The following is a 55,925-nucleotide window of genomic DNA, read 5'->3' on the forward strand; positions in this document are numbered from 1 at the left end:
CCTGCATCAGGTCGAGGTGGCGCAGCGCCAGCCGCGCGGTTTCGGCAAAGGCGGCTTGATCGTCGATCAACATCGCGAGCGCGGTCAGGTCGGCGCCGGCGTCCTGGCTGATCCACTCGCGCACCAGCGACAGCCCGGTTTCGGTGCCCTGCGGCGCCTGTTCGCCGGTCAGCGCCTCGCGCAGCATCAGTTCGAGCGCGCTCGATATCGGGACTTCGCCGCGATCCTGCGCGCGGCTGATCGGGTCGCTGCGCATCCGCATGGCCAGGCTGGCGCGCAGATTGGCGCGCATACCCGCCATGCTGCGGGCGCCCAGCGCCTCGACCCGCGCGCGCTCCATCGCATCGAAGGCCGCGGCGGCGAGCGGTTCGACCGGTCGCGCTGCGGCATGCACCGTGTCGCTATGATGCTTCATGCGCAGCGCATAGCTGTCGGCAAAGCCGCGCGCCTCGGCCACCTGATCGGGCGGAAGGGTGCGCGACGGGGTCGGCACCTTGATCTGCTTGCCGATCTGTACCGGCGCGTCAGCGGTGAAACCCACCTCGACCTCGGCATCGCGCGTCACGGCGCGCGCTACACTCGACAGCGCGGTCTTGAAATCGTCGAGGGGAGACTGGCCGGACATCGAATCGGCTCTAACGGGCTTTCACCGACGAAGGAAGAGCATCGGCTCTAATCCGTGTCGCCATCGGGGAGACGGTTGCAAATCGTCTCGTCGAGCCGGCTCGGCACCTGTGGATCGGGGGCGAGGCGAAAGACATGGGCGAGATGCGTGGGCGTGCGTTCGGGCCGGCTGCGCTTGTCGCGGATCATGTCGACAAAATCCATACAGGCGAGCGCGCTGCGCAGGAAATCGCTGTGCCCCGTCGATCCGCGCGAAATGTCGGTGGTGTCGACGATCGTCAGGCCCGGAATGGCGGCGGCGTAGCAGCGTTCGGGCAGGCCCTTTGCGCGCAGATCGGCCGCCTCGAACGGATCGAAGCAATAGGGAGAGCCGAGCCGCGGATAGCCGTGCAGCGCGCGCGATGCGGCCAGCGCCTTGTCGCTGCGCGACACATAGGCGGTGATGCGTCGGTCGCGCGCGACCCGCGCGGTGGCGAGTACGTCGTTCGCAATGTCGCGCTCGAACGTCTCGCGGTCGAAATCGGGCGAGGCGAGGATGATGTTGGAAATGTTGCTGCTGTCCGCGCTCGGCGCCGTCCGGTCGACATAGGCGATTGCGGGTATCACCAACCGCGCGCCGAGCGAGTGCGAAACGACGACGATTTCCTTTACCCACGGACGCTCGGCCAGCGCCTTCAGGAACAGGCGGAAATTGCGCACGTCATGATACATGTTGGTTTCGTCGACGGCATAGCTCAGCAGCTTGCCCTGCGACGGCCAGCTATATTCGACGATCGGCCCGTCGAATCCCGTCATCCGCGCGATCTGCGCCGCATCCTTCGACGTCGTTTCGAACGTCTCGCGATAACCATGGACATAAAGGAGGACGCGGCCTTGGCGGCGATCGGTTTCGGCCTGCAGACCCGCCCACCAGTCGCCCGCCTCCTGAAACGCAAGCGGGGTCAGAAAGCGCGTCTTGCCGTCGACCTTTCTGTCGTGCGGCGCGGCGAAGCGGCCATAGCGGATGCGGTCGCCGCGATGGTTGGTCAGCCGGATGTCGGGCGTCCGGCAATCGGGAAGGCGGCTCGTGACGAAGAAGAGCGGCAACGCCGCGGTATCGACCTCCGCCCCGGCCTGCGCGGTGCAGCGTGCGTCGGCGACATAGGCCGAATGCGGAACCTTGCCATAATCGACCGCGGTCGCGCATCCTGCAAGCGGGAAGGCGAGAGCGAAAGCGAACAGGCGCTTGGGGAGGCGGGGCATGCGCGGGAATCGCCGGATCATGGCGGCGACGCTGGCAGAGCGCAGCGGGCTTTGGAAGCGCGAACTGCGGCTTCAGGCTGTATTGATGAATTAATACACGTTGTTATAGTGGCTCCGCTGCGCGCGGTTGGCCGTGCAGCGACAGGGAAGGAAAATCATGTTCGCACTTGCCGCGCTGATGCTCGCTGCAACCGCCGCGCCCGCGGCTCCCGCCTATGAGCCGAGCTTCGACCCGAGCCGGCTCAAGCAGACTGTCGCGGGCGAGCCGGGGCAGGCGCTCGTGCTCGGATCTCCGCACCTGTCTGGCTTTCCCAAGGATTTCGATGCCAAAGCCCTCGACCCGCTGCTGGCCAGGCTCGCCGCGTGGCAGCCGCAGATCGTCACCATCGAAGGGCTCTCGGGCCCCGATTGCGAGATGCTGCTGCGCTACAAGCCGATCTATCCCGGCGTGTATGACGATTATTGCTGGAGCCCCGAACCTGCGCGCGCGGCGACGGGGCTCGACGTTCCGGCAGCGACGGTCGAGGCGGAGCGGCTCCTCGCCGACTGGCCCGCCGAGCCCACCGCGGCGCAGCGCCGGCATCTCGCCGCGGTTTTGCTGGCCGGCGGCGAGCAGGCATCGGCGCTGGTCCAATGGCTGCGCTTGCCCGCGACCGAACGGCGCGCGGGCGACGGGCTCGATGCGGTGCTGGCCGAACGGCTGACGATGCTGACGACGCGTCGCAACGAAAATTTCCTGATCGGCGCGGCGCTCGCCGCGCGGCTGGGGCTCGAGCGTGTCTATTCGGTCGACGATCACAGCGCCGATGCGGCGACCAATCGCGTCTCGGGTGAAGCGGGTTATGGCGAAGCGATCCAGCGCGCTTGGGACAATCCGGTGACCGCGAAGCGCAGCGCTATCGACGCCGACCTCAGAAAGCGGCTCGACGGTGACGGCGTGCTCGCCCTCTATCGCGCCTACAACAGCCCGGAGGCGACGCGGATGGCGTTCGACAGCGATTTCGGTGCCGCGCTCGCCGAGCCGTCGCCGCAGCATTACGGCCGCTACTACACCGGCTGGTGGGAAACGCGGAACCTGCGCATGGTCGCCAATATCCGCGCCGCGATGGCGGCGCAGCCCGGTGCGCGTGCGCTCGTCATCGTCGGCGCGTCGCACAAGGGCTATTTCGAAGCCTATCTGCACATGATGCACGACATCCGGCTCGTCGATGCCGAGGCGGTGCTGCGCTGAACGGGAGGGGAAAGGCGCGCGCTCTCTCGCCTTATTTGCCGACGACGCCTTCGGGCAGGTCTTCGCCGAACACGCGCTGATAATATTCGGCGACGATCATCCGTTCGGCCTCGTCGCACTTGTTGAGGAACGACAGACGGAAGGCGAAGCCCAGGCTGTGGAAGATCGCCGCATTCTGGGCCCAGCTGATGACGGTGCGCGGCGACATGACAGTCGAGATATCGCCGTTGACGAAGCCCTGACGCGTCAGATCCGCAACCTTCACCATATTGGCGACGGTGGCATCGTCGGTACCCGGCACCTTCTTCAGGATGATCTCGCTCTCGGTCGCCGCGGGCAGATAGTTCAGCGTCACAACGATGTTCCAGCGGTCCATCTGGCCCTGGTTGATCTGCTGCGTGCCGTGATAGAGCCCGCTCGTGTCGCCCAGCCCGACGGTGTTCGCGGTGGCGAACAGGCGGAAGTGCGGGTTCGGGCGGATGACGCGGTTCTGATCGAGCAGCGTCAGCTTGCCTTCGGCTTCCAGCACGCGCTGGATCACGAACATTACGTCGGGCCGCCCCGCGTCATATTCGTCGAAGACGAGCGCGGTCGGCGTCTGCAACGCCCAAGGGAGCAGGCCTTCGCGGAATTCGGTCACCTGCTTGCCGTCGCGCAGCACGATCGCATCGCGCCCGACAAGGTCGAGGCGGCTGATATGCGCGTCGAGGTTGATACGGATGCACGGCCATTTCAGCCGCGCCGCCACCTGTTCGATATGCGTCGATTTGCCGGTGCCGTGATAGCCCTGCACCATGACGCGGCGGTTATATTTGAAGCCCGCGAGGATCGCGAGCGTGGTGTCGCCGTCGAAGACATAGGAGGGGTCGAGGTCGGGAACCCGCTCGTCGGATTCGCTGAACGCCGGCACCTTCATGTCGATGTCGACCCCGAACAGCTCGCGCGCATCGACCTCGGTATCGGGCGCTGCCAGCAGCGTCGAACCATGATGGTCGGGAAGGCTGTTCGGAATATCGGTCATGATCGCGTCCATCAGTTTCATGCTCGTCATGCTGAACTTGTTTCAGCATCCATTCGGCGCACCGTCTGAAATGGAGCGCTGAATGGACCCTGAACCAAGTTCAGGGTGACGGGGAAGAGGAGTCGGCGGGGTACCGCCGACCTTGGGAGCGCGGTATCGCGATGGGTTGCCCCATGCAACGCCTTATTCAGAACAGATCAAGCGCCTTCATCACCGCCGACTGGTCGTAATAGGGGCGCTCGCAGACGATCCGGTCGCTGCCGGGGGCGAATTCGAAACTCGCCGCCATGCGAATGCGAAACGCCTTGCCCGTCGGCTCGACGGTTCGTAGCCCCAGCTTCAGCGGGCCGAGGTGCGTGCCGGTCAGCCAGAATTCGACGAGCACCGTGTCGGTCGCTGCGTCGGCGGCGATCGCGATGATCTCGTTCGCCTGATCGGGAAAGGGTTCGCGCGACGCGGCGAAATAGGATCGCACTGCGGCCTCGCCGTCAAAGACGGTGCCGGGGCCGAGCAGTTCGTAACGTGGATGATCGAATGTCGCGATCACTCCGTCCCAGTCGTGGGTGATCTCCAGCGCCATATGGCGTTTCACCGTTTCGATCCGCGCCGCGTCGAGTTCGCTCATCCGTGCCTCTCCTATGCAAATGGCCTGGCCTTGCGCAGCAATTGATAGGCCGCGACGACTTCGCCCAGCCGCACCTCATGGCTGCGGTCGCCGCCGTTGCGGTCGGGGTGATATTTGCGCACCAGCTCGCTGTAGCGGCGGCGCAGCGCCGCGCGGTCGGCATCGGTGGCGAGCCCCATCAGCTGCAGCGCGCGATGCTCCTCGCGGGTGAAGCGCGGGTCGGCGGCTTCGCGCCGCGCCTCGTCCATGCGCTGGCGAAAGCGCGCGCCGAGAGCATCCATCGGATCCTTGAAATCGGCCCAGCGCGGCGGCAGGTCGGCGCTGCCGGCAGCGCGAAAGGTGCGGCTTTCGGTCTCCCAACCCGCGGTCGGCGACTGCGCGGCCATGATCTGGTCGGCGTTCATGCCCTCGAAATAATTATAGCCCGCGTTGAATTCGCGAACATGGTCGAGGCACAGCCAGCGATAGGGTGGCGGTCCGTCGGGCGAGCGGTGCGGCGAAGCGGGGGCGCGAAATTCGCCGGGCTCTTGGCAGCCGGGAACCGCGCAAGGGGCCTCACGCGGAACGCGGCCGTGGAATCGGGGGGAGCGGGGGCTTGTCATGCTGGGTATCTGCTCCCAACATGGAGGCATGACGCAAAAAGGTCCAGCCCAACGCGAAATGGAAACGCTGCTCGCCGCGGCTTTCCCCGACGCCGATTTCACCCTGAATAACGACAGCGCGGCGCATCACGGCCACGCCGGCGATGACGGCAGCGGCGAATCGCATTTCAGCCTGACGATCCGATGGGCGGGCTTCGCGGGCCAGACCCGCGTCGCGCGCCAGCGGGCAGTAAACAAGGCGCTCGGCGACATGCCGGGCAACCGCGTTCACGCGCTGGCGATCCGGGCGCTCGCGCCGGGCGAATGAGGCGCGGATGACCGAGCATCGCATCTATCGGATGAGCTTCGCGAAGGTTTACCCGCTGCTGGTCACCAAGGCCGAACGCAAGGGACGAACGAAGGCCGAGGTGGATCAGGTTATCGGTTGGCTCACCGGCTACTGCCAGCAGGAGCTCGAGGCTTTGCTCGCGGCCGGCACCGATTACGCCGGCTTTATCGCGGGCGCGCCGGCGATGAATGCGGCACGCACGCAGATTCGCGGCGTCATCTGCGGCGTGCGTATCGAAGAAATCGACGATCCGCTGATGCGCGAGATACGCTATCTCGACAAGCTGATCGACGAACTGGCGAAGGGCAAGGCGATGGACAAGATATTGCGGGCGCCCGCGCCATGACGATCGGCAAGGTCAACCTCGCCGCAGCCTTTGCGACCTTCCACGATCACTGGAACCCGCGTGTCGCCGGCGACATCAATGATTTTCAGGTCAGGCTGGTCAAATTCGAAGGCAAGTTCGACTGGCATCACCATGAAACGGAAGATGAATTGTTTCTGGTGGTGCAGGGCCGGATGAAGATGGGCCTGCGTAGCGGCGACGTGATCGTCGGGCCGGGCGAATTCATCATCGTGCCGCACGGAACCGAACATTGTCCCGAGGCGCTGGACGGCGAGTGCCATGTGCTGCTGCTCGAACCGGGATCGACGCGCAACACCGGCACGGTCGAAACCGACAAGACGCGCCACAGGCTGGAAAGGATCGGCTGATGTTCACCGTCATTACCCCCTCGACCCATGACATCGGGGCTTTCGATGTGCGGCGCACGCTGCCGAACAAGGAGCGGACGATGGTCGGCCCCTTCATCTTCGTCGATCAGTTCGGACCGGCGCATTTCGACATCGGGCAGGGGATGGACGTGCGCCCGCATCCGCACATCAACCTCGCCACCGTCACCTATTTGTTCGAAGGCGCGATCGACCATCGCGACAGTCTTGGTACGTGGGCGACGATCCGGCCGGGCGCGTGCAACCTGATGACCGCCGGGCGCGGCATCGTCCATTCGGAGCGCACGCCCGCGGCCGAACGCGCGACCGGATCGCCGATCTCGGGCATGCAGACGTGGCTGGCGCTGCCCGACGGCAAAGAAGAGATCGACCCGGCGTTCGAACATGTCGCCAAGGAAGATCTGCCGCTGATTGAGGACGGCAAGGTGTCGGCACGCGTGATCATGGGGACGCTATGGGGCGCGACATCGCCGATCACCCAGCACGCCGCGACCATCTATGCTGACATATTGATGGCGGCGGGAGCCAGCCTGCCGATTGAGGCGGAGGCCGATGAGCGGGCGGTGCTGGTCGCGATGGGCGACGCGACCCTCGATGGCGAAGCGCTCGACCGTTACAGCCTCTATATATTGAAGCCGGGGCAGGCGATGACGCTGCGCGCCGCCACCGACGCGCGCGTGATGCTGCTCGGCGGCGAAGCCTTCCGCACCCCGCGGCACCTGTGGTGGAATTTCGTCAGCTCTTCGCGCGACCGGATCAATCAGGCGAAGCACGACTGGAAGGACGGCAATTTCCCGCTGGTCGCGGGCGACAGCGAAGAATTCATCCCGCTGCCCGACGCGCCCAAGACGCCGGGCTATCCGTGATCGATTGCGAGCTTGCAGGGCCTACCTTTCGCGGGTCGCGCCGAACGACTTTCTTCACCGTCATCTCGGACTTGATCTGGGATCCATTCACGCAGCGTCGGAACAATGGATCCCGGATCAAGTCCGGGATGACGAAAGGCGAATAGGCTCGCCTACCACACTCCGTTCACCCTTCTACAAGCTCAGGGTGAGCGGGTGGGGAAGTGGCAATGTCCGCATTCGATCCCAAAGCCGCCGTCAGCGCAGCCGTTCCAATATCCTTGCAAACAGCCAGTCCGCGTCGCCGCCCGCGAAGCTGTGCGACGCGCTGTCGAGACGCTTGACCGGGATGTTTGCGGGCCGGCAATGCGCGATGAATGCCTGCGCGGTGCGGTCGCCGGTCGCGAGCAGGATCGTCGCGGGGCAAGCCAGCGCGGTCATCGCCGCGTCGAGGCGCGCGGCGAGGCTGTCGGGTGCGGCGGCTTGCGGCGTCCGTTTCATCGCCGACAGGCCGCGGACCAGTTTGCCGATATCGATCTCGCCCTTCAGCAGGCGCAGCAGGCTTTTCGGATCCTTGATCCGCGCCAGATAGCGTGCGCGGATCGCCGAGGCTGGCGGCAGCGCCGGCTGTTCGCCTGCATCCGATTCCGCATCATCATAAGTCCACGGATTGGCGAGGATCAGACCGTCGAGTGGGAGCGGCTGGTGCAGCAGCAGCGCGCTCGCGGCATCGCAATTGCCGAAGGCAATGATGCGGGTGACGTGCGGCGCGGCCGTGCGAAACGCGGCGATCGCGGCGGCGATGTCGGGGCCGCTGTGCATATAGCCGCCATTCTCGCCTTCGCTGTCGCCGATCCCGCGGCGATCGAAGCGAAAGGCCGGGTGACCCGCCGCCGCGATCCGCTGTGCCAGCATCGCCATGCCGCGATGCGCGCCGCTGCGAATCTCGTTGCCGCCCGACACGATCAGCAGCCCGGTCGTGCCCGGCGCATCGTCGAAGCTTGCGGCCAGCGCCGCGCCTTCGCAGAGGAAGGTCAGCTGATGCCGCATGTCCGGCTCCATGCGGCGATGTCGGCCGCCATCGCGTCAGCCATGGCGGCGTCTTCGCCCGGTTCGGCGCGCAGCCACAGCGGCGTGCCGGCAATCGCTTCGTCGCCGCTGCCCAGCGCCACAGTGCGCAGCGGCGTGACCGCCTGCGGCTCGCTTGTCGCGAGGGACGCGACCATCGCCGGCGACAAGCAATTGCCGGCGAGCAGCAAGGGCTCGCTTTTCGCCTGTTCCTGAAGGCTGTCGAGCGAAGATGTCACGCCCGCCTCGCGATCGGCGCTGACGCGCGCACGCAGCAGGGTGCGGAGCAGCGAGCTGCCGCCGACGGGCGCCAGCCGCCACCATGCGGCGGCCGCGGCCTGATGGTCGATCAGCGCGCCGCCGCGCAGCGCGACGATAATGATCGGCCCCTCTATTTCACCGGCCGTCTCGGCAAAGGCGCTCTGCCACCGGTTCAAATCGACATCGGCGAGCGCGACGGGGCTTTCATTCTGGCCCGGCAGGTCGGGAAGCACGGCGGCGAAACCTTGCGCCGCCAAGGCGCGCATCGCGCGTACGATAGTGCGGCGGCTGCGGTTCGCTTCCTCGAACAAGGGGGCCGCGACCAGGATCGTCGCGCGGGGCGTGCCGACGGGCGCGATGCGAAGCCTATGCTCGTCCATTCGCCCCTCGCATGTCGGTCAGCCCTGAACCTTGCGTTCGGCGAAGCGCAGCAGATTGCCATAGGTTTCGAAGATTTCGCCGTCGACGTCGTCATCGTCGATCAGGATGCCGAGACGGTCCTCCATCTCGGTCAGCACGGTTGCGACGGCCATGGAATCGAATTCGGGCAGTTCGCCGAACAGGCCGCTGTCTTCGGTCAGCGCTGCCGCGCGTTCGGCGCCAAGGCCGAGGACGTCGGCGAGCAGGGCGCGAAGGGTGGCGTCGACTTTATGGACTTCGGTCATGGGTCTTTCCTGAGCAGCGAACGGGCAAAGGCCTTCAATGCCGGTCCCCATGCCGCGATGCGCCCGCGATTGAAAGCCTCCAATCGCCACAAGGGCTCGTGCCGGTTCATCCAGTCGCGCTTGTAGGCGTCGTTGCCCGTCCCGAAATCGATACGGCGCACGCCATCGACCGCGATGACATGGCGAAACAGAGCCGCCGAAAGCAGGGTGCCGGGCGATGCCTTCAGACTGTCCTCGACATGCGCGAGCTTGTGGATGAAGGCGGTGCCGTCCTCCACCGTCCAATATTGCGCCGCCACCGCTTCGCCGTCGATCCGCGCCAGCCCCATGCGAAAGGTGCCGCGCGCGCTTTCTTCTTCGGCAAAGGCGCGGAGCAGAGCGGGGTTGCCCTCTTCGGGCTTCCAGCTCGCGGCGTAGATATGCTCATAGGCCGCCCAGGCATCGGCGTCGAATGCGGTCAGAATCTCGATCGCGACAATATTCTTTTTCGCCTTGCGCTGGACCGTGCTGCGCAGCGCGCCGGGGCGGGTGGCCCACCAGCCGTCATGATCGAGCCCCGTCAGGTCGAGCCAGTGGCGATCGCCCGCCGGCACCGCGCGCACCCACCATCCGGCGGCGCGCATCGCGGTTGCGATGCTGTCCTTTTCGGCATCGGGCACGGGATAGATCGTCAGGCGTGCGGCCTCGGCGCGGGCGCGTGCGAACAGGTCGCGCAGCGCCGCCATATGGTCGCCCTGGCCGGTATAAAGCGGGCGGATCGCAAAGCTGTACCAGTTGGCAAGCCCGGAAACCGCGCCCGATTTTTCACGCCGAAGCGGTAGCCACGCCGCGGTTTCGCCTGCGGAGCCCACCGCATCGATTCGGCCTTCTCCGGCAAATCCGTGCGCGGCGAGCAGGTCGAACCATTGGGGACGGTCGAACGGCGAAGCATGGCCCATGCCGCGTGCTGCGGCGGGCAGCTTGGCATCATTAGCGTGATGTTCACCGTTCCCATCCATGGTGCGGCGCTCTATCACCACTGTCCTAACAGCCGATGACCAAAGCCGAAAACCCGCCCTCATACCCCCTCGACCATCTCGCGCTGCGCGGCGCGGCCGATGCGCCTGCGCTGCTCATCGGCGACGCGCCGATGTCGTTTGCCGATCTCGATGCGGGTGTCGGCCGGCTGGCGGCATGGCTGCGCGCCGCGGGCGCCCGGCCCGGCGACCGGGTGGCGAGCTGGAGCGCGAAGACGCGCGCCGCCTGCCTGATGCCGCTCGCCGCGGCGCGCGCCGGGCTGATCCATGTGCCGGTCAATCCGCTGCTGAAGGCGCCGCAGGTCGCGCATATTCTGGTCGACAGCGGCGCAGCGCTGTTGCTTACCAATCGCGCGCGGGCCGACATGCTGGGCGACGGCCTTCCCGGCGGCTGTGCGCTGCGCGATCTGACTGCGGTCGAGGCGGCGATCGACGGCCATCCGGAGCGCTTGCCCCCTTCGGCGGGCGATCCCGGCGATCTGGTCGCCATTCTCTATACCAGCGGATCGACCGGGCGGCCCAAGGGCGTGATGCTCAGCCACGCCAATCTGTGGCTTGGTGCCGAGAGTGTCGCGACCTATCTGGCGCTTGGCGCCGATGATCGCGTGCTGGCGGTGCTGCCTTTCAGCTTCGATTATGGCCAGAACCAGCTTCTTTCGGCCTGGTATGCAGGTGCGGCGGTGGCGCCGCTCGATTATCTGGCGCCGCGCGATGTGGTGAAGGCGGTGGCGCGGCACGGCGCGACGACGCTTGCCGGGGTGCCTCCCTTATGGGTGCAACTGGTCGAGGTCGATTGGCCGGTGGATGTCGCCGCATCGCTGCGCCGCCTGACCAACAGCGGCGGCGCACTGACGCCGTCGCTGATCGACGCGATGCGCGCGACTTTTGTCGAGGCCGACATTTATCCGATGTACGGCCTGACCGAAGCGTTCCGGTCGACCTGGCTCGACCCGGCGCTCGTCGCCGCGCATCCAACCTCGATGGGCCGTGCGATTCCGCACGCCGAAATCCTCGTCTGCCGACCCGATGGCAGCATCACCGCCGATGGCGAAGCGGGCGAGCTCGTCCATTGCGGGCCGCTCGTCGCGCAGGGCTATTGGCGCGACGCCGAACGCACCGCCGAGCGTTTCCGCGCGGCGCCTGCCGCATCGGCGTGGGGCGGCATCGCCGTGTGGTCGGGCGACACGGTGCGCCGCGATGGTGACGGCCTGCTCTATTTCGTCGGCCGCGACGATGCGATGATCAAGACCGCGGGCAACCGCGTCAGCCCGACCGAGGTCGAGGATGCCGCCGTTGCCACCGGCATGGTCTATGAAGCCGTCGCCTTCGGCGTGCCCGACGCGCGGCTGGGCGCTGCGATCCAGTTGATCGTGCGCGGCAAGGCCGATGCGGACCGCGAGGCGTTCGCCGCCGAACTGCGCCGGACGCTCCCCAACTTCATGCAGCCCAAGGCAGTCGAGTGGCGCGAGGCGTTGCCGCGCAATCCCAATGGCAAGCTCGACCGCGTCGCGATCGCGGCCGAATGGGGTGCAGGGGTGGCGGCATGAAGCCGCACGGCCCGATCCCGCCCGGCTTTGCTGCCGACGCCGACGGCATGCTGCGCATAGGGGGCCGGCGTGCCGATGCCCTCGCCGAGGCGGCGGGCGACACGCCGCTCTTTGTCTATGACCGCGCGATGCTGACCGCGCGCGCCGCCGAATGGCGCGCCGCAATGCCCCGTGAGGTGCAGCTCCATTATGCGATGAAGGCCAATCCCTTCGCGCCGCTACTCGCGCATATGGCGACCATCGTCGACGGGTTCGACGTGGCATCCGGCGGGGAATTGGCGTTGGCGCTGGCGAGCGGCATGGTGGCCGAACACATCAGCTTCGCTGGCCCCGGCAAGCGCGACCGCGAACTGGAAGCGGCGATTGTAGCGGGCGCGACGCTCAATCTCGAATCGGCGGGGGAGGGGGCACGGGCGCTGGCCATTGCCGACCGTATCGGGACGCGGCCCCGGCTCGCAGTGCGCGTCAATCCCGATTTCGACCTCAAGGGATCGGGCATGAAAATGGGCGGCGGCGCCAAGCCGTTCGGGGTCGATGCCGACGCGGTGCCGGCGCTGGTCCGCACGCTGATCGATGCCGGCGCCGATTGGCGCGGCTTTCATATTTTCGCAGGATCGCAGGCACTTGATGCCGATGCGATCGCCGATACGCAGGCGCAGACGGTCGCGCTCGCGGCGCGGCTTGCAGAGGCGGTCGGCGCCACGCCGCCGCTCGTCAACCTGGGCGGCGGCATGGGGGTTCCCTATTTCCCCGGCGACCGCGCGGTCGACGCTGCGACGGTCGGGGCGCGGCTCGCCGAAACGCTCGGCGCGCGAGGCGCCGCGCTGGCAGAGAGCGGCTTTGCGATGGAACTCGGCCGCTGGCTCGTCGCCGAGGCCGGGGTCTATCTCATGCGCGTCGTCGACCGGAAAGTCAGCCACGGCGAAACTTTCCTCGTCACCGACGGAGGACTGCATCACCAGCTCGCCGCGAGCGGCAATTTCGGGACGGTGATCCGGCGCAACTATCCGATCGCGGTTGCCGGCCGGTTCGGCCGCGAGGCCGTCGAAACCGTGTCAGTCGTCGGCTGTCTGTGCACCCCGCTCGACCGGCTGGGCGATCAGGTTGGCTTGCCGCGCGCCGATGTCGGCGATCTGATCGCGCTGTTCCAGGCGGGCGCCTATGGCGCCTCGGCGAGCCCCGCTGCATTCCTCGGACAGGGGCCGGCGCTCGAGATGCTCGTCTGAACCTTACCGAACGCGGTTAAATTTTGTGCCGAAGCGGCACAATGTGCGACAAGCGCGGACACAACTTATCCCAATACTAACGGTATGTTCACCCTTTTCCAGCATGGCTGACCCTGACGCATTGGCTGTTGCTGCGGGGATTGGCGCCGCGGCGGCACCCGTCCGCTCGAAAGGTGAATTGAACATGACGTCCTTCCCCTCGCTTCGCGCCGCCCGCGCCGCGCTGATTTCCGGCATCGCCGCGACCGCGCTGACCGGGTGCATGGGGGCCGGCACCACCGCGCCGCAGCTTCCCAGCGCCAATTTCGTCGCGAACCAGGAAGGGCCCGGCGAGGAATATATCATCGGGCCGCTCGACGAGCTGCAGATCTTCGTGTGGCGCAACCCCGAACTCGGCGGCAAGGTGCAGGTGCGTCCCGATGGCCGGATCACCACGCCGCTGATCACCGACATGCCCGCGGTCGGCAAGACGCCGACGATGCTCCAGCAGGACATCAAGCTCGCGCTCAGCCAATATATCACCGACCCCATCGTCAGCGTGATCGTCACCAGCTTCAACAGCACCTTCTCGCAGCAGGTGCGCGTCGTCGGCGCCACCGAAAAGCCGGCGTCGATTCCGTATCGCGCGAACATGACCGTGCTCGACGCGATGATCGCGGTCGGCGGTCTCGGCGACTATGCCGCTGGCAACAAGGCGCGACTCGTCCGCTTCGACAAGGGCAGCGGCAAGCAGCATGAATATGGGCTTCGCCTCAACGACCTGATCAAGCGCGGCGACATCAAGGCGAACGTCAAGCTTCAGCCGGGCGACGTCATCATCATCCCCGAAAGCATGTTCTGACGGCGTTTGCGCGCCCCCGACCGCCACTGCCCAGCAAGGACTGACGACAAGCGATGAACGGCCTTTACGACGAATTCCGGGTTGCGGTGCACAGCGTCTGGACGCGGCGCTGGCTCGTGCTCGCGGTCGCCTGGGGCATTTGCATCCTGGGCTGGCTGGCGATCGCGTCGATCCCGAACCGCTATGACAGCCGCGCGCGCCTGCTCGTCGATGTGAACCAGATCCTGCCCGACGATGCGCAGGGCGGATCGTTCGGCGGGCGCCAGCAGATCGACCAGATTCGCGAAACGCTGACCAGCGCGCGCAATCTGGAGAAGGTCGCGACGACCACCGGCCTGATCCCGGCGGGTGCGGGCGAGCGCGAGAAAGCGGGCGCGGTCGCGATGCTGCAAAAGAATATCAAGATCGTGCCGCAGCAGGACAATATCTTCGAAATCACGTCGAGCGTCGGCATCGGCAGCCTGTCGGACGCCGACAATGCCAAGCTGGCGAGCGGTGTGCTTGACAGCCTGATCACCGTCTTTCGCGACGATCAGTTGCGCGGGGGCCGCGTCGATGCACGCGAGGGGCTGAAATTCCTCGATTCGCAGATCGCTGACCGCGAAAAATCGCTGCGCGAGATCGAGGGGCGGCGCGCCGCGTTCGAGGCGCAGAATATCGGCCTGATTCCGGGCGGCGCCGGATCGCCCGCCCAGCGCGTCGATGCGGCGCGCGCCGAACTCAGCCAGATCGAAACACAACTGGTTGCGGCGCAGGCGGCGCTGGCGGCCGCGAACGGCCAGCTCGCCTCGACCCCCGCGACGGTGCCGGGCGCAGGCGGTGTCGGCGGCGGCGTCGCGCGGCAGCAGCTTGCGGGCGCGCAGAACGAGCTTGCATCGATGCGCGCACGCGGGCTGACCGACGCGCACCCCGATGTGATCGCGCTCAAGAGCCAGATCGCCTCGCTCAAGGCGCAGGCCGACCGCGAAGGCAATGGCGGTGGCGGCGGGATGCAGAACCCCGCCTATTCGTCGCTGGCCGCGATGCGCGCCGAGCGTCAGGCCACCGTCAGCGCGCTGTCGGCGCGCAAGGCGCAGCTCACTGGCGACATCGCGCGCATCACCTCGCAGCAGATCCAGAACCCGGGCATTGCCGCGGAATATGACCGGATCAACGGCGAATATACGGCGCAGAAGGCACAGTATGACAAGCTGCTCGCGCAGCGCGAACAGGTGCGGCTGCGCGGCGACGTGCAGACCGAAACCGACGCGATCCGGATCGAGTTGCTCGATCCGCCGTCGAAGCCGACCAGCCCTGCGGCGCCCAATCGCCCGCTGTTCCTGACGCTCGTCCTGCTCGCCGGGATTGGCGGCGGCATCGGCGCGGCTTTCGGCCTGGCGCAGGTGCGCACAAGCTATGCTACCGCCGCGAAGCTCGAGCGCGCGAGCGGACTTCCCGTCATCGGATCGATCACCGAGGTCGTGACGCCCGACCGGCACGTCGAGCGGCGCAAGCGGCTTGTCTGGCTTGCCAGCGGGGGCGCGGCGCTCGTCGGCCTCTATGCGCTGCTGCTGGTCGCCGAATTCGTCCAGCGTGGCATGGTCGCGTGAGCGAGGAAAAGGACATGAACGACCAACGCCCCGTCAAGCGCCAGCCCTCGCTGCTCGAACGCGCGGCCGACATGTTCGGCCTCGATCCCGCGAAGCATGCCCCGACGATCGACGTGTCGCAGCTTCCGCCCGAACCCGAGCGCAAGGGGAAGAGGGCAAAGCCTGCCGCCGAAGCGCCGCAGCCCGAAATCCTGCCGCCCGAAGCGCCGGTACCGGCGGTCGAGACCACGTCCGCGCCCGCGGCAAAGGCATCGCCGCGCAAGGAGGTGGCGCGCGCCGCCCCGGCGATCGCCGCCAACCGGCAGGGCAAGATCGATCGCGAGCGGCTCGCGGCGCGCGGGATGGTGGTACCTGGCGCGCCTGTCACCGGCATCGCCGAAGAATATCGTATCGTGAAGCGCGAGATCATTCGCAACTTCGCGGGCACCGCCAACCGTCCCGTCGTGCCGCGCGGTCACCGCGTACTGATCGCATCGGCCAATCCGGGCGAGGGTAAGACCTTTACCGCGGTCAATCTGGCGCTCAGCCTTGCGGTCGAGGCCGATCATGACGTGCTGCTCATCGATGCCGACATTGCCAAACCCAGCGTCCTCGAAACGCTGGGGCTGCCCGATGGGCCGGGCCTGATGGACGCGCTCGCCGATCCGCACTTGCCGCTCGGCGACTGCCTGATCCAGACCGATATTCCGGGACTGAAGGTCATGCCTGCTGGAACGCAGCATATGCACGACACCGAACTGCTGGCATCGGCCCGAACCGAGACGCTGCTCGCGCAGCTCGAACAGGGTGCGCCGGGGCGGATCATCATCCTCGATTCACCGCCGGTTCTCGCCGCATCGCCGGCCGCGGTGCTCGCGGGGCATGTCGGCCAGCTCATCATCGTGGTGCGCGCCGATCAGACGCTCGAATCCTCGCTGCGAGATGCGGTCGGGCTGATGGGCGGTTGCCCGCATATCCAGCTGCTCCTCAACGGGGTGAAATTCTCGCCGGGCGGCCGCCGCTTCGGCACCTATTACGGACAGGGAGGCGCGTCATGATGCGCGACCGGACTTATTTGCGCGGCGTGGCCGCAATCGCGGCGTTGTTGCTCGCCGGCACGGCGACGGGCGCGCAGGCCCAATGGTCGCAGGACAGCGGTTCCGGTTCGGGCTCGGGCTCGGGCTCGGGCGCAAGCAATGCTGCCCCGGCTTCGGGTGCGGCGTCCGGCGAAAGCGACCGCAAGGGCGGCAAGCGCGCCGAGAAGCAGAAGAAGCGCCGCCAGGTCGAGGTCAGCCCCTATCTCGAGATCGGCCAGGTACTCACTGCCGAGCTCAAGAATGGCGGCGACGTGCTCACCTACACGACCGTAGCGGCCGGGGTCGATGCGGTGATCGCGACGCGCCGCGCCGAGGCGGCAGCCACGATTCGCTACGAACATCGCTTTGGGGAATCGGGCGGTCTTGGAGATGCCGACGTGCTCAGCGGTCTCGCGCGGGCGCGCCTCGAACTGATGCAGGGCTTCAATATCGAAGGCGGCGCGCTTGCGACCCGTGCGCGCGCCGACGGTCGGGGCGCCGATAGCGGCCTGTTCATCGGCGGCGCGAACAATGTCGCCAATCTCTATTCCATCTATGCCGGTCCGACGCTGACCAAGCGCATCGGCAACCTCGACTTCGGAGCCGGCTATCGTTTCGGTTATACGAAGGTCGACATCGATACGCCCGCGGTGCTCGCACCGGGCGTTCCGGTCGGCGATGCCTATGACAGCTCGACCAACCATGTCGCTTGGGCCAGCCTCGGCCAGCGTCCGGGCGATCTGCCCTTCGGCTGGCAGGTTTCGGGCGGCTATGAGCGCGAGGATAGCAATCAGCTCGACCAGCGGTTCGAGGGCAAATATGCCCGCGCGGACGTTACGGTGCCGATCAGCCCCAGCGTCGCCTTGCTGGGCGGCGTGGGCTATGAAAAGGTCCAGATTAGCCAGCGCGATCCGCTGCTCGACACCAATGGGGTGCCGGTGCGCGATTCGAACGGCCGTTTTGTCACCGACACGTCGCAGCCCCGACAGCTCTCGTTCGACACCGACGGGCTGATCTGGGATGCAGGCGTGATGTGGCGCCCGAGCCCGCGCACCTCACTGACCGCACGCGTCGGCCGCCGCTATGGCGACACGGTCTATACCGGCAGCTTCGCCTATCGTCCCGACGACAGGACGCTGTTCCAGCTTGGCGTGTATGACGGACTTTCGAGCTTCGGGCGCGGGCTGACCACAGGGCTGTCGGCGCTGCCGACGCAGTTCGACCCGACGCGCAACCCGATCAGCGGCGATGTGAACGCCTGCGTCTTCGGGCAGCAGAGTGGCGGATGCCTTGCCCCGCAGCTTGCCAATACGACAACCGCGCAGTTCCGCAGCAGCGGCGTGCAGGCGATCCTGTCGTCGCGCTATGGCCGCTGGAGCTATGGTGTCGGTGCGGGATACGACCGCCGCAAGCTGCTGGTGCCGACCGGATCGGTACTCGGCGCGATCAACGGCACGGTGGACGAGGCCTATTATCTTTTCGTCTCCGCCGGGCGCCAGCTCGATTCCTCGTCGGACCTCAGCATTTCGGGCTACCTCAACTATTTCGACAATGGTTCGCCTGGCGCGTCCGACGTCCAGTCGGCCGGTATCTCGGCGGCCTATTCGCGGCGCTTCTGGCGCGGCCTGACCGGAACGGCGGCGGCGGGACTCAACGCCTTCGACCAAGATGGCTTCAACAGCCAGCTTATCGGATCGGCGCTCGTCGGCCTGCGTTACAACTTCTGATCCAGCACAACGGGATTATTGCGATGTACGATCAATTCTACGGCTTCACCGGACGCCCGTTCCAGCTGACGCCCGATCCCGCTTTCTATTTCGAGAGCGGAACGCACCGCAAGGCGATGTCCTACCTTGGCTATGGGCTGGCGCAGGGCGAAGGCTTCATCGTCATCACCGGCGATGTCGGCGCGGGTAAGACGACGCTGGTCGGCCATTTGATGAACACGATCGATCCGAACCGGCTGACCGCGGTCAAGCTGGTGTCGACACAGGTCGAGGGCGACGATCTGCTGCGCCTTGTTGCCGAACAATTCGGCATCGAATGGGAAGGGCAGAGCAAGGCCGAACTGCTGCGCGCGATGGAGCAATATCTGCGCGAACAGGCGCGCGCCGGCCGCCGCACGCTGTTGATCGTCGACGAGGGGCAGAATCTCGCGATCTCGGCGCTCGAAGAGCTGCGGATGCTGTCGAACTTCCAGCTTGGCGGCCATTCGCTTTTGCAGATCTTCCTGCTCGGCCAGCCCGAGTTCCGCCAGACGCTGTTTCATTCGCCGACGCTGGAACAATTGCGCCAGCGCGTGATCGCGACGCACCATCTCGACCCGATGGAGCCTGAAGAAGTCGAACCCTATATCCTCCACCGCCTCGGCAAGGTGGGCTGGACGGGCAACCCGAGCTTCAGCCCCGACAGTTTCGAGCTGATGTATGATTATAGCGAAGGTGTGCCGCGCAAGCTCAACGTCCTCGTCAGTCGCCTGCTGCTGTTCGGCGCGGTCGAGGAACTCAACCGCATCAACGCCCAACATGTCCGCAATGTGATTGCCGAGATCGAATCGGACCGCGGCATCGACGAGGCGAGCCTTGCGCCGCTGCCGGTCGAGGAGGTGGTGGCGCAAGCCGCAACGGCGAGCGCGCCGCACGCCGCCGTGCCGCACAAATGGCCGGTGGCAAGCGCAGAGCGCGCGCCCTTCGCGGCGCCCGCGACAGACGCCGCTGCGCCGGCAGTCGCGGTTCCGCGGGATACGGCGCAGTTCGATGCGCTGCACGCGCAGATTTCGGCGCTAGAGACGCGGATTGCCGAACAGGACGAAGCGCTGCGGCGGGTTCTCGATCTGCTGATCGAATGGGTCGAGCGCGATCCCGAAAACGCCCCCAACCCCGCAAAATCGCAGGTTTGGGCGGCCTGACGGCAGCGCCGATTTCGGCTATGCGACCGGCAGAGGTGATGGACGATGCAGAACGGCCTGTCGGTCGATGTCGAGGACTGGTTCCAGGTTGGCGCCTTTGAGCGCACGATCGATCGCGCCGACTGGCCGGCGCTCGAATGCCGGGTCGAGGCGAATTGCGATGCGGTTTTGCACCTGTTCGCCGAGGCCGGGGTTCTGGGCACATTCTTCACGCTCGGCTGGGTCGCCGAACGCTATCCCGCGCTGATCCGGCGGATCGTCGATGCGGGGCACGAGCTTGCGAGCCACGGCTATGATCACAAGCGCGTGTTCCAGATGACGGCCGGCGAATTCGCCGCCGACCTTGAAAAGACGCGCACCATCCTCGAAAATCTCGGCGGCCAGCCTGTGCGCGGCTATCGCGCACCCAGCTTTTCGGTCGATGCGCGCACGCCCTGGGCGCATGCCGTCCTTGCCGAACAGGGCTATGCCTATTCGAGCAGCGTCGCGCCGGTGGTGCACGATCATTATGGCTGGGCGCAAAGCCCGCGCCATGCTTGGCAGCCGCTTCCCGACAGCGCGCTGATCGAATGGCCGGTGACGACCGCGCGCTTCGCGGGCCGGACGCTTGCCGCGGGCGGGGGCGGTTTCATGCGACTGCTTCCTTATGGTTTCACGCGCTGGGCGATCGAGCGGATGAATCGCGAAGGGCATCCCGCGATCCTGTATTTCCACCCGTGGGAGATCGACCCCGGTCAGCCGCGCGTTGCCGATGCGCCGCTGCGGTCGAAGGTCCGGCATTATACTGGCCTCTCCGCGATGGCGGGCAAGCTGAAGAAGCTGCTCGACGATTTCGAATGGACGCGCGCCGATGCGTTGCTTGCGGCGCAGCAGGAGCGCGCCCGGCCGTGGCGCGCCGCGGCGTGAACGCACCCGTCAAAACGATGAGCGACGCCTTTGCCGGTGCGCCACTTGCGGACGCGGCGGCGTGGGACGCCTATGTCGCCGCGCACCCCGATGCGACCCCCTTTCATACGCGCGCCTGGTGCGAAGCGATCACGAAGGCCACGGGGCACCGCTGCCATCTCGTCACGGCGCGCGATGCGCACGGCGCGCTGACGGGGCTCGTCCCGCTGCACCATGTCCGCTCGCCGCTGTTCGGACAGGCGCTGGTCGGCAGCGGCTTCGCCGTCGACGGCGGGCTGCTGGCGGACGATGCAGCGGTTGCCGCCACCCTGGCCAAGGGCGCCGCCGACCTGGCCCGCGCGCTCGGCGTTCCGTCGGTCGAACTGCGCGGCGGTCCGCTGCCCGAAGGCAAGGGGTGGCGCTGCGAAGACGATGTCTACGCCGGCTTCACGCGTGACCTCGCCGCCGATGACGAAGCCGAATTGCTCGCCGTCCCGCGCAAGCAGCGCGCCGAGGTGCGCAAGGCGCTGGCGGGCGATCTGTCGGTGAGCACGGGGCGCGATGCCACCGAGCGGCGCGACCATTACCGCATCTACGCGACGAGCGTTCGCAACCTCGGCACGCCGGTCTTTCCGAAGGCGCTGTTCGATGCGGTGCTCGACGCCTTTGGTGAGGATGCCGACATATTGACCGTGAGCGTCGACGGCCGACCGGTGGCGAGCGTGCTCAGCCTCTATTGGCGCGGCACGGTGATGCCCTATTGGGGCGGCGGGACGGCGGAAGCGCGCGGGCTGCGCGCCAACGAGCTGATGTATTACGCGCTGATGGGGCATGCCCGCGCGCGCGGCTGCACCCGTTTCGATTTCGGCCGTTCGAAGCTTGGCACCGGGCCCTTCGCCTACAAGAAGAATTGGGGGTTCGAACCCCGCCCGCTGGCCTATGCGCGCTGGCTCGCGCCAGGCCGGGCGCCGCGCGACACCAACCCGAACAGCGCCAAATACCGGTTGCAGGTCGACCTGTGGAAGAAGCTGCCACTGTGGGCGGCCAACCGCATCGGGCCGCTGATCGCGCGCGGATTGGGGTGACCGGCGCGATGGCCGAAATCCTGTTCCTGGTTCACCGCGCGCCCTGGCCACCCGACCGCGGCGACCGGATACGCAGCTGGCACATGTTCGAGGCGCTGCGCAAGCTGGCGCCCGTCCATGTCGCGGCGCTCGCCGACGATGCGAACGAGGCCGAAACGGCGCGGGCGAAAATGGCGCCGCTTTGTAAAAGCCTGTGCATCGACGCGCGCCGCGCCTCGCGGCCCATCGCGCTCGCGCAGGCGGTGCTGCGCGGCGAGCCGGTGTCGAACCGGCTGTTCCGCAGCGGCGTGGTCGCCTCCTACGTCGATGCCTTGCTGGCAACCGGGCGCATTACCCATATCGTCGCCTTCTCCGGCCAGATGGCGCAATATCTTCCGGCGCGCTTCGACGGACCGGTCATCATGGATTTTGTCGACGTCGATTCGGCCAAATTCGCGACCTATGCCGAACAGGACAGGCGCCAGCCGATGAACTGGGTTCACCGGCGCGAAGCGGCAAAGCTCGGCGCCTATGAAGCGAAAGTCGCACGTTCGGTCGATACCAGCCTGTTCGTCAGCGAGGCGGAGGCGGCGCTGTTCCGGACGCGCAGCGGCCTTGGCGGCGACATCGCCGTCGCGGTCGAAAATGGCATCGACACCGACCGTTTCGACCCGGCGCAGGATTTCGCGGCGGTGGATGAAGGCGATGGGCCGCTGGCGGTGTTCACCGGGCAGATGGACTATCGCCCCAATATCGACGCGGTGAGCTGGTTTGCGGCGGCGGTGCTGCCGCTGCTGCGCCAGCGCGAACCGCGGGCGCGCTTTGCGATCGTTGGCCGTGCGCCGACCGAAGAGGTGCGGCTGCTCGCCCGGCTGCCCGGCGTTGCCGTCACCGGCGAAGTCCCCGACGTGCGCCCGTGGCTCGCCGCCGCCGATGTCGTCGTTGCGCCGCTGCTGCTCGCGCGGGGGGTGCAGAACAAGCTGCTCGAAGCGATGGCGATGGCGCGGCCGGTCGTCGCGAGCGCCGCCGCCGCGACCGGGATCGACGCGGTCGAGGGTGACCATCTGCTCGTCGCCGACGGAGCCGCTGCGATGGCGGACGCAATCGCGCGCCTGTTCGCCGATCCGGGTTCCGCGGCGCAGATGGGCGCCCGCGCCCGCGATCGGATGATCGCGCGCTACGGGTGGGACGCGCGGCTGGAACCGCTCGGCGATTTGCTGGGGCTTCCGGAATGACCGCCCGGCCGATCGCATCGGCGCGCGGCTGGTCCCTGTGGCAGCGGCATCTCGCCGCGCTTGGCGCGCTCGCGGCGGCAATCCTGCTGTTGTTCGCGCGCGATGCCGCCGACATGGCGGGCATCTGGTGGCATAGTTCGACATTCACCCATTGCCTGTTGATGGTGCTGATGATCGGCTGGCTGGTGCAGCAGCGCTGGCCACAACTGCGCACGCTCGCTCCGGCCTGGTGGTGGCCGGGCACGATCTGGCTGGCGGGCGGCGGTTTCGTCTGGCTGGTGGGCGAGGCGGCGGGCGTCGGCCTGTTCCGGCAGTTGGGGCTTGTCCTGATGCTGCAGGGTGCGGTCGGTGCGGTGCTCGGTGAAAAGCTCGTGCGCGCGCTTCTCTTCCCGCTTGGCTATGCGCTGCTGCTCGTACCCTTCGGCGAGGAACTGGTACCGCTGCTCCAGACGCTGACGGCGCGGATCAGCGTCGTCCTGCTTCATCTGTCGGGGCTCGACGCGGCGATCGAGGGCGTGTTCATCACCACGCGCGCCGGCTTCTTCGAGGTGGCGGAGGCCTGTTCGGGGGTCAATTTCCTGATCGCGATGCTCGCCTATTCGGTGTTCGCTGCGCATCTCTGTTTCAAAAGCTGGACGCGTCGGATCGTCTTCGTTGCAGCGGCGCTCGCGACGACCGTCGCCGCCAATGCGCTGCGCGCCTATGGTACGATGGTCGCCGCCGAAATCTGGGGGATCGAGGCCGCGGGGGGCATCGACCATGTCTTCTATGGCTGGATATTCTTCGGGATCGTGATCCTGATCGTGATGCTGGTCGCGCGGCGCTGGTTCGACCGGCCCGCGAACGACGTGGCGGTCGACATCACCGGGCTGAATGCGCCGCCGCGCTTTGTCGGTCCGACGCCGGCGGTTCTGGCGCTCGCCTTCGCGCTGCCGCTCGCCTTTTTGGGGTGGGCCGCGCTGATTGGGGGCCGCGCAGCGCCGCTGCCCGCGACGATGGCGGTGGCGCCGCCGCCGGGCTGGCACGACGCAGCGAGCGAGGGCGCCGCCTGGCATCCGCGCTTCGACGGTGCCGACCGCCGGTTGGTCCGGCATTTCGTCGATGCCGCAGGACGCCGCGTCACGGTCGCGATCGGAGGCTATGAACGGCAGGCCGAAGGCCGCGAGGTCGTCGGTTTCGGTCAGGGCGCGATCGACCCCGACAGCAAATGGGCGTGGAGCGCGGCGCTGCCCGCGGTCGACGGCGCCAAGACCGAGCGGCTGCTTCATCCCGGCCCGGTGCTGCGCGACGCTGCGACCTGGTATGTCGTCGACGGCCGCGCGACGGGCAGCGCGCGCGCCGCGAAACTGGCCGAACTCAGGGCGCGGCTGCTCGGCGGCGATCCGCGCGCGCTGGCGCTGATTCTGACGGCGGAGGAGCGCGCGGGCGGCCGCGATGCGATCGCCGATTTCCTTTCCGCGTCGGGCGGAGCGCAGGCGATGGCTGACCGCGCGCTGAAACTGCGCTAGGGCTGCTTCCCATATGTGTGGGATCGCGGGCATTTATCATCTGGAGACGGCCAAGCCCGTCGATCCCGCGCGGCTGCGCGCGATGCTGCATCCCATGAGTCATCGCGGTCCCGACGGATCGGGCGAATGGACCGCACCGGGCGTCGGGCTGGGGCATCTGCGGCTGTCGATCATCGATATCGAAGGCAGCCCGCAGCCGATGGCGAGCGACGACGAGGCGGTGACGATCAGCTTCAACGGCGAGATCTATAATTTCCGGCAGTTGCGCGCCGAACTCGAAGACCGTGGCCACCGCTTTCGCACCAGCGGCGATACCGAGGTGATTCTGGCGGCGTGGCGGCAGTGGGGTCCGGATTGCCTGTCGCGGCTCAACGGCATGTTCGCCTTTGCAATTCACGACCATCAGCGGGGTTGCCTGTTCCTGGCGCGCGACCGGCTGGGCGTGAAGCCGCTGCATTTCGCGCGGCTGTCGGACGGATCGATCGCCTTTGCGTCCGAACTCAAGGGCCTGCTGCGGCATCCGCTGCTGCGGCGCGAGGCCAATCTGTCGGCGGTCGAGGACTTTCTGGCGCTCGGCTATGTGCCCGACGACAATTGCATGATGGCAGGCGTCAGCAAATTGGGCGCGGGCCATTATCTGCTGCTCGAACGCGGCAAGCCGTTTCCGGCCCCGACCTGCTGGTGGTCGCCCGATTTTTCGAACCGCATCCGCGCCAGCGAAGGCGAGGCGGCCGAGCATCTCGTCCATCTGATGCGCGCCGCGGTCACCGACCGCATGGTCGCCGACGTGCCGCTCGGCGCGTTTCTGTCGGGCGGCGTCGATTCGAGCGCGGTGGTGGCGCTGATGGCCGAGGCGAGCGCGAAAGCGGTCAAGACCTGCACCATCGGTTTCGATCAGGCAGCGCTCGACGAAACGGCCTATGCGGCGACGATCGCGGACCGCTTCGCAACCGACCACCGCACCCGCACCGTCGCGGCCGCCGATTTCGCGCTGGTCGACCGCATCGCCGACATGTTCGACGAACCCTTCGCCGACGCGAGCGCGCTGCCGACCTATCGCGTCTGCGAACTGGCGCGCGAAGAGGTGACGGTCGCGCTGTCGGGAGACGGCGCCGATGAGGCGTTTGCGGGCTATCGCCGGCTGGTCTTCCATCATCAGGAGGAACGGTTGCGGTCGCTGATCCCCGCCGTGCTGCGGCGCAATCTTCTGGGGCCGCTCGCCCGCATCTGGCCGCAGATGGACTGGGCGCCGCGCCCGCTGCGCGCCCGTGCGACACTAGCCAGCCTGTCGAAGAGTGGCGCCGAAGGCTACGCCGAAGCGGTTGGCGTCACCGGCCCGGACCAGCGCGCGCGATTGTTCAACGATGCCGCGATCCGCGCGCTCGGCGATCATGTCGCGGAAACGCGCTATTGGCAGGCGATGGCCGAGGCGCCGGCGCGCGAACGGCTCGACCGCGCGCAATATGCCGATCTCAAGATCTGGCTGCCCGGCGACATTTTGACCAAGACCGACCGGATGAGCATGGCGGTCAGCCTGGAAGCCCGCGAGCCGCTGCTCGATTACCGGCTCGTCGAATTCGCAGCCTCGCTCCCCGCCGCGATGCGGGTGAAGGGCGGGACGGGGAAAGCGATCCTGAAACAGGCGATGGAGCGCTATCTGCCGCACGACATTTTGTACCGGCCCAAGATGGGGTTCGTGACGCCGGTGTCGCACTGGTTCCGCGGCGCGCTGACCGAACAGGCGCGCGCGCTTGCCCATTCGGGAACACTTGCGCGGACGGGATGGTTCGACATGGCGGAGATCGAACGCGTTGTCGTCGCGCACCAGTCGGGCCGCCGCGATCATGGGCGGCTGATCTGGCAATTTTTCATGCTGGAAAAGTCGCTGGCGAAGCTTTTTGGTATCTAGTTTCTCGGCGGCGCGCGTGGTGCGAAGCCGCTGAATCGCCACCGCTTCTTAACAACTCGCTGCTAGGCTCGCCGCCGATGACGGTGCATCCCGCCTTTCCGACCCATGCCGCCGAAGCCGCGCCGCTGACCGTTCGTGTTGTCGAGCCGCTCGCGTTGTCGGACGATCTTGCCGCGGCCTGGGACGGCTTGGCCGCGGCGGCGAGCGAGCCCAATCCCTTCGTCGAACGCTGGTGCCTGCAATCGGCGCTGCACCTGCTCGATCCCGAGCGGCAGGCGCGGCTGGTGATGGTGATGACGGGCAGCGACGGGCCGCTGATCGGCGTGATGCCGCTGGCGCCCGCCGCGCGCTACGGCCCGCTGCCGCTCCGCCATGTTGTCGGCTGGGCGCATCCCAATCATTTTCACGGCGCCCCGCTGGTGCGCGCGGGCTACGAGACGCTTTTCTGGTCGATCCTGCTTGGCTGGTGCGATGCTGCGCCGTGGGCGCAAACGCTGGTTCAGGTGTCGCGATTGACCGAAGACGGCCCGCTGCATCGCGCGCTGGCCGAAGTCGTGCGCGGTCGCGGCGACGAGGCCGAAGCGGTCCACCGCGAGGAGCGCGCGCTGCTCGAAAGCGACCTGTCGCCGGCCGCCTATTGGGAAGCCGCCATGCGCGGCAAGAAGCGCAAGGAATTGCGGCGCCAGGCCAACCGCCTTGCCGAACTGGGGCCGCTGGCGTTCCGCCAGTGGCGCAGCGGCGACGCGATCGAGGGCTGGATCGATGCTTTCCTCGACCTCGAAGCGCGCGGCTGGAAGGGGCGCGCGGGGTCGGCGCTTGCGAGCCAGAGCGAAACCGAGGCCTGGTTCCGCGCGATCCTTGCCGCAGCGGCCCAGGCGGGCCGGCTCGACATGCGCGCGCTCGATCTTGGCGAGCGGCCGATCGCGCTGCTGATCAATTTCGTGACGCCACCAGGCGCCTTTTCCTTCAAGACCGCCTTCGACGAGGAATATGCCCGCTTCTCGCCCGGCGTGCTGCTTCAGCAGGCGAATCTCGACATTCTCGGCGACGTGCGCGTCGCATGGGTCGACAGCTGCGCGGCGCCCGATCATCCGATGATCGACAGCGTCTGGCGCGAACGGCGCCGGCTGGTGTGGATCAACGCGCCCCTGTCGGGCGCCTCGGATCGCTGGCGCTTTCGCGCGCTGGCGCGTGCTGAGAAAATCTGGCGCCGTCTGAAGCGCGCCGCCCCCAAACCGCCGATCGAACAGGATCCGTCATGACCGCGCAATCCGCCGACCAAGTTCGTGTCTTTCCGCCCGAAACGCTGGAGCGTATGACCGCGCTCTATCCGGCGCAGGCGGGGCTGCTGCACCACCGCCTGCCCGACCATCCGTTGCTCTCGCTCGATGCGCTGGCGGCGCTCGCCGACACTTTGCCGGGGTCGCAGGTCGAATATAATCCGGGCGATCTGCCTGTCGGTATCCGGCCCGAGGATGTGCCATCGAACGGGCTGTCGATTGCCGAAACGATCCGCACCATCGACAGCAACCGCAGTTGGGCGGTACTCAAGAATATCGAAACGGTCGATGCCTATCGGGCGCTGTTGATGGACCTGCTCGGCGAGCTGGAACCCATTGTTTCGCCGCGCACCGGCGCGATGCTGACGCCGCAGGGGTTCGTCTTCATCTCGTCGCCGGGATCGATCACGCCCTATCACTTCGATCCCGAGCACAACATCCTGCTCCAGCTTCGCGGCAGCAAGGTGATGCACGTCTGGCCTGCGGGCGACGAACGCTTTGCCCACCGGATCGAGCACGAGCGCTACCACACCGGCGGTCACCGCAACCTGCCGTGGGATGATGGCTTTGAAGGCGCCGAACAGGCGGTCCCGCTCGCGCCGGGCGATGCGGTGCTGATGCCGGTGATGGCGCCGCATTATGTCCGCAACGGCGACGCGCCCTCGATCTCGCTCTCGATCACCTGGCGCAGCGAATGGAGCTACCGCGAATCCGAAGCCCATGCCGCCAACGCCGCGCTGCGCCGGATGGGATTGAACCCCGCAATGCCGCCACGCTGGCCGAGCTATGCCCGGGCAAAGACCGTCGGCTGGCGTGTCGCGCGCAAGCTGAAACTCGTGTCCTGACGCCGCGGCGACAGATGGCTTTCAATTGCGCGCATTTGGAGCTATGGGCGCGCATCCTTAAATTTCGAGCCCATAGAGGATAGATGGCGAAAGAAGAACTTCTCGAAATGCGCGGCCAGGTGGTCGAACTTCTGCCCAACGCGATGTTCCGCGTCCGGCTGGAAAACGACCATGAAATTCTGGGCCATACGGCCGGCAAGATGCGCAAGAACCGCATCCGCGTTCTGGTGGGCGACGAAGTGCTCGTCGAACTCACCCCCTATGACCTGACCAAGGGTCGGATCACCTATCGCTTCAAGTGAGCGGGGCGGCGATCTTGCCCGCACCGTCGCTCGTGCTCGCATCGACGTCGCCGCGTCGGCTCGAACTGCTGGCGCGCATCGGTCTCGAGCCGGCGCGCATTGCGGCTCCCGACATCGATGAAACCCCGCTGAAGGGCGAACTGCCGCGCGCCTATGTCGCGCGCCTCGCCGAGAGCAAGGCCCGCGCCGTCGACCGCGCGGCGGACGAGGTGGTGCTGGCGGGCGACACGACCGTCGCGGTCGGGCGCCGCATCCTCGAAAAGCCAGCCGACGAGGCCGATCTGCGCCGGATGCTCGGCCTGTTGTCGGGACGGCGCCATCATGTCTATTCGGGGGTTTGCGTCGTCGCGGCGGATGGCCGCCCGCGCGTTCGCGTCGCCGATACCGTCGTCGCCTTCAAACGGCTGACGCCCGCCGAGATCGACTGGTATGTCGCGAGCGGCGAGGGGATGGGCAAGGCCGGCGGCTATGCCATCCAGGGCAAGGCCGAGATGTTCGTGCGCTTCCTTTCGGGCAGCCATTCCAACGTCGTCGGCCTGCCGATCTTCGAGACGCGCGCGCTGCTGACGAGTGCCGGAGTGCCACTTGGCTGAGTGGCTATACGAAGCCGGCATCGGCGAGGCGCGGGCCGCGCTAATCGAAGACGGTCATATTATCGAAGCGCGGATCGAACGCGAGGGCGAGCGGCCGCGCGTCGGTGCTATTATCACCGGGCGGTTGATCGAACCGGGGGTGGTGCGGCTCGACCTGCCGGGCGACCCCGTCGCGACCGTGGCGGCAAGGGGCGTTCCGCTCGGCACGCGGCTGGCGGTCGAGATCACGCGCATGGCGCTGCGCGAGCGCGGCCGCGACAAGCCCGCGCGCGGTCGGCTTAGCGACGCCGAGCCGGATGACGGTCCCGACCTGCGCGCGCGCATCGCCGCGAGCGGCCTGCCGGTGACCGACCTGGCGCCGACCGGTCCCGACCGGCTTGAGGAAGCGGGCTGGTCCGATCTGATCGATCATGTTCGCACCGGCCATTGGCCTTTCGCCGGCGGCGCGCTGTGGGTCGATGCCACGCCGGCGATGCTGCTCATCGACATCGACGGCGACGGCGATCCGCTGGCGCTGGCGCAGGCCGGCGCGGCAGCTGCGGCGCATGTTGTACGCTGCTGCGATATCGGCGGTTCGATCGGCATCGATTTTCCCTCGCTGCCGGGCCGCGCCGAGCGGCGGGCGGTCGATGGCTGGGTCGATGCGTATTTCCCGCAGCCGTTCGAGCGCACCGGGACCAACGGGTTCGGCTTTCTGCAGATCATCCGGCGCCGCGAGCGCCCGTCGCTGATCGAACAGGTCCGCTTCGATCCCGTGGCGACCGACGCCGCGCTGCTGTTGCGCCAGGCAGAGCGCGCGGTTGGTGCCGGACCGCTGCAACTCACGGCGCGACCGGCCGTTGCCCAATGGATCGGCGCGCACCCGCACTGGAGCGCGCTGCTCGAACGGCGCACCGGGCGCGCGGTTGCGATTGCCGCCGATGCGCAAGTGAAAGGAACGGGCCATGCCCAGTAATGCCGCCGCCAGATCGCGCCGCTGCCCCTTGTGCGGCAAGCCGCGCGACGAGGCTTACAAGCCCTTTTGCAGCCGCGGCTGCCGCGACCGCGACCTCAATCGCTGGTTCGACGAAGGCTATCGCGTACCGGTCGATCAGGCGCCCGACGGGGGCCTCGACGGCGACCGTTTCGAGGATGAATGACAGGAAGAAATTTGCGCAACAAAGGCTCTGGACAGGATCGAAACCCCTGCCTATAGCCGCCGCTCCCGAACAGGCCGCACGGCCTTGTGGAGCCCGTGCCCGGGTAGCTCAGTTGGTAGAGCATGCGACTGAAAATCGCAGTGTCGGTGGTTCGATCCCGCCCCCGGGCACCACGGTCCCTTGGCGACCGATCCGGAACATCTTGAAACCGAGATAATATTCCTGCGATGGCTCGCGTGGCTCGTCGGCGCGGCGTGGCGCGTCATGCCGCTCGGTTCCGATCCGAAAATTCCCGGCCAGCTTTCTGTGGGCGCGTGCATGGCGCGATATCCCGGGCCGGGGCGGGGGTGCCATGCGGCAATCGCTTGCCAAGGCTCTGGCGCGCGGCTAAAGGCCGCCCATTCGGACAGATGCGCCGTTTTCCTTCCGCCTTTCGCCGACATGCTCGGGGAGGGTGGGCGGACTATTGCCTGAAGCCGTGCTTGACGCGGCGGGGGCGGCAACCCATCTGGCCGTGAACTGAGACGCATGAAGGACGGGACGATCGATATGGCGAGGCCCAAAATTGGCGAATTCGTCAACCAGGTAAAGGCGGAAGCCGGCAAGATCGTGTGGCCGACGGGCCGCGAGACGATGCAGACGACGATCATGGTTCTGATCATGACGATCCTGCTGTCGCTGTTCTTCTTCGGCGTTGACACGGTATTCAAGCTGATCGTCGGCTGGCTGACGTCGCTCGCGGGCTGATCCGCGCTTCACACCCAATTTCAGGACAGGACACGCACAGATGGCGCGCTGGTACATCATTCACGCCTATTCGGGTTTCGAGAACAAGGTTCGCGATTCGGTCGTCACCGAAGCCGAGCGCCTTGGCCTCAGCGATTTCGTCGAGGCGGTCGAAGTGCCCGTCGAAACGGTGACCGAGGTCAAGCGCGGCAAGAAGGTTCAGTCCGAACGCAAATTCTTCCCCGGCTATGTGCTCGCCAAGCTGACGATGACCGACGATGTCTATCACCTCGTCAAGAATACGCCGAAGGTTACGGGCTTCCTGGGGTCGTCGGGCAAGCCCCAGCCGATCAGCGAAGCCGAAGCCGCGCGTATCCTGAACAGCAAGGAAGAAGCCGCTGCGCGCCCGAAGACCGAGATTCGCGTCGATTACGAAATCGGCGATCAGGTCAAGGTACTCGAAGGCCCGTTCGCGAGCTTCAACGGCGTGGTCGAAGAACTCGATTTCGACAAGGCGCGCGTCAAGGTCAGCGTATCGATCTTCGGCCGTGCGACGCCGGTCGAGCTCGATTTCGAGCAGGTCGAACGGATGAAGTGATGGCCGTGGGCCGTCGCTTTTCGCAGCACGGGATAATTGCATGAGTCTGAGTCAGGACGAGATTCAGGCCCGTGTTGCGCGCGCCCGCGAAATCAACGCGGGTGTTGCGGCCGAGAAGGTCGTCGCGGCGGTCGCGCGGCTGTTCGATCTCGACCCCGTGCCCGGCGTCGAGGATGAATTTACCTATCCCGCCCTTGCGACCACCGCGCGCGACCGGATTTTCGGCGGGCAGGTCATCGCGCAGGCGATGTTCGCGGCGTCGCGCACGGTCGAGACCGGAAAGCAGGTGCATTCGCTCCACGCATATTTCCTGCGTGGCGGCGACGAAACCAAACCGCTGCATTTCCGTATCCACCGCGATTTCGACGGGCGCAGCTTTTCGAACCGCCGTGTCGTCGTGCGCCAGGACGGCAAGGTGATCTTCAACCTGACCGCATCGTTCCAGATTCCGGCGAAAGGGCTGTCGCATCAGGTGCCGATGCCCGACCTGCTGCCGCCCGAGCAGTGCTGGGACTTCACCGATTTCATCGCTGCCGATCCCAATATTTCGGACCGCCATCTTGCCCATATGGCGCGGCGGCGGCCGTTCGAGGTGCGCAGCTATCGCCCGCCGGCTTCGGCCAAGGCGACGCAGCATTACCAGTGGTTCCGCGTCGCCGCGCCGATCGGCGACGATCCGCTGCTCCATCGCGGTTTCCTCGCTTTCGCATCCGACATGGGGCTTTTGTCGTCGGCGATGCTGCCGCACGGCGTCAACTTCTGGACGCCGGGCATGGTGTCGACCAGCCTCGATCATGCGATGTGGTTCCACGACGATATTCGCGTCGACGACTGGTTCGTGTTCGTGATGGACAGCCCGTGGACGGGCGGTGACCGCGGGCTGTGCCGCGGATCGATCTATCGCCAGGACGGCACGCTGATCGCAACCGTGGTGCAGGAAGGCCTGGTACGCTATCGCCCGGATGCCGCGCGATAGCGATTGCGCGGACCGCAGAGGGGGCTGCTTTTCGGATGGGAACAGACGGCACGGCCATCGGACGATTGAAGCAGCTTGACGGTGTGCGCGGGCTTGCCGCCTGCGCCGTCGCCTTCGGATATCATTCCAAGATATTGTTCGAACGCGCTGTTTTCGAAGACGGCTGGGGCGGTCCGGTAGCAGCGTGGCTGCGTGACAATGGCTGGACCGCAGTAGACCTGTTCTTCCTGCTATCGGGTTTCGTCTTCGCGCATGTTTACCGCTTCGGCGAGTCGCTGCAGTCGACGCGCGCACTTGCCGATTTCACCGTGGCGCGTATCGCGCGCCTCTACCCGCTTCACCTGTTCATGCTCGTCTGCTGCGCTGCAACCTTCTGGTGGATGCCGTATAACAACGTCGGTACCTTCATTGCGCATCTGTTCATGCTGCAGGTGTTTACGGAGCCGGTCGCGCGCACCTTCGATGGTCCATCCTGGTCGATCTCGGTCGAGGTTTTTTGCTATATTCTTTTCGCGGCGGCGGCTTTCGCGGGGCGACGGGCGGTCCTTACGGTCGCTTGCACCGCGATTCTGGCGAGCGGTATAGTGCTTCTTTTCGACGGGCACGCGGGCCAGCCGCTTACCTCCGCCAACAGCATCGCGCGTGGCGGCTTCGGCTTTTTCATCGGTGTGCTGCTGTGGCGCTACCGCGACCGTTTTGCGCGCGTTCCGGCGCTGGTGCTCGTGGCGATCGCCGTGGCGGGACTCCTGATCCCGACCGGGACAGCCAATCCGGTGCTGCCGCTCACCGCGCTGACCTGGCCGGCGGCGTTAATCTTGGCGCTGCGGACGCGCTTCATGGGAACAGCGCCGCTCGTGTGGCTCGGCGACCGCAGCTATTCGATCTATCTCGTCAATATTCCCGTCGCGGACGTGCTGTTGCGCGTCGCTGGCAAGTTCCGTGATTGGGACTACGGCCTGCTTTCGGCGCATATCCTCTTCGTCGCGATCGTCATGCTGCTGTCCGAATTCACCTATCGCTACATCGAACGTCCTGGCCAGCGGATGATCCGCGATCGCTGGAAGAGCCGGCGCGGCCAGCAGGCGGCCGCCGCCGTCTGATCGCGCCGCGCGGCGCGTCTTTCCTTGCATTTCGGGCGAAAGCCCGCTAACGGCCGCGCTTCGCGATCGCCCTCCTTTGGAACGGCGGCGTGATTCCGCGCGGGAGGAGGGCTGATAACCCTCTGCTTGACCGCTTATTTTGAGCCCCGGATCTGTCCGGGGCGACAGAAAGAAAGGAGGCCATCATGGCCAAGAAGATCAGCGGCTATATCAAGCTGCAGGTGCCCGCCGGCACCGCCAACCCCTCGCCGCCGCTCGGGCCGGCGCTGGGTCAGCGCGGCGTCAACATCATGGAATTCTGCAAGGCGTTCAACGCCGCGACCGACGGCATGGACAAGGGCACCCCGACCCCGACCATCATCACCGTCTTTGCGGACAAGAGCTTCTCGTTCGTCACCAAGACGCCCCCGGCGACCTACCTCATCAAGAAGGCCGCGAACCTGAAGTCGGGTTCGAAGGAGCCCGGCAAGATCAGCGGCGGCAAGATCGCGCGCTCGAAGCTCGCCGAGATCGCCGAGATCAAGATGAAGGATCTGAACGCCAACGACATCGAACAGGCGACCAAGATCATCGAAGGCAGCGCCCGCTCGATGGGCCTCGAAGTGACGGAGGGCTGAACCGATGGCAAAGCTGACCAAGAAGCAGAAGGCCCTCGAGGGCAAGGTCGACGCGACGAAGCTGCACAGCATCGAAGACGCGCTGAAGACCGTCCGTGAACTCGCTTCGGCGAAGTTCGACGAAACGCTCGAAATCGCGATGAACCTGGGCGTCGATCCGCGTCACGCCGACCAGATGGTCCGCGGCGTCGTCACGCTGCCCGCCGGTACCGGCAAGGACGTCAAGGTCGCGGTCTTCGCGCGCGGCGACAATGCCGAAAAGGCGCTGGCCGCCGGTGCCGACAAGGTCGGTGCCGAAGACCTGATGGAAGACATGCTCGCGGGTAACCTCGACTATGGCCGCGTCATCGCGACGCCGGACATGATGGGCATCGTCGGCCGCCTCGGCAAGACGCTGGGTCCGAAGGGCCTGATGCCGAACCCGAAGCTGGGCACCGTCACCCCGAACGTCGCCGAAGCGGTCAAGGCAGCCAAGGGCGGCCAGATCGAATTCCGCGTCGAAAAGGCCGGGATCATCCACGCGGGCCTCGGCAAGCTGTCGTTCGGCGAAGAAAAGCTCCGCCAGAATTTCGACGCGTTCGTCGACGCGATCGTCAAGGCCAAGCCGGCCGGTGCGAAGGGCAAATATGTCCGCAAGATCGCGCTGTCGTCGTCGATGGGCCCGGGCGTCAAGATCGACACCGCGGACGTCGCCGGCGCCTGATTTTCAGGCAAAGCAATTCAAGGAAAGGGCCGGGGGAAACTCCGGCCCTTTTCTTTTGGGCGGTGGGAAGCAGACGTTGCCGTTAACCGCTTGATGTTCCCCCGCGAAGGCCGGGGTCCAGGGCTTTACAGCACCAACATCAGCGTTCGACACTCCGGACCCCGGCCTTCGCCAGGGAACGCAATATCGACGCTGGACTACTATCTGTTCAGATGCGCCCTTCCGCTCGAAACCCGCTATTCCCGCAAGCCTCGCAATGCCGCCCCCGCCGCGAAGGGGCCGATCACCGTCAGCAGCAGGCTGGCAGCAGCGAGCAGTTTCGTCGCGCCGCGGCCCGATGGATCGAGCATTCCGGCGCCGAAGATCAGCAGCGGCACCGCGAGCGGCAGGACGAGCAGCCCGCCGATCGCATTGCCGCCCTTGAGGTTCGCCGTGAGCGCGGCGCTGAGTACCGCGAGCGAGGCGAGGGCGGGGATGGCGATGGCGAGGCCGGTGGCGATCGTCGCGACGCGCGCCGCGTCCTGCGCGAGCAGCGCCGCGGCGGGTAACAGTGCAATCAGCAACGGCAACCCGAAGCCGATCGCATGGGCGGCGATTTTGACCGCCGCGACGACCTCGTCAGCGACGCCGCGCACCGCAAGCTGATCGAGCACGCCCGCATCCTTATCGGGGCGGATCAGCCGGTCGATCGGCAGTAGCGCCGCGAGCAGCGCCGCGACCCACAGCATGCCGCCCCCCGTGCGCGCGAGCAGCGGCGCGTCGGGGCCCACCGCGAAGGGAAAGGCGGTCGCGACGAGCAGGAAGAAAACGACGGGCAGCCAAAGCGCGCCGCTGCCCCAGGCGCGGCGCAGGTCGCGCCAGAAGAGCGCGAGCAATGCGGTCATGCGCGCGCCCCCATGTCCAGCTCGGCGAGATTCGGGATGTCGAGCGCGAAGTGCGAGGCGAGCAATACCGCGCCGCCGTTCGCGCGATGCGCCGCGATCGCTGCGACGAGCCGCGTCCGGGCGGCGTCGTCCATGCCATTGGCAGGTTCGTCGAGCATCCAGATCGGCGCCGCGCTGCCGATGACGCGTGCCATCGCGGCGCGCTTGCGCTGGCCCGTCGATAGCATCGAAACCGGTACTTCGGCAAGGGCGCCGAGCGCCATCGCCTCCATCGCGCGCTGCGTCATGGGGCCGTCGATGCCGTCGATGCGCGCCCATAAGTCGAGCGCGCGGCGCAGCGGCAGTTCGGCATCGAGCGCCGCGGCTTCGTCGATCAGCGCGCAGCGTTCGTGCCGCGTCACCGTGCCCGCGGCGGCGCGGAGCAGGCCCGCGGCAACGCGGATCAGGCTCGATTTTCCGGCACCGTTGGGGCCACGCAGCCACAGCGCCTCGCCGCGCGCAAGCGCCAGCGACAGGCCTTCGAAGAGCAGCCGGTCGCCGCGGATGCAGGCAATGCGGTCGAGCTTAAGCAACAGCGTCACGCCATGTTTTCCAGCGCGTGCATATCGTCGTCCGAAAAGCCGAAATGATGTCCGATTTCGTGGATCAGGACGTGGCGCACCAGCCAGTCGAGCCGTTCGCCGCCTTCGATCCATTCGACCAGGATCGGGATGCGATAGAGCGTCACCCGGTCGGGCATGCCGCCGCTCATGTCGATGCTGCGCTCGGTCAGCGGCCGGCCTTCGTAGAGGCCGGTCAGATCATAGGGATGTTCGATACCGAGCGACGCGAGCGTTTCGTCGTCGGCAAATTCCTCGATCGCGACGACCACGCCGCGGATGTGCGGCTTGAAAATATCGGGCAGCGCGGCCAGCGCCGCGTCGGCCATCGCGTGAAAGGCATCGGCATCGGGGGCGCCGCCGGTCCAGCCGTCGGGCAATCGGGAAAGGGCGGCCTTGTCGCTCATCGCGCCCTTCCTTATGGCGGGGACACGGTCTTTACCAGCGGGAGAAAGCGGATGGTTCAGAAACTCGACGATGCGGCGCGTGCGGCGCTGCTCGCGCGCTTTCCCGAATGGACGCACGAGCCGCAGCGCGACGCGATTACGCGCCGGTTCCGGTTCGACGATTTCGCGCAGGCTTTCGGCTTCATGGCGAGCGTCGCGATCATCGCCGAAAAGATGGATCACCATCCCGAATGGTCGAACGTCTATAATCGCGTCGATATCCTGTTGACCACGCACGACGCCGACGGGCTGTCCGAGCGCGACGCGCGCCTGGCGGAAGCGATCGAAGCCTTGCTCTGATCCGCCGATGATCCGCTTCGATCAGGCTTATCGCACGCTCGCCGTCGGGATCGCGATTCTGGCGGGCTTCGTCGATGCGATCGGCTTCGTCGAATCGGCGGGCTTTTTCGTGTCGTTCATGACGGGCAATTCGACCCGCCTCGCGGTCGGGGTGGCGGAGGGGCATCGCGCCGCCCTGCTTGCGGGCAGCATCATCGCGATTTTCGTCACCGGCGTCGTCGCCGGATCGTTGATCGGCGCGCGCGCCGGACGGCGGCGTACGCCGGTGGTGCTGCTGTGCGTGACGTTATTGCTGATCGTCGCGGCGCTGCTGCGTGTCGCCGATACCGGCTGGGTCGCCATTCTCGGCCTCGCTTTTGCGATGGGCGTCGTCAATGCGGCGATCGAGGGCAGCGACGGCACTGTGGTCGGCGTTACCTATATGACGGGCACGCTCGTCCAGATGGGGCAGAAGATCGCCAACGCGCTTCGCGGCGAGGGCGACCGGCGGTGGCGTCATCATCTGGGGCTATGGGCGGGGCTGGCGGGCGGTGCCGTCCTCGGTGCGCGCACCGTTCTGTGGTCGGCACCGCTGGCTTACGGGCTCGCGATCGCGCTTGCCGCGGGGCTGGGCGCGCGCGCGATGTGGATGGCGAGACAGGCGCCATAAGGCGGCGCTTGCCTTCCCCGGCCGACCGTTCCAAAAGTCGGCAATAAAGTAACACGCCATATCGTGACACAGGGGAGTGTGCCGCATGTCCGACAGCCTATTTCGCCGCAAGGCGATCGTTCCCGACGCGCATGAACACAAGCTTGCGCGCACGCTCGGCTGGCCGCATCTCGTCGCGCTCGGTGTCGGCGCGATCGTCGGCACCGGTATCTTGACGCTGATCGGCGTCGGCGCCGACAAGGCGGGCCCCGCGGTCATCCTTTCGTTCGTCATCGCCGGACTGATCTGCGCCTGCGCCGCGCTCGCCTATGCCGAAATGGCGACGATGATCCCCGCGTCGGGCAGCGCCTATACCTACAGCTATGTGGTGATCGGCGAACTGATCGCGTGGATCGTCGGATGGAGCCTGATCCTCGAATATTCGCTGGTCGTCAGCGCGGTCGCGGTCGGCTGGTCGGGCTATGCCGCGCCGCTGCTCCACGAATGGGCGCAGGTGCCGCAGGAATTGATGCAAGGCCCCGAACTCGGCGGGATCGTCAACCTGCCGGCGATCGCGATCATCGCGGTGGTCGCAGGCATGCTGCTCTATGGCACGCGCGAAAGTGCGACGGTCAACGCCGTTCTCGTGCTGGTCAAGATCGTCGCGCTTGCGGTGTTCGCGGCGGTCGCGCTGCCCGCCTTCGACGCCGCCAATCTCGAACCCTTCAGCCCGTTCGGCTTTGCCAAGCATATGGGGCCTGACGGCGTCGAGCGCGGTGTAATGGCGGCGGCGGCGATCATCTTTTTTGCCTTCTACGGCTTCGACGCAATCGCGACGGCCGCCGAGGAGGCGAAGAATCCCGACCGCGACCTCAAGATCGGGATCGTCGGATCGATGATCGCCTGCGTCCTGATCTACATCGCCGTCGCGGTCGCCGCGGTCGGCGCAATTTCCTACAGCCGGTTCGCGAACAGCCCCGAGCCGCTGGCGCTGATCCTGCGTGAACTCGGCCAGCCGCTCGCTGCCCATTATCTGGCGATTTCCGCAGTCATCGCGCTGCCGACCGTGATCCTCGCCTTCTTCTATGGTCAAAGCCGTATCTTCTTCACCATGGCGCGCGACGGCCTGCTGCCCGCCAGCCTGGCGAAGCTGTCGGCGCGCGGGACGCCGGTGCGGATCACGATCTTCACCGCCGCAGTCGTCGCGGTGCTGGCGGGTTTCATCCCGCTCGGCGAGCTGGCGGCGCTGGCCAATGCGGGAACGCTGGCGGCCTTTACCGCAGTGTCGGTGTGCATGCTCATCATGCGCCGCCGCGCGCCCGACGCACCGCGGACCTTCCGCGCGCCGATGCCGTGGGTGGTCGGCGGCATCGCGGTGCTGGGGTGCATCTATCTTTTCTTCAGCCTGCCGGCAAAGACGCAGCTGTGGTTCCTCGTCTGGAACATCGGCGGTCTGGCCGTCTATTTCCTTTATGCGCGGGGCCGCGCCGTCGCCGGCTGACCAATAGATCCATGCTGGCATGGAATGGCGGTTGCATCGCGCCGTCAGCCCATGCAGGCTGGAATTTGTTTTGGGGCATTTGATTAGGGGAAAAGGCCGATGGCCGGATGGGGACGTGTTGCTGGTGTAGTTTTACTGATTGGTCCGGTCGGGTCGGCGTTGGCGGGCGAGCAACCGCTCTATCAGCCTGCCCCCGACTGGGCGCTGGCCACGACCTTGCCCGACGCTGCACCGGGCGGTGGGTTGCAGGTGCTGGATATCGAACAGCGTGTCGATGGCGCGACGGTCTGGAACTACACTGACACCGTCATCAAGCTCAACACGCCCGAAGAACTGGCGCAGAACAGCAATGTGACGGTCGGCTGGGCGCCGGACAAGGGCGATCTGATCGTCCACGAACTGTCGATCATCCGCGACGGGCAGGTGATCGACGCGCTGGCGGGCGGCCAGAAGTTTACCGTATTGCGCCGCGAAGAAGCGCTCGAACAGCGCGAGCTGACCGGCATCCTGTCGGCCAATCTGCCCGTCGAGGGACTGCGCGTGGGCGACATGTTGCGGCTGCGCATGTCGATTACCAACAAGGATGACGCGCTGGGCGGCCACGCGCAGCTGGCGGTGCCGCTGATCGCCGAACCCGCGCGCATCGGATCGGGCAGCTACCGCCTGTCCTGGCGCGCCGACGACAAGCTGCAATGGAAATCCTTCGCCAATGGCGTCACGCTGAAGCCGGTGCGCAAGGGCGCCTATTACGAGCTGCCCGTCACCCTGCCGATCGCGAAACAGGCGGAAATGCCGTCGGACGCGCCAATGCGCTTTCGCAGCCCGCCGCTGATCGAGGCATCGACCTTTTCGGGCTGGTCCGACGTGTCGAAGGTGATGGCGCCGCTGTACGCGACGGCCGGCACCATCGCGGACGACAGCCCGCTCGCCGCCGAAGTGGCGGCGATCAAGGCGGCGACGACCGACCCGCTCGAACGCGCCGCCAAAGCCTTGCAAATCGTGCAGGACAAGGTCCGCTATCTGGCGGTGGGCATGGACGGCGGCAATTATGTGCCGCAGACGCCCGCGAAGACATGGGACGTCCGCTATGGCGACTGCAAGGCGAAGACGCTGCTGTTGCTCGCGATGCTGCACGCGATGGACATTGATGCCGAACCGGTGCTTGCGCACGCCCAGCTTGGCGATGCGGTGGCGAGCCGCCTGCCCACGGCGCTGGCCTTCAACCATGTCATCGTCAAGGCGACCATCGGCGGCGAGCCGCTGTGGCTCGACGGGACGGGCCTTGGCACGCGGCTCGCCGATATTCGCGATACGCCGGCCTTCGGCTATGTCCTGCCGGTGCGCGCCGAAGGAGCGGAGCTGGAGAAGATCGCGCTGCGCCGTCCGGCGCGTCCGACGATCGACCTGGCGCTCGATGCCGACGAAAGCACCAGCATCGACCTTCCGTCGGTCATCAAGGTCGACATGGTCGTGCGCGGCCAGCTCGCCAGCCTGCTTACCCTGTCGACCGCGCAGCTCGGTCCCAAGGAGCAGGAGGACATGCTGAACGGCCTGCTGCAGAATTTCGTCGGGCAGGCGCAGTTCGACAAGCTGGAAGCCAAACCCGACGCCGCGGACGGCAGCGTGACGATCACCGCGCGCGGCGTGTTCGGATCGGGGTGGGAGCGCGAGGATAATCACAGCGAGCGCTGGCTATCGCGCGTCGGCAATCTGATCGAATTTTCGCCCGACCGCGCGCGCGCTTCCTGGGCGAATATCCCCGTAGCGACGGGCGCGCCTGACTATGCGCATTATCGTTTGCGCGTCCGGCTGCCCGACGGTGGCCGTGACTACAAGATCGAGGGCGAAGGCGCGCTCGACGCGCGGCTCGCCGGCGTCGATGTCAAGCGCAGCGTGACGATGGCCGACGGCTATGTCGTCGTCGACGAGGTGCTGGCGAGCAGTGGCGTCGAAATCGCGCCGACGGATGTCGCGGACGAGCGCGACCGCGTTGCCACCGTCATCAGCCAGACCCCGCGACTGGTCGCGCCCGAGGATGCGCGGCGGCGCTGGAACCTGAAAGGCGCACCATCGACGTCGCAGCTCGACGCAGTGCGGTCGATTTATGCGGTCAACGCCGCCAAGGCCGATGAGGAAAATGTGTCGGCGCTGATCAGCGAAGCGTCATTCCAGCGCGGCATCGGCGATTACAAGGGGGCGGAGCAGACGCTGACCCGCCAGATCGCGCTGCAGCCGTCGGAGGACGCCTATCTGTCCCGGTCGGGAGTGCGCAAGGAGTTGGGGAATATTGCGGGCGCGCTCGCCGATGCCGAAGAGGCGCGCAAGCTCGACCCCTCGTCGCTGGGCGCGATCGGGGCTGTCGCGATGCTGACCGCGGAAAAGGGCGATGTCGCCGCGGCGACGCGGATGTTCGACGATCGCATCGCGCTCGGCGGCAAATCGAAAAGCGACCTCCGGCTCGCCAAGGCGGCGATGGTCGGGGAATTCGGCGATCCCAAGGCTGCGATCGACGAACTCGATGCGCTCGTTGCGACAAAGCCGGGGTCGCCCGACCTGCTCAACGCACGCTGCTGGGTGAAGGCGTCGCGCGAAGTCGCGGTCGACAGCGCGCTCAAGGACTGCACCTCGGCGATGGAGCTGGCGGACAGCACGGCGCATATTCTGGACAGCCGCGCGCTGGTGTGGCTGCGCCTTGGCCGCAACGACGATGCGCTGCGCGATCTCGACGCGGCGCTGCTGCAGGTGCCGTCGCTCGCATCGAGCCGCTTCCTGCGTGCGATCGTCTACCAGCGGCTGGGCCGCGCCACCGATGCCGCGGCCGATCTTGCGATTGCGCGCCAGCTGTCGCCGTCGACCGAACGCGATTATGCCCGCTTCGGGCTGAAGCCGTAACAACAGCGAAATCGATGCGGGAAATGCATCCGGGGGGCGGGGCCTGAAGGCCGCTCCGCCCCCCGTCTGCGTCGGGGGCAAGTGGGGATGTCCCGGTGGGGGCAGGGGGCATCAGGGACCAGACCGATGCCCCCCACCGCTCCATTGAGCGGAACACTCGGGAACATATCTTACTATACAAGTGCCGTGCCATTTTCGGGCCGTCGCGCAAATCAGCGGGTTACGCTGGTTAGCGATTTCTTACCGCGCGCCCGACTTGTCAAAAATCCCGACACCGGCCGGAAAAATCCCGTTCATCGACCGTTCAGTCAATTGACTACATTTGTAGTCGCATAAATTGTCGCAGCCGAAGGGAGGGGTTCACCGTGGCGGAACGACCAAGCGAATCCGAAATGCAGGTGCTGGCCGCACTGTGGGACGACGCCCCGCAGTCCGCGGCCGATCTGACCGCGCGCGTCGGCCGGGCGAATGGCTGGACGCAGGCAACGGTCAAGACGCTGCTCGCGCGGCTCGTACAGAAAGGCGCCGTTTCGGCGGAGGCCGACGGCCGGCGTTATCTCTATCGTCCGGCGGTTGATCGCGACGCGGCGGTGGGCGACGAGTCGCAGCGTTTCGTTGACCGCCTCTTCGGCGGCCGCGTCAGCCCGCTCATCGCGCATCTCGCCGACCGCGAAGCCTTGACCGACACCGACATCGCCGAGATCGAGGCGCTGCTCCGGAAGCTCAAATCATGAGCGGCGCGACCATCCTCCAGATATGGGGCGACACGCTCGTCACCACCGCTCTGCTCGTCTTCGCGGTGCTGCTGGTGCGCAAGCCTTTCGCGCGCCAGTTCGGTCCGCGCCTGACCTATGCGCTCTGGCTCGTGCCGGCGCTGCGGCTGGTGCTGCCGCCATTGCCCTTGGCCGATCCGGTGGCAGCGCCGGTCGCGGCGAGCGTCCCGGCCGATGTGATGCTGATCGAGGCGGCCGACGCGGCGCGGACGATCGGGACGCCGGCGGCGATGCCGCAACCGAGTTGGGGGCTGGCCGACGCGCTGCCGCTGCTGTTCACCCTGTGGATGGCGGGCGCGCTGTTGCTGATCGCGACGGCGATCGTGCGGCATATGCGTTTCCGGCGGCTGGTGCTGGAGCAGGCGGTCGCGCTCGAACCGATCGGATCGATCCGTCTCGTCATGAGCGGCGCCGTCGATGGTCCCGTCGCCTTTGGCCTTTTCAGCCGATATGTGGCGGTGCCCCACGACTTTTTCGCCCGCTACGCCGCCGAAGAGCGCGCGCTAGCGATCGATCATGAACTTGCGCACCATCGCCACGGCGATCTGTGGGCAAACAGCGCCGCGCTGCTGCTGCTCGCCTCGCAATGGTTCAACCCGCTCGCGTGGCGCGCGATCCGGGCGTTTCGTTTCGACCAGGAGGCGGCGTGCGACGCGCGCGTGCTGACGATGGCCGACACCGCCGAACGCCGCGTGCGCACCGCCCATTATGCCGCTGCCATCGCCAAGGCAGCGGTCGGTGCGCGCCTATCACTTGCCGCCCCGATGGCGGTTCACGATAATCTGCAGGAGAGGCTGACCATGTTGACGCAGCAGGATATTTCGAAAAAGCGACGCCTTGCCGGAAAGCTTCTCGTCGGCAGCGCAACGCTGGCCGTGCTCGGCGCGACCGCGACGCTCGTCCCCGCCGGGACCGCCACCGCGCATGTCCAGGACGCCGGCGTGATCGCGCCGCCCGCACCGCCGGCACCGCCCGCCGCGCCCGAAGCGCCCCCGGCCCCTCCCGCACCTCTTGAGCCGGTTGCGGACGGTCCGCACCATATCATGATCGTCACCACCAAGGGCGATGGCGAGAGCGAAACCGTGACGACCTCGGCCGACGGCACGCGGCGCGAAGTGAACCGCGTGGTCGTGCGCCAGATCGTCGATGGCGACGGCAAGGCGGCGCGTGTCGCGCTGGCGCCCGGTACCGGAGAGGGACGGCGGTTCGAGCTTCACTTGCCGGGGAATCTGTCGCGCGAGGACATTCTGGCGACGCTGAAAGAACAGGGCATCAGCGGCGCGCGCGCCGAGGCCATTGCGGACAAGCTGGAAGCCAAGCGCACCGAGCGCTTCCGCACCGCGCTGGCTCCAATGCCGCCGATGCCGCCACTCCCGCCGATGCCTCCGATGGGCGAAGGCGCCTGGCGCTCGAAGGATGGCAAGGCGATGGCGACGGCCACCTGCAAGGACGGGCAGAAATCGGTTCGGCTGTTTTCCAGCGACGAACAGGAACAGGGCGGCCGCAACCGCATGGTGATGATGGTGTGCGGCGATGCCGGGGCGAGCAAGGCCGATCGGGTCGCGGCGCTCAAAAAGGCGCGCGACCGGTTGGCGGCCGACAGCCGTAGCGCGATGTCCGGCGAAATGCGCGCCAAGGTGATCGCCGACATGGATCGCGCCATAGCCGAGGCCGAAAAGGGCCAATAACCGGATCAGCTTTGACGCCGGTCTTTGCTCCCCGGTTGGGATCGGCGGCAGGGGCGGGGAAAGGGAGCGCGGTTCTTCCCCGTTTCCTTTCTCCGCCCCCCCTTTTGCCCTTCTTTCGGCGGGCGCGGGCTTTTCCTTTCGCCCGCGCGATGCCACATGGGAAGGGTGAGCGAAGAAAAACCCTGGCCCGACACGATCCGTGCCGGCGACTGCGAACAGCATGAGCCGCTGGTGCGCCGCGTGCTTGCGCCCAATCCGTCCCCCTATACCTTCACCGGCACCCAGACATGGATCGTCGGTGCCGGGCGCGATGTTGCGATTATCGACCCCGGCCCGACGGGATCGGGGATGAGCATCGGCGATCCGCCCGACGCGAATGGCGCGGGCCATGTCGATGCGATTTTGCGCGCCGTCGAAGGGCAGCGTGTGGCGGCGATCCTCTGCACCCACACGCACCGCGACCACAGCCCCGCGGCAGCGCCGCTGAAAGAGGCGATGGGCGCGCCGATCATCGGCTGCGCACCGCTCGCGCTTTCGGACGATGGCCCGCGCGCCGATTCGGCCTTCGATCCCGATTATGCGCCCGACCGCGTGCTGACCGACGGCGAGCGGATCGCCGGTGATGGCTGGACGATCGAGGCGGTGGCGACACCGGGCCATACGTCGAACCATTTATGCTATGCGCTTGTCGAAAGCGGCGCGCTGTTCACCGGCGACCATGTCATGGCCTGGTCGACGAGCGTCGTCAGCCCGCCCGACGGCGACATGGCCGCCTATATGACGAGCCTTGCCAAGCTCTATGACCGCGACGACCGCGTCTATTATCCGGCGCACGGCCCGGCGGTCGCAAAGCCCAAACAGCTCGTCCGCGGCATGCTGGGGCATCGCAGGCAGCGCGAGCGCCAGATATTGCGGGAACTCGAAAAGGGGCCGCGCGTCGTCCCTGATATGGTGAAGCATATGTACAAGGGGCTCGACCCCCGCCTGACCGGCGCCGCGGGCCGATCGGTGCTCGCCCATCTTCTCGACCTTGAAAGCCGCGGCCGGGTGGCGCGCGACGCGGACTGCTGGCGTCTGGTGGCATGACCAGGGGATCGTTCCGCGTCCTGATCGTCGCGCTGCTGGCGCTCGCCATCTTTCTGGGATGGCGCGCGTGGGACGGGTGGCAGAAGAGCTATGATCCGCAAACCGTGGTCGCGGCGAGCCTGCAGGGGCTTCAGGAGCAGAATGTCCTCGTGCCCTTCACCGCCCGCTATGTCGCGGTCGTGACCTCGACGCAGAGCCGGCTGGGGCTGGAAGCCAAGAAGACGCTGATCATGCCGGGGACGGTGCGGTACGAGGTCGATCTCGCCAAGCTGAAGTCCGCCGATCTCGACTGGGATGCGGCGACCAACGCGCTGACCGTGACCTTGCCGCCACTACGCCTCGCGGGCCCGGAAATCGACATCGACGCGATCAGCGAATATCGCGACGGGCTGATCCTTCTGACGCTCACCGATGCCGAACGGGCGCTCGATGCCGCGAATCGCAAGGCGGGGCAGGCCGAATTGATCAGACAGGCGCGGGGCGACACGCCGATGCGGCTCGCCGAAAATGCCGCCCGGACGGCGATCGAGCAAAGCTTTTCGATGCCGCTCAAAGCCGCGGGGATCGACGCCAAGGTTACGGCGCGCTTCGGGCGCTGAGCCTCACCGAAATTTCGGCTTTCGTCCGAGCGGGCTTCACGCTAGCTTCCGCCGCCTGTCCGGCCTGAGGGGGGTATGGCATGGCAACGACCGCAAATCGCGCGCTCGCCGGCGAGCGTTTCTGGCAGCGTATGGCAATCGGCCTCGCGCTTTTCATCTTTGTCGCATTCGCCCAGTTCGCATTTCGCGGGCTGGCCGATCCGGTAGCCGCACCGATTTGGGTGCATCTGCACGCGCTGGCGATGTTCGGCTGGCTCGGGCTTCTCGTAGTCCAGCCTCGCCTGGCGGCGGCGGGCAACCGGACGCTGCACCGCCAGCTTGGCTGGACCGGCGCCGCGCTGGCGACGATCATCGTCGGGCTTGGCATCTTCACCGGCTTTGCCGCGGTGATCCTGCACCGCCAGCCGCCCTTTTTCACCGCACCCTATTTTCTCGCGCTGACCGCAATCGAAGCGATCGCTTTCGGGGTGCTTGTCTATGCTGCGATCCGCCGCCGCCGTGCCACCGACTGGCACCGGCGCCTGATGCTGGGGGCGACGATCATCGTCCTCGAACCGGCGCTTGGGCGCGTCTTGCCGCTACCGCTGATGATCGGCTGGTCCGACATTCCGATCGGCCTCGTCGAACTCGCGATCGTCGGCCTGATCGCGCTCCATGACCGCCGCACGATCGGGCGCGTGCACCCGGCGACGATCCGGGTCGCGCTCGCGGTCGTGGTAACCCGCATTGCGGTCTACTCGCTCGCATTGGCACCGCCGGTCGAGGAGCTTGCGCGGCGCCTTGGCGGCGGCTGACCGGCCGCAGCCGACATATGGCGCGGCGGGCGCGTTTGCCCTCGCGCTGACGGCGGTGTAGGGAGCGCCCGACAAGCACCGACAAGGAACCGCCATGACTGCTCCCGTCCGCGAAAATCTCTCCGGCCTCGACCTGCGCGCCGAGATCGATCGTCTGCGCAAGGAGCGCAATGCGGTGATTCTGGCGCATTATTACCAGAAGCCGGAAATTCAGGATCTTGCCGATTTCGTCGGCGATTCGCTCGAGCTTTCGCGCAAGGCGGCCGAGACCGATGCCGATGTCATCGCCTTTTGCGGGGTCAAGTTCATGGCCGAGACCGCGAAAATTCTCAGCCCCGAAAAGATCGTGATCCTGCCCGATCTCGACGCCGGGTGCAGCCTGGAGGACAGCTGCCCGCCCGAACAATTCGCGCGGTTCCGCGCCGCCCATCCCGACCATATCGCGCTGACCTACATCAACTGCTCAGCGGCGGTAAAGGCGCTCAGCGACGTAATCGTGACCTCATCGAGCGCCGAGACGATCATCAGCCAGATCCCGCCCGAACAGAAGATCATCTTCGGTCCCGACCGCCACCTCGGCGGCTATCTGAACCGCAAGTTCGGGCGCGACATGCTGCTCTGGCCCGGCGTGTGCATCGTCCACGAAGCCTTCAGCGAAACCGAGCTGCTGAAGCTGAAGGCGCAGCATCCGGACGCGCCGGTCGCGGCGCACCCCGAATGCCCGCCCTATATCGTCGATCATGCCGATTATGTCGGATCGACCAGCGGCATCCTGCAATTCGCCAAGACCTTCGACGGCGATACGCTGATCGTCGCGACCGAACCGCATATCATCCACCAGATGCAGCTCGCGCTGCCCGAGAAGAATTTCATCGGTGCGCCGGGTGCGGACGGCAACTGCAACTGTAACATCTGCCCCTATATGGCGCTCAACACGATGGAAAAGCTCTACATCGCGCTGCGCGACCTGAAGCCGCAGATCGAACTCGACGAGGACCTGCGCCTTGCCGCGCGCAAGAGCCTCGACAGGATGCTCGAAATGGCGTCGGGAACCGTCGGCAAGGGCGATCTGGGCGCCCGCTGAGTCGCGAGTCGTCGTCGCGCGGGGCGAGTCGGATCGGCGAGTCGTCGGTCAAACCGCCTCTGGGCGAATCCGAAAATGCTGCAGCGCTGTTACAAAAATGCTGCACCGAATCCGCTTGTTGCTAATGCCGGACTTATCCACAGAAGGCGGAGTGTACTGCGCGCGAAAGCGCGTTTTTTATTTGGCGCTCCGTGGCCTTCATGTCAGCTTCAAATCATCGGACGACAGAGACGTCGGACCGCCGGGACACGAAGGGTGGTTGCAAGACTAGCCAGAAGAGAACGGGCCGGTTGACGAGGAAATTGACCGATAGCTCGATCACGGAACGCCGCGATTCCCACGAGTTGAGGCGAACCCGATCGGGTACGGGAAAGCAGACCGTCGCTTGGACGGCGACCGCTTCGGCGGACGCGCAGACCGGATGACGAAGGGCTTTCCGGGTGAGGCCGGCCCCCGAAAGGGGGCCGACCGAACCATCGCCGGATCGAGCCGGCGCGCGCCGCGACGCATCGTTTGGCGGGCTGCTGGTCGCCAGGCCAGCGGTTCGGGATGAAGCGGAACGGACGCGCAACGATCGAAACCGGATAGTGGGGGTTGGCAGCGATGTCGGCCCCCATTTCGTTTGCGCGGTGCGCATTTCGCTGCCGCTGCCTGCCTTCGGCACTTTTTTTGGCGCCTGTGATGTCTGTCACAACCGCGGCGCACCAATCCCCCTAAATCCCGTCCTGCGACCCGGAGCAGTTCCCCGACCGGAACTGATCCCACTGTCCCGGCCGTGACCTTTCGGGGAAGCGGCCGGGAACTTTTCGCCCTCCATCGACATTATGATCGCATCGTTGAAGCGATGTCGCACCGCGACCGGCCGAGCGTCGGAACGGGTGCCGCATCGATGTTCGACTGTGTCCAAGGAGGAGATTGCAACATGATCGGCATTATCATCTGGCTCGTTGTCGGCGGTGTGGTCGGCTGGCTCGCCAGCATCGTCATGCGCACCGACGCGCAGCAGGGCATCCTGCTCAATATCGTTGTCGGCATCATCGGCGCCTTCATCGGCGGCTTGCTGATCGGCGGCGGTTCGATCAACAACGCGATTACGCTGTACAGCTTCCTCGTGTCGCTGCTGGGTGCGATCATCCTGCTGGCGATCGTGAATCTGGTGCGCCGCGGCAGCGTCCGCTGACGTCCGATGGCGGCGTCCTTCGGGTCGCCGCCAATTCGTTAGGCAATCGGGGCCGTTCGCGTTATCAAGCACATACCCGCAGACAGGCGGGCAACAATGATCGTAGGGGGTCAATGTCATGATCGATTTCATCATCGCTATCGTCGTGGGCGGCATCATCGGCTGGCTTGCCAGCATCGTAATGCGTACCGACGCACAACAAGGCATTTTCCTGAATATCATCGTCGGCTGCATCGGCTCTATTCTGGGTCGGTTTCTGCTCGGCGGTCTGATCGGCGGCGGCCATTTGCGTGGTGACGCGTTCGATCCGAAGACGTTGCTGACGGCCTTTCTGGGCGCCGTGATCCTGCTTGCCATCGTCAATCTGGTCCGGCGGGGCAGGGTGCGCTGAAGCGCTGAAACCGACATAGCTCCAAAACGGAGCGAAGGCTCGAAAAAGGGTGGTCTGCGGCAGCAGGCCGCCCTTTTTCATGGGCATAAACGCTGGAAAAGACGGATGATTTCGCCTAGTCGCGCGCAGCTGTGTGCGGGGTGTGCGCGGGCTCAATCGCCTCTTGTAAGTGGTGATGTAATAGGGTAATACACCTTCGACATATTTGTCCTACCGTTCGGAAGAGGGGGCGGTCGTCGTTGACGGCTGCGGCACACGCCGGCGCGGAGGGATGGGGAGTTCGATGTGAACTACGAGCGGAAAGTGGATTCGATGGATAGCCTGGCGGGTTCGACCCAAAGCTTTTACGAAGAGGCGGACAATCGCCGCAAGCGTACGATCCTGATCGTCGCGCTGGTGTTGACCGCGATCGTGCTTGCCGTCGCCTGGTTTGCGTTCGGTTCGGGCAAGGCCGGCGACGGCGCGGCCTCGGGCGGCGCCGCGGGCGCCGCTGCGGGCGCCAGCACGCCGACCGTGACGGTGATGATCCCGGGCCGCCAGTCGGTCGAAGCGGTCATCGCCGCCAATGGCACCATCGCCGCACGGCGCGAGATGCCGGTCGGTATCGCGGGCGAGGGCGGCCAGGTCGTCAGGGTTCTGGTCGAACCCGGTCAGTGGGTCGGCGCGGGCCAGACGCTCGCGGTGATCGACCGCTCGGTGCAGGCGCAGCAGGCCGCAAGCCTTTCCGCATCGATCCGCGTCGCCAGGGCGGACGCCGATCTGGCGCAATCCGAACTCGATCGCGCCGAAGCGCTGGTCGGACGCGGCTTCATTTCGAAAGCGGACCTCGACCGCAAGCGCGCGACGCGCGATTCTGCGAACGCGCGGGTTCGCGTTGCCGAAGCGCAGTATAAGGAAGCCGTTGCGCGCAACGGCCGTCTGAACATCGTCGCGCCTGCGGCGGGTCTGGTGCTTACGCGTCAGGTCGAACCGGGCCAGGTCGTCGGCGCCGGCAGCGGCGTGCTGTTCCGCATGGCCAAGGCCGGCGAAATGGAAATGCTCGCGCAACTGGCCGAGGGCGATCTCCAGCGCGTCCGCACCGGAACACGCGCGACCGTAACCCCGGTCGGCACCAACCTGCAGATCGCCGGACAGGTGTGGCAGGTGTCGCCGGTCGTCAATCCCGACACGCGGCAGGGCACCGTGCGCATTGCCGTCCCTTACAGCGATGCACTGCGTCCCGGCGGCTTCGCCGACGCTCGCCTGGTCTCGGGTTCGGCCGAGGCGCCTCTGCTTCCCGAAAGCGCGGTGCAGAGCGGTCCCGAGGGCAATTATGTCCTGATCGTCGGCAAGGACGACAAGATCGAACGGCGTCCGGTCAAGGTCGGCACCGTCACCGATGGCGGCGTGTCGATCGCGTCGGGTCTGACCGGCAACGAAAAGGTCGTCGTGCTGGCGGGCGCCTTCCTCAACGTCGGCGACAAGGTGAAGCCGACGATCCAGAAATCGCCGCAATAAGCCTCTCCCCGGACCGACTGCGCACAAGGGCGTTTGAATCATGAGCTTTCGCAACATCTCCGCCTGGTGCATCCGCAATCCGGTGCCGCCGATCGTCCTGTTCGCGCTGCTGCTGCTGGCGGGGATCGTCAGCTTCAACCGGATGGACGTCAACGACAATCCCGATATCGAATTCCCGGCGGTGCAGGTCATCGTCGCGCAGCCGGGCGCTGCGCCAGCGGAACTCGAAACGCAGGTGACGCAGCGCGTCGAAGCTGCGGTGCGCAGCGTCAGCGGCGTCGACGAATTGTCCTCCTATGTCAGCGAAGGCAGCAGCCGTACGATGGTGCAATTTGCGATCGGGACACCGATCGATCGCGCCTATAATGACGTCAATCAGGCGATTTCCCAAATCCGCAGCAATCTGCCCGACGGGATTCTCGAGCCGCAGGTGATCCGTGTCGATATCGCCGGCGGCCCGATCACCTATTTCTCGGTCGAAGCGACCGACATGACGCTCGAACAATTGTCGTGGTTCGTCGACAATACGGTCGCAAAAGAGCTGCTGTCGGTGCCGGGTATGAGCCAGGTGCGCCGTTCGGGCGGGGTCGACCGCGAAATCCGCGTGATCCTCGATCCCGCGCGGATGCAGAGCTATGGCCTGACCGCGAGCCAGGTGAACCAGCAGCTCCGTCAGGTCAATCTGAACGCGGCGGGCGGGCGCACCGAAATTGCCGGGTCGGAACAGGCGGTCCGCGTCCTCGGCAACGCGCAGAATGCATTCCAGCTCGGCGAAACGCGCATTTCGATCGGCAACGGCCGGACGATCCAGCTTTCCGACGTGGCCAAGGTGACCGACGGTTATGCCGAACAGCGTAATCTGGCGAAGATCAACGGCCGTCAGGTGCTGTCCTTCTCGATTGAAAAGGCGAAGGGCTCGTCCGACGTCAGCGTCCATGACGAGGCGATGAAAAAGCTGGCGGAGATCGAGAAGAACAACCCCAAGGTGAAGTTCAAGATCCTCTTCACCCGCACCGAATATACGAAGGAACAATATCGCAGCTCGATGGCCGCGATGATCGAAGGCGCGGTGCTCGCCGTCGTCGTCGTCTTCCTGTTCCTGCGCGACTGGCGCGCCACGATGATCAGCGCGATGGCGATCCCGCTGTCGGCCATTCCGACTTTCTGGTTCATGGATCTGATGGGCTTTTCGCTCAACAGCCTGTCGCTGCTGGCGCTCAGCCTTGTCGCCGGGGTACTGGTCGACGACGCGATCGTCGAGATCGAAAATATCGTCCGACATATGCGTATGGGCAAGACGGCCTATCAGGCTTCGATCGACGCCGCCGACGAAATCGGGCTCGCGGTTGTGGCGACGACGATGTCGATCGTCGCGGTCTTCCTGCCCGTCGCGCTGATGCCCGGCATCTCGGGCCAGTTCTTCATCCAGTTCGGGATGACCGTGGTGTTCGCGGTGCTGATGAGCCTTGCCGTCGCGCGTATGATAACGCCGATGATCGCGGCCTATTTCCTGGCCGCGCATGGCGAACAGGCGCACGCCGAAGGGCCGTGGATCGATCGTTACGAGCGCGTGCTGCGCTGGACGCTCGACAATGGCAAGCATCACGCGGTGCGCGCCCGCTACGAAGCGGTTCCGACCCGGCTCGCCTTCCTCGCTGTTCCCCTGATCCTGTCGGGCATCTTCGTCCTCTATTCGGCCTACGCCTATTTCCAGCCGGTGCCGGTCGGTCAGGATGCGCCGAATACGGCGCTGTATTTCCTGCTGCGCACGCCGGCGCTGACCGTGATCGTCTTCCTTGCGACCAGCTTGCTTGCGATCTTGCTCGGTGCGCTCGCCTGGTTTGTCGGTATGCGCCAATGGGCCTTTACCGGCTGGGCCAAGTTCATGCTGCAGCGCGCCTGGGCACGGCTGTTCGATCACCGCGTGTGGATCGTCGGCATCGGCGCCGCGGCCTTCGTGCTGAGCATCGTCCTGTTCGCCACGCTGCCGCAGCAGTTCCAGCCGACGATCAACAGCGATTACAGCCAGATCAAATATGAGCTGCCGCCGGGATCGACGCTGGCGCAGAGCGAGCATATCGCGAACCAGGTTTCGTCGATACTCAGCGCAAGCCCCGCCGTCGATACGGCCTTTTTCGACGTCAATGTCGGCGGCGGCAATGCCTTCCTGACGCTCAAGAAGGACCGCGATATCAGCAGCGTCGAATGGGAACGCAGCCTGCAGCCGAAGTTGACGGCGATTCCCGATGCGCGCGTGTCGTTCCAGAGCCAGTCGGGCGGCTTTTCGGGCCGCGACATCACGATGGTGATCGGCGGCGACGATCCGGTCGCGCTGGAAAAGCACGCGCTCAAGATCGTCGACGAAATGAGCAAGCTCAAGGAACTGCGCGCGCCGCGGATCGAGGGCGACATTCCGCGGCCCGAGATCATCGTCAATCCGCGCATGGATCTGGCCGCCGAACTCGGCGTGACCACCGCGGCGCTCAGCCAGACGATCCGCATCGCGACGCTGGGTGATATCGATCAGAATGCGGCGAAATTCTCCCTGTCCGATCGCCAGATACCGATCCGCGTGCTGCTGTCAGAAGATTCGCGCCGCAGCCTCGCGACGATCGAGAATCTGCCGGTGCCGACCTCGCGCGGGACGACCGTGCCGCTGAAATCGGTGGCAGAAATCGGCTTCGGCGCCGGTCCGACCGAATTGCGTCGCTACAATCAGACGCGGCGTATCGTCATCGGGGCGGATCTTGCGCCCGGCCTTGTCACGGGCAATGCGCAGCAAAAGATCGATGCGCTGCCCGCGGTCAAGAATATGCCGCAGGGCATCCGCAAGGTCATCCAGGGCGACCAGAAGTGGCAGGCCGAGCTGATCAAGAACTTCCTGATCGCGGTCGTGTCGGGCCTGATGCTCGTATTCTCGACGCTCGTGCTGCTCTATCGCCGCTTCCTGTCGCCGCTGGTCAACATGTCGTCGCTGCTGCTGGCACCGCTCGGCGGGTTGCTCGGCCTGCTCGTGACCGGGATGCCGATCTCGATGCCCGTCTATATCGGCCTGCTGATGCTGCTGGGGATCGTCGCCAAAAACTCGATCCTGCTCGTCGATTTCGCGATCGAGGAAATGGACAAGGGGATCGGCAAGGTCGAGGCCCTCGTCGATGCAGGGCGCAAGCGCGCGCAGCCGATCATCATGACGACCGTCGCGATGGTCGCGGGCATGGTGCCGACGGCGCTGTCGCTGTCGGGTGACGGTGCATGGCGCGCGCCGATGGGCGTGGTCGTCATCGGCGGCCTGATCCTGTCGACGATGCTGACGCTGCTGATCGTGCCCGCAGGCTTCAGCCTGGCCGACAGCATCGAAAAGCGCCTTGGCCGCTTCTTCTCGAGCAATCTGCTCACCTACAAGAAGGGCGACGATACGCGGCCGCACGGCGATGCCGCGCCGCAGCCGGCCGAGTAACCGGACGCGACCGGCGACCGCGCGCGCGGTCCGCCGGTTGCAACCTTTGGCGGGCTGCCCCATTTGAACGGCATGACCAGCGTATCGCCCCCGACCGAAAGCAGGCGCGCCCACCCCGCCGGAGTGGGCGTCGCCGTTCCGACCGGCGGCATCAACATCCGCATTGTGGCAACCGGACTGCTGCTCTTCATGGCCGCGGTCTTCGTGACCGCAAAATATTATCAGGATGTGCATCCCGCCGTCGGCTTCGTCCGCGCCTTTGCCGAAGCGGCGATGGTCGGCGGGCTGGCCGACTGGTTTGCCGTGACCGCGCTGTTCCGTCACCCGATGGGGCTGCCGATCCCGCACACGGCGATCGTGCCGCGTAACAAGAATCGCATCGGCGACACGCTGGCGCGCTTTCTGCTCACCAATTTCCTGTTGCCGCGCCTGATCGCGCGCAAGATGCAGACGGTCGATGTTGCGGGCGCAGTCGGCAAATTCCTCTCGCAGCCTGCCGAGGGCGGCGGGCGGCTGAGGCTCGGCGCGTCGCGGATCATCGCCGACGGGCTCGGCGCGCTCGATCAGCAGCGGCTCGGCGGCATGGTCAAATCGGCGATCGCGGACCGGCTGCGCGAACTCGATGTCGCGCCGCTGCTCGGGCAGGCGCTGCAGGCGGCGCTGGCCGAGGGGCGGCATCAACCGTTGCTCGATGCGATGGTCAAATGGGGGTCGAAGACGCTCGACCTCAACGAGCATCTGATCCACCAGATGGTCCACGACAATTCGGGGGCCATCGTCCGCTTCACCGGCCTCGACGAGAGCATTTCGAACCGCATCGTCGCCGGCCTGTCGAAGCTGCTCAGCGAAATGGCGGTCGACGAAACCCATCCGATCCGCATCCGCGTCGAAGAGGGGCTCGCAAAGCTGGCGCTCGATCTGCAGCATGACCCGGAAATGCAGGAAAAGGTTGCGCGGGTGCGCGACGAACTGCTCGACAACCCGGCGGTCAAGCGCTGGCTCGACGGATTGTGGGAACAGGGGCGGGGCGCCTTGCTGCGCGCGGCGCGCGATCCAGAGACGATGCTCGCGGGCCGGATCGGCGAGCTGGTGACGCAGTTCGGCGCGATGCTGGGCGAGGACCAGGCGATCAAACGCACGCTCAACCGCTACGCCCGCCGCGCCGTCGTCGGCGCGGTCGACAGCTATGGCGAGACGGCGCTGAAGCTGGTGTCGGACAC

General features: G+C 66.4%; 56 protein-coding genes and 1 tRNA gene (2 of these 57 only partly in view). 45 read left to right on the forward strand and 12 right to left on the reverse strand.

Annotated elements, in window-relative coordinates; all coding sequences use genetic code 11:
- Nucleotides 1-625, reverse strand: the start of a protein-coding gene (gene cobT / locus AOA14_RS11875; RefSeq protein WP_062901967.1) for a cobaltochelatase subunit CobT. Its footprint begins 1,199 nt before the window's first position; 625 of the gene's 1,824 nt are visible here — the first part of the coding sequence; the start codon lies at nucleotides 623-625; the stop codon falls past the left edge of the window.
- A gap of 47 nt (nucleotides 626-672) precedes the next feature.
- A complete protein-coding gene (locus tag AOA14_RS11880) occupies nucleotides 673-1,866 on the reverse strand; it encodes an alpha/beta hydrolase (RefSeq protein WP_062901968.1) in 1,194 nt (397 codons plus the stop codon).
- Between the two features lie 154 nt (nucleotides 1,867-2,020).
- Here AOA14_RS11880 and AOA14_RS11885 point away from each other — a divergent pair, with 154 nt between their 5' ends.
- Nucleotides 2,021-3,097 carry a DUF5694 domain-containing protein gene (locus tag AOA14_RS11885; RefSeq protein ID WP_082820059.1) on the forward strand — a complete coding sequence of 359 codons (1,077 nt, stop codon included), beginning with the start codon at nucleotides 2,021-2,023 and terminating at the stop codon, nucleotides 3,095-3,097.
- 31 nt (nucleotides 3,098-3,128) lie between these two features.
- Here AOA14_RS11885 and cobS read toward each other — a convergent pair whose 3' ends face one another.
- The 3 genes from cobS to AOA14_RS11900 form a co-directional block, all read right to left on the reverse strand.
- On the reverse strand, nucleotides 3,129-4,118 hold the full coding sequence (cobS, locus tag AOA14_RS11890) for a cobaltochelatase subunit CobS (protein WP_003049013.1): 990 nt from the start codon (nucleotides 4,116-4,118) through the stop codon (nucleotides 3,129-3,131).
- Between the two features lie 187 nt (nucleotides 4,119-4,305).
- Entirely contained in the window at nucleotides 4,306-4,743 is a 438-nt protein-coding gene (locus tag AOA14_RS11895) for a nuclear transport factor 2 family protein (protein WP_003049016.1), read from the reverse strand.
- A gap of 11 nt (nucleotides 4,744-4,754) precedes the next feature.
- On the reverse strand, nucleotides 4,755-5,345 hold the full coding sequence (locus AOA14_RS11900; RefSeq protein WP_003049017.1) for a DnaJ domain-containing protein: 591 nt from the start codon (nucleotides 5,343-5,345) through the stop codon (nucleotides 4,755-4,757).
- A 28-nt stretch (nucleotides 5,346-5,373) separates the two neighbouring features.
- Here AOA14_RS11900 and AOA14_RS11905 point away from each other — a divergent pair, with 28 nt between their 5' ends.
- Genes AOA14_RS11905 through AOA14_RS11920 form a run of 4 tightly spaced genes read left to right on the forward strand, consistent with a single transcriptional unit; the run spans nucleotide 5,374 to nucleotide 7,271 of the window.
- On the forward strand, nucleotides 5,374-5,652 hold the full coding sequence (locus AOA14_RS11905) for a BolA family protein (protein ID WP_440512188.1): 279 nt from the start codon (nucleotides 5,374-5,376) through the stop codon (nucleotides 5,650-5,652).
- A gap of 7 nt (nucleotides 5,653-5,659) precedes the next feature.
- Nucleotides 5,660-6,019, forward strand: a complete 360-nt coding sequence (locus AOA14_RS11910; RefSeq protein WP_062901971.1) for a DUF2200 domain-containing protein — start codon at nucleotides 5,660-5,662, stop codon at nucleotides 6,017-6,019.
- Nucleotides 6,016-6,387, forward strand: a complete 372-nt coding sequence (locus tag AOA14_RS11915) for a cupin domain-containing protein (RefSeq protein ID WP_202988253.1) — start codon at nucleotides 6,016-6,018, stop codon at nucleotides 6,385-6,387. Before AOA14_RS11910 ends, AOA14_RS11915 begins: the two co-directional genes overlap by 4 nt.
- A complete protein-coding gene (locus AOA14_RS11920) occupies nucleotides 6,387-7,271 on the forward strand; it encodes a pirin family protein (RefSeq protein WP_058812839.1) in 885 nt (294 codons plus the stop codon). Before AOA14_RS11915 ends, AOA14_RS11920 begins: the two co-directional genes overlap by 1 nt.
- Nucleotides 7,272-7,508: 237 nt before the next feature.
- Here AOA14_RS11920 and AOA14_RS11925 read toward each other — a convergent pair whose 3' ends face one another.
- The 4 genes from AOA14_RS11925 to AOA14_RS11940 are packed head-to-tail and all read right to left on the reverse strand — an operon-like array spanning nucleotide 7,509 to nucleotide 10,242.
- On the reverse strand, nucleotides 7,509-8,300 hold the full coding sequence (locus AOA14_RS11925; RefSeq protein WP_062901972.1) for a hydrolase 1, exosortase A system-associated: 792 nt from the start codon (nucleotides 8,298-8,300) through the stop codon (nucleotides 7,509-7,511).
- On the reverse strand, nucleotides 8,285-8,959 hold the full coding sequence (locus AOA14_RS11930) for an alpha/beta hydrolase family protein (RefSeq protein WP_062901973.1): 675 nt from the start codon (nucleotides 8,957-8,959) through the stop codon (nucleotides 8,285-8,287). Before AOA14_RS11930 ends, AOA14_RS11925 begins: the two co-directional genes overlap by 16 nt.
- An 18-nt stretch (nucleotides 8,960-8,977) precedes the next feature.
- Nucleotides 8,978-9,244, reverse strand: coding sequence for an acyl carrier protein (locus AOA14_RS11935; RefSeq protein ID WP_062901974.1), 267 nt, complete (start codon nucleotides 9,242-9,244; stop codon nucleotides 8,978-8,980).
- Entirely contained in the window at nucleotides 9,241-10,242 is a 1,002-nt protein-coding gene (locus tag AOA14_RS11940; protein WP_062901975.1) for a GNAT family N-acetyltransferase, read from the reverse strand. Before AOA14_RS11940 ends, AOA14_RS11935 begins: the two co-directional genes overlap by 4 nt.
- 35 nt (nucleotides 10,243-10,277) lie before the next feature.
- Here AOA14_RS11940 and AOA14_RS11945 point away from each other — a divergent pair, with 35 nt between their 5' ends.
- From AOA14_RS11945 to rplA, 25 genes are all read left to right on the forward strand, one after another.
- Complete coding sequence (locus tag AOA14_RS11945; protein ID WP_062901976.1) at nucleotides 10,278-11,807, forward strand: acyl-CoA ligase (AMP-forming), exosortase A system-associated; 1,530 nt, start codon at nucleotides 10,278-10,280, stop codon at nucleotides 11,805-11,807.
- Complete coding sequence (locus tag AOA14_RS11950; RefSeq protein ID WP_062901977.1) at nucleotides 11,804-13,033, forward strand: pyridoxal-dependent decarboxylase, exosortase A system-associated; 1,230 nt, start codon at nucleotides 11,804-11,806, stop codon at nucleotides 13,031-13,033. The genes AOA14_RS11945 and AOA14_RS11950 overlap by 4 nt, the downstream gene beginning before the upstream one ends.
- Before the next feature lie 184 nt (nucleotides 13,034-13,217).
- The gene (locus AOA14_RS11955; protein WP_058812850.1) at nucleotides 13,218-13,874 is read left to right on the forward strand and encodes an XrtA/PEP-CTERM system exopolysaccharide export protein; all 657 of its coding nucleotides are present in this window, start codon (nucleotides 13,218-13,220) and stop codon (nucleotides 13,872-13,874) included.
- Between the two features lie 53 nt (nucleotides 13,875-13,927).
- Nucleotides 13,928-15,463, forward strand: coding sequence for an XrtA system polysaccharide chain length determinant (locus tag AOA14_RS11960; protein ID WP_062901978.1), 1,536 nt, complete (start codon nucleotides 13,928-13,930; stop codon nucleotides 15,461-15,463).
- 14 nt (nucleotides 15,464-15,477) lie between these two features.
- Complete coding sequence (locus AOA14_RS11965) at nucleotides 15,478-16,500, forward strand: AAA family ATPase (protein WP_062903139.1); 1,023 nt, start codon at nucleotides 15,478-15,480, stop codon at nucleotides 16,498-16,500.
- Nucleotides 16,497-18,245 carry a hypothetical protein gene (locus AOA14_RS11970; protein ID WP_062901979.1) on the forward strand — a complete coding sequence of 583 codons (1,749 nt, stop codon included), beginning with the start codon at nucleotides 16,497-16,499 and terminating at the stop codon, nucleotides 18,243-18,245. Before AOA14_RS11965 ends, AOA14_RS11970 begins: the two co-directional genes overlap by 4 nt.
- A gap of 23 nt (nucleotides 18,246-18,268) precedes the next feature.
- Entirely contained in the window at nucleotides 18,269-19,426 is a 1,158-nt protein-coding gene (locus AOA14_RS11975; protein WP_062901980.1) for an XrtA/PEP-CTERM system-associated ATPase, read from the forward strand.
- 45 nt (nucleotides 19,427-19,471) lie between these two features.
- Nucleotides 19,472-20,332 carry an XrtA system polysaccharide deacetylase gene (locus AOA14_RS11980; protein ID WP_062901981.1) on the forward strand — a complete coding sequence of 287 codons (861 nt, stop codon included), beginning with the start codon at nucleotides 19,472-19,474 and terminating at the stop codon, nucleotides 20,330-20,332.
- Between the two features lie 17 nt (nucleotides 20,333-20,349).
- Complete coding sequence (locus tag AOA14_RS11985; protein WP_062903141.1) at nucleotides 20,350-21,396, forward strand: FemAB family XrtA/PEP-CTERM system-associated protein; 1,047 nt, start codon at nucleotides 20,350-20,352, stop codon at nucleotides 21,394-21,396.
- Nucleotides 21,397-21,404: 8 nt separating this feature from the next.
- Nucleotides 21,405-22,610, forward strand: coding sequence for a TIGR03087 family PEP-CTERM/XrtA system glycosyltransferase (locus tag AOA14_RS11990; RefSeq protein WP_062903140.1), 1,206 nt, complete (start codon nucleotides 21,405-21,407; stop codon nucleotides 22,608-22,610).
- Nucleotides 22,607-24,118, forward strand: coding sequence for an exosortase A (gene xrtA / locus AOA14_RS11995; protein ID WP_062901982.1), 1,512 nt, complete (start codon nucleotides 22,607-22,609; stop codon nucleotides 24,116-24,118). The genes AOA14_RS11990 and xrtA overlap by 4 nt, the downstream gene beginning before the upstream one ends.
- Before the next feature lie 13 nt (nucleotides 24,119-24,131).
- Nucleotides 24,132-26,027 (forward strand): XrtA/PEP-CTERM system amidotransferase, encoded by a 1,896-nt coding sequence (locus AOA14_RS12000; RefSeq protein WP_062901983.1) that lies wholly within the window; start codon nucleotides 24,132-24,134, stop codon nucleotides 26,025-26,027.
- Nucleotides 26,028-26,104: 77 nt separating this feature from the next.
- On the forward strand, nucleotides 26,105-27,289 hold the full coding sequence (locus AOA14_RS12005; protein ID WP_062901984.1) for a GNAT family N-acetyltransferase: 1,185 nt from the start codon (nucleotides 26,105-26,107) through the stop codon (nucleotides 27,287-27,289).
- Nucleotides 27,286-28,152, forward strand: coding sequence for a cupin-like domain-containing protein (locus AOA14_RS12010; RefSeq protein ID WP_062901985.1), 867 nt, complete (start codon nucleotides 27,286-27,288; stop codon nucleotides 28,150-28,152). The genes AOA14_RS12005 and AOA14_RS12010 overlap by 4 nt, the downstream gene beginning before the upstream one ends.
- An 83-nt stretch (nucleotides 28,153-28,235) precedes the next feature.
- Nucleotides 28,236-28,454: a translation initiation factor IF-1 gene (infA, locus tag AOA14_RS12015; protein WP_003049127.1), complete on the forward strand. Its 219-nt coding sequence runs from the start codon at nucleotides 28,236-28,238 to the stop codon at nucleotides 28,452-28,454.
- A complete protein-coding gene (locus AOA14_RS12020) occupies nucleotides 28,451-29,047 on the forward strand; it encodes a Maf family protein (protein WP_082819915.1) in 597 nt (198 codons plus the stop codon). Before infA ends, AOA14_RS12020 begins: the two co-directional genes overlap by 4 nt.
- Nucleotides 29,040-30,002, forward strand: coding sequence for an Rne/Rng family ribonuclease (locus AOA14_RS12025; RefSeq protein WP_062901986.1), 963 nt, complete (start codon nucleotides 29,040-29,042; stop codon nucleotides 30,000-30,002). The genes AOA14_RS12020 and AOA14_RS12025 overlap by 8 nt, the downstream gene beginning before the upstream one ends.
- Nucleotides 29,992-30,186 carry a DNA gyrase inhibitor YacG gene (locus AOA14_RS12030; RefSeq protein WP_062901987.1) on the forward strand — a complete coding sequence of 65 codons (195 nt, stop codon included), beginning with the start codon at nucleotides 29,992-29,994 and terminating at the stop codon, nucleotides 30,184-30,186. Before AOA14_RS12025 ends, AOA14_RS12030 begins: the two co-directional genes overlap by 11 nt.
- Before the next feature lie 97 nt (nucleotides 30,187-30,283).
- Nucleotides 30,284-30,359: transfer RNA gene (locus AOA14_RS12035), tRNA-Phe, on the forward strand.
- A 376-nt stretch (nucleotides 30,360-30,735) separates the two neighbouring features.
- Nucleotides 30,736-30,933 (forward strand): preprotein translocase subunit SecE, encoded by a 198-nt coding sequence (secE, locus tag AOA14_RS12040; protein WP_040590458.1) that lies wholly within the window; start codon nucleotides 30,736-30,738, stop codon nucleotides 30,931-30,933.
- A gap of 40 nt (nucleotides 30,934-30,973) precedes the next feature.
- Complete coding sequence (gene nusG / locus AOA14_RS12045) at nucleotides 30,974-31,510, forward strand: transcription termination/antitermination protein NusG (protein WP_003049140.1); 537 nt, start codon at nucleotides 30,974-30,976, stop codon at nucleotides 31,508-31,510.
- A 40-nt stretch (nucleotides 31,511-31,550) separates the two neighbouring features.
- The gene (locus AOA14_RS12050; RefSeq protein WP_062901988.1) at nucleotides 31,551-32,486 is read left to right on the forward strand and encodes an acyl-CoA thioesterase; all 936 of its coding nucleotides are present in this window, start codon (nucleotides 31,551-31,553) and stop codon (nucleotides 32,484-32,486) included.
- A gap of 65 nt (nucleotides 32,487-32,551) precedes the next feature.
- Nucleotides 32,552-33,586, forward strand: coding sequence for an acyltransferase family protein (locus AOA14_RS12055; RefSeq protein WP_238929648.1), 1,035 nt, complete (start codon nucleotides 32,552-32,554; stop codon nucleotides 33,584-33,586).
- 185 nt (nucleotides 33,587-33,771) lie between these two features.
- Nucleotides 33,772-34,203, forward strand: coding sequence for a 50S ribosomal protein L11 (gene rplK, locus AOA14_RS12060; protein ID WP_003049146.1), 432 nt, complete (start codon nucleotides 33,772-33,774; stop codon nucleotides 34,201-34,203).
- Nucleotides 34,204-34,207: 4 nt separating this feature from the next.
- Nucleotides 34,208-34,906, forward strand: coding sequence for a 50S ribosomal protein L1 (gene rplA, locus AOA14_RS12065; protein WP_003049148.1), 699 nt, complete (start codon nucleotides 34,208-34,210; stop codon nucleotides 34,904-34,906).
- Nucleotides 34,907-35,142: 236 nt separating this feature from the next.
- Here the strand turns inward: rplA and AOA14_RS12070 are convergent, their stop codons facing one another.
- From AOA14_RS12070 to AOA14_RS12080, 3 genes are read right to left on the reverse strand one after another with little or no spacing between them, the layout of a single operon-like run.
- Nucleotides 35,143-35,790: a heme exporter protein CcmB gene (locus AOA14_RS12070; protein WP_062901990.1), complete on the reverse strand. Its 648-nt coding sequence runs from the start codon at nucleotides 35,788-35,790 to the stop codon at nucleotides 35,143-35,145.
- Nucleotides 35,787-36,371, reverse strand: coding sequence for a heme ABC exporter ATP-binding protein CcmA (gene ccmA / locus AOA14_RS12075; RefSeq protein ID WP_062901991.1), 585 nt, complete (start codon nucleotides 36,369-36,371; stop codon nucleotides 35,787-35,789). Before ccmA ends, AOA14_RS12070 begins: the two co-directional genes overlap by 4 nt.
- Nucleotides 36,368-36,796, reverse strand: a complete 429-nt coding sequence (locus tag AOA14_RS12080; protein ID WP_062901992.1) for a metallopeptidase family protein — start codon at nucleotides 36,794-36,796, stop codon at nucleotides 36,368-36,370. The genes ccmA and AOA14_RS12080 overlap by 4 nt, the downstream gene beginning before the upstream one ends.
- A 51-nt stretch (nucleotides 36,797-36,847) precedes the next feature.
- Here AOA14_RS12080 and AOA14_RS12085 point away from each other — a divergent pair, with 51 nt between their 5' ends.
- The 15 genes from AOA14_RS12085 to AOA14_RS12155 form a co-directional block, all read left to right on the forward strand.
- The gene (locus tag AOA14_RS12085; protein WP_062901993.1) at nucleotides 36,848-37,135 is read left to right on the forward strand and encodes a 4a-hydroxytetrahydrobiopterin dehydratase; all 288 of its coding nucleotides are present in this window, start codon (nucleotides 36,848-36,850) and stop codon (nucleotides 37,133-37,135) included.
- 7 nt (nucleotides 37,136-37,142) lie between these two features.
- A complete protein-coding gene (locus tag AOA14_RS12090) occupies nucleotides 37,143-37,784 on the forward strand; it encodes a YoaK family protein (RefSeq protein ID WP_062901994.1) in 642 nt (213 codons plus the stop codon).
- Nucleotides 37,785-37,869: 85 nt separating this feature from the next.
- On the forward strand, nucleotides 37,870-39,264 hold the full coding sequence (locus AOA14_RS12095; protein WP_062901995.1) for an amino acid permease: 1,395 nt from the start codon (nucleotides 37,870-37,872) through the stop codon (nucleotides 39,262-39,264).
- A 99-nt stretch (nucleotides 39,265-39,363) separates the two neighbouring features.
- On the forward strand, nucleotides 39,364-42,156 hold the full coding sequence (locus AOA14_RS12100; protein WP_062901996.1) for a DUF3857 domain-containing protein: 2,793 nt from the start codon (nucleotides 39,364-39,366) through the stop codon (nucleotides 42,154-42,156).
- 365 nt (nucleotides 42,157-42,521) lie between these two features.
- Entirely contained in the window at nucleotides 42,522-42,890 is a 369-nt protein-coding gene (locus tag AOA14_RS12105; protein WP_062901997.1) for a BlaI/MecI/CopY family transcriptional regulator, read from the forward strand.
- Nucleotides 42,887-44,617, forward strand: a complete 1,731-nt coding sequence (locus AOA14_RS12110) for a M56 family metallopeptidase (protein ID WP_062901998.1) — start codon at nucleotides 42,887-42,889, stop codon at nucleotides 44,615-44,617. The genes AOA14_RS12105 and AOA14_RS12110 overlap by 4 nt, the downstream gene beginning before the upstream one ends.
- A gap of 156 nt (nucleotides 44,618-44,773) precedes the next feature.
- Nucleotides 44,774-45,703 carry an MBL fold metallo-hydrolase gene (locus AOA14_RS12115; protein ID WP_234179419.1) on the forward strand — a complete coding sequence of 310 codons (930 nt, stop codon included), beginning with the start codon at nucleotides 44,774-44,776 and terminating at the stop codon, nucleotides 45,701-45,703.
- Nucleotides 45,700-46,302, forward strand: coding sequence for a DUF4230 domain-containing protein (locus tag AOA14_RS12120; protein WP_062902000.1), 603 nt, complete (start codon nucleotides 45,700-45,702; stop codon nucleotides 46,300-46,302). The genes AOA14_RS12115 and AOA14_RS12120 overlap by 4 nt, the downstream gene beginning before the upstream one ends.
- An 80-nt stretch (nucleotides 46,303-46,382) precedes the next feature.
- Complete coding sequence (locus AOA14_RS12125) at nucleotides 46,383-47,096, forward strand: hypothetical protein (protein ID WP_062902001.1); 714 nt, start codon at nucleotides 46,383-46,385, stop codon at nucleotides 47,094-47,096.
- Between the two features lie 94 nt (nucleotides 47,097-47,190).
- A complete protein-coding gene (nadA, locus tag AOA14_RS12130; protein ID WP_062902002.1) occupies nucleotides 47,191-48,180 on the forward strand; it encodes a quinolinate synthase NadA in 990 nt (329 codons plus the stop codon).
- A gap of 925 nt (nucleotides 48,181-49,105) precedes the next feature.
- A complete protein-coding gene (locus tag AOA14_RS12135; protein WP_058812925.1) occupies nucleotides 49,106-49,360 on the forward strand; it encodes a GlsB/YeaQ/YmgE family stress response membrane protein in 255 nt (84 codons plus the stop codon).
- Nucleotides 49,361-49,478: 118 nt separating this feature from the next.
- Nucleotides 49,479-49,751 carry a GlsB/YeaQ/YmgE family stress response membrane protein gene (locus AOA14_RS12140; protein ID WP_058812897.1) on the forward strand — a complete coding sequence of 91 codons (273 nt, stop codon included), beginning with the start codon at nucleotides 49,479-49,481 and terminating at the stop codon, nucleotides 49,749-49,751.
- A 312-nt stretch (nucleotides 49,752-50,063) separates the two neighbouring features.
- Nucleotides 50,064-51,248 carry an efflux RND transporter periplasmic adaptor subunit gene (locus AOA14_RS12145; protein ID WP_062902003.1) on the forward strand — a complete coding sequence of 395 codons (1,185 nt, stop codon included), beginning with the start codon at nucleotides 50,064-50,066 and terminating at the stop codon, nucleotides 51,246-51,248.
- Nucleotides 51,249-51,288: 40 nt separating this feature from the next.
- The gene (locus AOA14_RS12150) at nucleotides 51,289-54,705 is read left to right on the forward strand and encodes an efflux RND transporter permease subunit (RefSeq protein ID WP_058812899.1); all 3,417 of its coding nucleotides are present in this window, start codon (nucleotides 51,289-51,291) and stop codon (nucleotides 54,703-54,705) included.
- A gap of 72 nt (nucleotides 54,706-54,777) precedes the next feature.
- A protein-coding gene (locus tag AOA14_RS12155) for a DUF445 domain-containing protein (protein ID WP_238929649.1) crosses the window boundary here: on the forward strand, nucleotides 54,778-55,925 show its 5' portion. Its footprint extends 142 nt past the window's final position; the window shows 1,148 of its 1,290 coding nt (coding positions 1-1,148); it begins with the start codon at nucleotides 54,778-54,780; the stop codon falls past the right edge of the window.

The sequence above is a fragment of the Sphingopyxis terrae subsp. terrae NBRC 15098 genome (genome assembly GCF_001610975.1).
GTDB classification, from domain to species: domain Bacteria; phylum Pseudomonadota; class Alphaproteobacteria; order Sphingomonadales; family Sphingomonadaceae; genus Sphingopyxis; species Sphingopyxis terrae_A.

Bases quoted from the DNA above. Each gene is read 5' to 3' on its own strand.
- secE (WP_040590458.1), top strand. From the start codon at position 30,736: ATGGCGAGGCCCAAAATTGGCGAATTCGTCAACCAGGTAAAGGCGGAA.
- AOA14_RS11945 (WP_062901976.1), top strand. From the start codon at position 10,278: ATGACCAAAGCCGAAAACCCGCCCTCATACCCCCTCGACCATCTCGCG.
- AOA14_RS12095 (WP_062901995.1), top strand. From the start codon at position 37,870: ATGTCCGACAGCCTATTTCGCCGCAAGGCGATCGTTCCCGACGCGCAT.
- AOA14_RS11920 (WP_058812839.1), top strand. From the start codon at position 6,387: ATGTTCACCGTCATTACCCCCTCGACCCATGACATCGGGGCTTTCGAT.
- AOA14_RS12005 (WP_062901984.1), top strand. From the start codon at position 26,105: ATGACGGTGCATCCCGCCTTTCCGACCCATGCCGCCGAAGCCGCGCCG.
- AOA14_RS11960 (WP_062901978.1), top strand. From the start codon at position 13,928: ATGAACGGCCTTTACGACGAATTCCGGGTTGCGGTGCACAGCGTCTGG.
- AOA14_RS12050 (WP_062901988.1), top strand. From the start codon at position 31,551: ATGAGTCTGAGTCAGGACGAGATTCAGGCCCGTGTTGCGCGCGCCCGC.
- AOA14_RS12000 (WP_062901983.1), top strand. From the start codon at position 24,132: ATGTGTGGGATCGCGGGCATTTATCATCTGGAGACGGCCAAGCCCGTC.
- AOA14_RS12030 (WP_062901987.1), top strand. From the start codon at position 29,992: ATGCCCAGTAATGCCGCCGCCAGATCGCGCCGCTGCCCCTTGTGCGGC.
- AOA14_RS11975 (WP_062901980.1), top strand. From the start codon at position 18,269: ATGTACGATCAATTCTACGGCTTCACCGGACGCCCGTTCCAGCTGACG.
- AOA14_RS11880 (WP_062901968.1), bottom strand. From the start codon at position 1,866: ATGCCCCGCCTCCCCAAGCGCCTGTTCGCTTTCGCTCTCGCCTTCCCG.
- xrtA (WP_062901982.1), top strand. From the start codon at position 22,607: ATGACCGCCCGGCCGATCGCATCGGCGCGCGGCTGGTCCCTGTGGCAG.
- AOA14_RS11940 (WP_062901975.1), bottom strand. From the start codon at position 10,242: ATGGATGGGAACGGTGAACATCACGCTAATGATGCCAAGCTGCCCGCC.
- AOA14_RS11900 (WP_003049017.1), bottom strand. From the start codon at position 5,345: ATGACAAGCCCCCGCTCCCCCCGATTCCACGGCCGCGTTCCGCGTGAG.
- AOA14_RS11950 (WP_062901977.1), top strand. From the start codon at position 11,804: ATGAAGCCGCACGGCCCGATCCCGCCCGGCTTTGCTGCCGACGCCGAC.
- AOA14_RS12150 (WP_058812899.1), top strand. From the start codon at position 51,289: ATGAGCTTTCGCAACATCTCCGCCTGGTGCATCCGCAATCCGGTGCCG.
- AOA14_RS12010 (WP_062901985.1), top strand. From the start codon at position 27,286: ATGACCGCGCAATCCGCCGACCAAGTTCGTGTCTTTCCGCCCGAAACG.
- AOA14_RS11910 (WP_062901971.1), top strand. From the start codon at position 5,660: ATGACCGAGCATCGCATCTATCGGATGAGCTTCGCGAAGGTTTACCCG.
- cobS (WP_003049013.1), bottom strand. From the start codon at position 4,118: ATGACCGATATTCCGAACAGCCTTCCCGACCATCATGGTTCGACGCTG.
- AOA14_RS12090 (WP_062901994.1), top strand. From the start codon at position 37,143: ATGATCCGCTTCGATCAGGCTTATCGCACGCTCGCCGTCGGGATCGCG.
- AOA14_RS11915 (WP_202988253.1), top strand. From the start codon at position 6,016: ATGACGATCGGCAAGGTCAACCTCGCCGCAGCCTTTGCGACCTTCCAC.
- AOA14_RS11930 (WP_062901973.1), bottom strand. From the start codon at position 8,959: ATGGACGAGCATAGGCTTCGCATCGCGCCCGTCGGCACGCCCCGCGCG.
- infA (WP_003049127.1), top strand. From the start codon at position 28,236: ATGGCGAAAGAAGAACTTCTCGAAATGCGCGGCCAGGTGGTCGAACTT.
- AOA14_RS11965 (WP_062903139.1), top strand. From the start codon at position 15,478: ATGAACGACCAACGCCCCGTCAAGCGCCAGCCCTCGCTGCTCGAACGC.
- AOA14_RS12125 (WP_062902001.1), top strand. From the start codon at position 46,383: ATGGCAACGACCGCAAATCGCGCGCTCGCCGGCGAGCGTTTCTGGCAG.
- AOA14_RS11935 (WP_062901974.1), bottom strand. From the start codon at position 9,244: ATGACCGAAGTCCATAAAGTCGACGCCACCCTTCGCGCCCTGCTCGCC.
- AOA14_RS11895 (WP_003049016.1), bottom strand. From the start codon at position 4,743: ATGAGCGAACTCGACGCGGCGCGGATCGAAACGGTGAAACGCCATATG.
- AOA14_RS11955 (WP_058812850.1), top strand. From the start codon at position 13,218: ATGACGTCCTTCCCCTCGCTTCGCGCCGCCCGCGCCGCGCTGATTTCC.
- rplA (WP_003049148.1), top strand. From the start codon at position 34,208: ATGGCAAAGCTGACCAAGAAGCAGAAGGCCCTCGAGGGCAAGGTCGAC.
- AOA14_RS12070 (WP_062901990.1), bottom strand. From the start codon at position 35,790: ATGACCGCATTGCTCGCGCTCTTCTGGCGCGACCTGCGCCGCGCCTGG.
- AOA14_RS12115 (WP_234179419.1), top strand. From the start codon at position 44,774: ATGGGAAGGGTGAGCGAAGAAAAACCCTGGCCCGACACGATCCGTGCC.
- AOA14_RS11970 (WP_062901979.1), top strand. From the start codon at position 16,497: ATGATGCGCGACCGGACTTATTTGCGCGGCGTGGCCGCAATCGCGGCG.
- AOA14_RS12085 (WP_062901993.1), top strand. From the start codon at position 36,848: ATGGTTCAGAAACTCGACGATGCGGCGCGTGCGGCGCTGCTCGCGCGC.
- AOA14_RS11905 (WP_440512188.1), top strand. From the start codon at position 5,374: ATGACGCAAAAAGGTCCAGCCCAACGCGAAATGGAAACGCTGCTCGCC.
- AOA14_RS12080 (WP_062901992.1), bottom strand. From the start codon at position 36,796: ATGAGCGACAAGGCCGCCCTTTCCCGATTGCCCGACGGCTGGACCGGC.
- AOA14_RS12145 (WP_062902003.1), top strand. From the start codon at position 50,064: ATGGATAGCCTGGCGGGTTCGACCCAAAGCTTTTACGAAGAGGCGGAC.
- AOA14_RS11925 (WP_062901972.1), bottom strand. From the start codon at position 8,300: ATGCGGCATCAGCTGACCTTCCTCTGCGAAGGCGCGGCGCTGGCCGCA.
- rplK (WP_003049146.1), top strand. From the start codon at position 33,772: ATGGCCAAGAAGATCAGCGGCTATATCAAGCTGCAGGTGCCCGCCGGC.
- AOA14_RS11990 (WP_062903140.1), top strand. From the start codon at position 21,405: ATGGCCGAAATCCTGTTCCTGGTTCACCGCGCGCCCTGGCCACCCGAC.
- AOA14_RS11985 (WP_062903141.1), top strand. From the start codon at position 20,350: ATGAGCGACGCCTTTGCCGGTGCGCCACTTGCGGACGCGGCGGCGTGG.
- AOA14_RS12100 (WP_062901996.1), top strand. From the start codon at position 39,364: ATGGCCGGATGGGGACGTGTTGCTGGTGTAGTTTTACTGATTGGTCCG.
- AOA14_RS11980 (WP_062901981.1), top strand. From the start codon at position 19,472: ATGCAGAACGGCCTGTCGGTCGATGTCGAGGACTGGTTCCAGGTTGGC.
- nadA (WP_062902002.1), top strand. From the start codon at position 47,191: ATGACTGCTCCCGTCCGCGAAAATCTCTCCGGCCTCGACCTGCGCGCC.
- AOA14_RS12120 (WP_062902000.1), top strand. From the start codon at position 45,700: ATGACCAGGGGATCGTTCCGCGTCCTGATCGTCGCGCTGCTGGCGCTC.
- AOA14_RS12110 (WP_062901998.1), top strand. From the start codon at position 42,887: ATGAGCGGCGCGACCATCCTCCAGATATGGGGCGACACGCTCGTCACC.
- AOA14_RS12140 (WP_058812897.1), top strand. From the start codon at position 49,479: ATGATCGATTTCATCATCGCTATCGTCGTGGGCGGCATCATCGGCTGG.
- nusG (WP_003049140.1), top strand. From the start codon at position 30,974: ATGGCGCGCTGGTACATCATTCACGCCTATTCGGGTTTCGAGAACAAG.